General features: G+C 62.8%; 48 protein-coding genes (2 of these 48 cut by a window edge). 28 read left to right on the top strand and 20 right to left on the bottom strand.

Annotated elements, in window-relative coordinates; genetic code table 11:
- The 8 genes from AC07UK_RS27680 to AC07UK_RS27645 all read right to left on the bottom strand — a co-directional run.
- Positions 1 to 561: the start of a class I adenylate-forming enzyme family protein gene (locus AC07UK_RS27680; RefSeq protein ID WP_436224291.1), read on the bottom strand. 996 nt of this gene lie to the left of the window's left edge; 561 of the gene's 1,557 nt are visible here — the first part of the coding sequence; the start codon lies at positions 559 to 561; the stop codon falls past the left edge of the window.
- Between the two features lie 127 nt (positions 562 to 688).
- Positions 689 to 1,822 carry a saccharopine dehydrogenase family protein gene (locus AC07UK_RS27675; protein WP_436224292.1) on the bottom strand — a complete coding sequence of 378 codons (1,134 nt, stop codon included), beginning with the start codon at positions 1,820 to 1,822 and terminating at the stop codon, positions 689 to 691.
- A 95-nt stretch (positions 1,823 to 1,917) separates the two neighbouring features.
- Complete coding sequence (locus tag AC07UK_RS27670) at positions 1,918 to 2,898, bottom strand: WD40/YVTN/BNR-like repeat-containing protein (RefSeq protein ID WP_436224293.1); 981 nt, start codon at positions 2,896 to 2,898, stop codon at positions 1,918 to 1,920.
- Positions 2,899 to 2,922: 24 nt separating this feature from the next.
- Entirely contained in the window at positions 2,923 to 5,301 is a 2,379-nt protein-coding gene (locus AC07UK_RS27665) for an efflux RND transporter permease subunit (protein WP_436224294.1), read from the bottom strand.
- On the bottom strand, positions 5,301 to 7,247 hold the full coding sequence (locus AC07UK_RS27660) for a DUF1302 domain-containing protein (RefSeq protein WP_436224295.1): 1,947 nt from the start codon (positions 7,245 to 7,247) through the stop codon (positions 5,301 to 5,303). The genes AC07UK_RS27665 and AC07UK_RS27660 overlap by 1 nt, the downstream gene beginning before the upstream one ends.
- Before the next feature lie 30 nt (positions 7,248 to 7,277).
- Positions 7,278 to 8,642 (bottom strand): DUF1329 domain-containing protein, encoded by a 1,365-nt coding sequence (locus AC07UK_RS27655; protein ID WP_436224296.1) that lies wholly within the window; start codon positions 8,640 to 8,642, stop codon positions 7,278 to 7,280.
- A 427-nt stretch (positions 8,643 to 9,069) separates the two neighbouring features.
- Positions 9,070 to 9,486, bottom strand: a complete 417-nt coding sequence (locus tag AC07UK_RS27650) for a RidA family protein (protein ID WP_436224297.1) — start codon at positions 9,484 to 9,486, stop codon at positions 9,070 to 9,072.
- Between the two features lie 17 nt (positions 9,487 to 9,503).
- Entirely contained in the window at positions 9,504 to 10,337 is an 834-nt protein-coding gene (locus tag AC07UK_RS27645; protein WP_436224298.1) for a phytanoyl-CoA dioxygenase family protein, read from the bottom strand.
- Positions 10,338 to 10,660: 323 nt separating this feature from the next.
- Here AC07UK_RS27645 and AC07UK_RS27640 point away from each other — a divergent pair, with 323 nt between their 5' ends.
- The 5 genes from AC07UK_RS27640 to AC07UK_RS27620 all read left to right on the top strand — a co-directional run bounded on the left by AC07UK_RS27640 (position 10,661) and on the right by AC07UK_RS27620 (position 17,184).
- Positions 10,661 to 12,154 carry a flavin monoamine oxidase family protein gene (locus AC07UK_RS27640; RefSeq protein WP_436224299.1) on the top strand — a complete coding sequence of 498 codons (1,494 nt, stop codon included), beginning with the start codon at positions 10,661 to 10,663 and terminating at the stop codon, positions 12,152 to 12,154.
- On the top strand, positions 12,155 to 12,829 hold the full coding sequence (locus AC07UK_RS27635) for a c-type cytochrome (protein ID WP_436224300.1): 675 nt from the start codon (positions 12,155 to 12,157) through the stop codon (positions 12,827 to 12,829).
- A gap of 59 nt (positions 12,830 to 12,888) precedes the next feature.
- A complete protein-coding gene (locus AC07UK_RS27630) occupies positions 12,889 to 14,205 on the top strand; it encodes a peptidoglycan DD-metalloendopeptidase family protein (protein WP_436224301.1) in 1,317 nt (438 codons plus the stop codon).
- 172 nt (positions 14,206 to 14,377) lie between these two features.
- Positions 14,378 to 15,970, top strand: a complete 1,593-nt coding sequence (locus tag AC07UK_RS27625) for a hybrid sensor histidine kinase/response regulator (protein WP_436224302.1) — start codon at positions 14,378 to 14,380, stop codon at positions 15,968 to 15,970.
- A gap of 26 nt (positions 15,971 to 15,996) precedes the next feature.
- On the top strand, positions 15,997 to 17,184 hold the full coding sequence (locus AC07UK_RS27620; protein ID WP_436224303.1) for an adenylate/guanylate cyclase domain-containing protein: 1,188 nt from the start codon (positions 15,997 to 15,999) through the stop codon (positions 17,182 to 17,184).
- A gap of 101 nt (positions 17,185 to 17,285) precedes the next feature.
- Here the strand turns inward: AC07UK_RS27620 and AC07UK_RS27615 are convergent, their stop codons facing one another.
- A complete protein-coding gene (locus tag AC07UK_RS27615) occupies positions 17,286 to 17,804 on the bottom strand; it encodes a GFA family protein (protein WP_436224304.1) in 519 nt (172 codons plus the stop codon).
- A gap of 141 nt (positions 17,805 to 17,945) precedes the next feature.
- Here AC07UK_RS27615 and AC07UK_RS27610 point away from each other — a divergent pair, with 141 nt between their 5' ends.
- Complete coding sequence (locus AC07UK_RS27610; protein ID WP_436225340.1) at positions 17,946 to 18,464, top strand: DUF1697 domain-containing protein; 519 nt, start codon at positions 17,946 to 17,948, stop codon at positions 18,462 to 18,464.
- 98 nt (positions 18,465 to 18,562) lie between these two features.
- Here the strand turns inward: AC07UK_RS27610 and AC07UK_RS27605 are convergent, their stop codons facing one another.
- On the bottom strand, positions 18,563 to 18,970 hold the full coding sequence (locus tag AC07UK_RS27605) for a PPC domain-containing DNA-binding protein (RefSeq protein WP_436224305.1): 408 nt from the start codon (positions 18,968 to 18,970) through the stop codon (positions 18,563 to 18,565).
- 281 nt (positions 18,971 to 19,251) lie between these two features.
- Between AC07UK_RS27605 and AC07UK_RS27600 the strand changes: the two genes are divergently transcribed.
- The gene (locus AC07UK_RS27600) at positions 19,252 to 19,830 is read left to right on the top strand and encodes a DNA-binding response regulator (protein WP_494693900.1); all 579 of its coding nucleotides are present in this window, start codon (positions 19,252 to 19,254) and stop codon (positions 19,828 to 19,830) included.
- Between the two features lie 80 nt (positions 19,831 to 19,910).
- Here the strand turns inward: AC07UK_RS27600 and AC07UK_RS27595 are convergent, their stop codons facing one another.
- Entirely contained in the window at positions 19,911 to 21,509 is a 1,599-nt protein-coding gene (locus AC07UK_RS27595) for a hypothetical protein (RefSeq protein WP_436224307.1), read from the bottom strand.
- Positions 21,510 to 21,777: 268 nt separating this feature from the next.
- On the opposite strand from AC07UK_RS27595, the gene AC07UK_RS27590 reads away from it, so the two are divergent.
- The gene (locus AC07UK_RS27590) at positions 21,778 to 22,896 is read left to right on the top strand and encodes a helix-turn-helix transcriptional regulator (RefSeq protein WP_436224308.1); all 1,119 of its coding nucleotides are present in this window, start codon (positions 21,778 to 21,780) and stop codon (positions 22,894 to 22,896) included.
- Between the two features lie 44 nt (positions 22,897 to 22,940).
- Here the strand turns inward: AC07UK_RS27590 and AC07UK_RS27585 are convergent, their stop codons facing one another.
- The 5 genes from AC07UK_RS27585 to AC07UK_RS27565 all read right to left on the bottom strand — a co-directional run bounded on the left by AC07UK_RS27585 (position 22,941) and on the right by AC07UK_RS27565 (position 29,206).
- A complete protein-coding gene (locus AC07UK_RS27585; RefSeq protein WP_436224309.1) occupies positions 22,941 to 23,219 on the bottom strand; it encodes a hypothetical protein in 279 nt (92 codons plus the stop codon).
- 57 nt (positions 23,220 to 23,276) lie between these two features.
- Entirely contained in the window at positions 23,277 to 25,550 is a 2,274-nt protein-coding gene (locus AC07UK_RS27580) for a xanthine dehydrogenase family protein molybdopterin-binding subunit (protein ID WP_494686928.1), read from the bottom strand.
- On the bottom strand, positions 25,550 to 26,038 hold the full coding sequence (locus tag AC07UK_RS27575; protein ID WP_211979591.1) for a (2Fe-2S)-binding protein: 489 nt from the start codon (positions 26,036 to 26,038) through the stop codon (positions 25,550 to 25,552). Before AC07UK_RS27575 ends, AC07UK_RS27580 begins: the two co-directional genes overlap by 1 nt.
- A complete protein-coding gene (locus tag AC07UK_RS27570) occupies positions 26,035 to 27,321 on the bottom strand; it encodes a c-type cytochrome (RefSeq protein ID WP_494686934.1) in 1,287 nt (428 codons plus the stop codon). The genes AC07UK_RS27575 and AC07UK_RS27570 overlap by 4 nt, the downstream gene beginning before the upstream one ends.
- Positions 27,322 to 28,090: 769 nt before the next feature.
- On the bottom strand, positions 28,091 to 29,206 hold the full coding sequence (locus tag AC07UK_RS27565; RefSeq protein WP_494686927.1) for an amidohydrolase family protein: 1,116 nt from the start codon (positions 29,204 to 29,206) through the stop codon (positions 28,091 to 28,093).
- 408 nt (positions 29,207 to 29,614) lie between these two features.
- Between AC07UK_RS27565 and AC07UK_RS27560 the strand changes: the two genes are divergently transcribed.
- The 8 genes from AC07UK_RS27560 to AC07UK_RS27525 all read left to right on the top strand — a co-directional run bounded on the left by AC07UK_RS27560 (position 29,615) and on the right by AC07UK_RS27525 (position 42,418).
- Positions 29,615 to 30,103 (top strand): VOC family protein, encoded by a 489-nt coding sequence (locus tag AC07UK_RS27560; RefSeq protein ID WP_436224313.1) that lies wholly within the window; start codon positions 29,615 to 29,617, stop codon positions 30,101 to 30,103.
- A gap of 2 nt (positions 30,104 to 30,105) precedes the next feature.
- Positions 30,106 to 31,329, top strand: a complete 1,224-nt coding sequence (locus tag AC07UK_RS27555) for an FAD binding domain-containing protein (RefSeq protein WP_436224314.1) — start codon at positions 30,106 to 30,108, stop codon at positions 31,327 to 31,329.
- A gap of 97 nt (positions 31,330 to 31,426) precedes the next feature.
- On the top strand, positions 31,427 to 31,789 hold the full coding sequence (locus AC07UK_RS27550) for a DUF485 domain-containing protein (RefSeq protein ID WP_436224315.1): 363 nt from the start codon (positions 31,427 to 31,429) through the stop codon (positions 31,787 to 31,789).
- Entirely contained in the window at positions 31,786 to 33,417 is a 1,632-nt protein-coding gene (locus AC07UK_RS27545) for a cation acetate symporter (protein ID WP_436224316.1), read from the top strand. The genes AC07UK_RS27550 and AC07UK_RS27545 overlap by 4 nt, the downstream gene beginning before the upstream one ends.
- 165 nt (positions 33,418 to 33,582) lie before the next feature.
- Positions 33,583 to 34,248 (top strand): TetR/AcrR family transcriptional regulator, encoded by a 666-nt coding sequence (locus AC07UK_RS27540; protein ID WP_013951990.1) that lies wholly within the window; start codon positions 33,583 to 33,585, stop codon positions 34,246 to 34,248.
- 1 nt (position 34,249) lies between these two features.
- Positions 34,250 to 35,173 (top strand): LysR family transcriptional regulator, encoded by a 924-nt coding sequence (locus AC07UK_RS27535; protein ID WP_494686926.1) that lies wholly within the window; start codon positions 34,250 to 34,252, stop codon positions 35,171 to 35,173.
- 289 nt (positions 35,174 to 35,462) lie between these two features.
- Positions 35,463 to 36,575, top strand: coding sequence for an alkene reductase (locus tag AC07UK_RS27530; RefSeq protein WP_436224318.1), 1,113 nt, complete (start codon positions 35,463 to 35,465; stop codon positions 36,573 to 36,575).
- A 335-nt stretch (positions 36,576 to 36,910) separates the two neighbouring features.
- On the top strand, positions 36,911 to 42,418 hold the full coding sequence (locus tag AC07UK_RS27525; RefSeq protein WP_494686925.1) for a trifunctional serine/threonine-protein kinase/ATP-binding protein/sensor histidine kinase: 5,508 nt from the start codon (positions 36,911 to 36,913) through the stop codon (positions 42,416 to 42,418).
- A 30-nt stretch (positions 42,419 to 42,448) separates the two neighbouring features.
- Here AC07UK_RS27525 and AC07UK_RS27520 read toward each other — a convergent pair whose 3' ends face one another.
- A complete protein-coding gene (locus AC07UK_RS27520; RefSeq protein ID WP_494686933.1) occupies positions 42,449 to 43,057 on the bottom strand; it encodes a response regulator transcription factor in 609 nt (202 codons plus the stop codon).
- 530 nt (positions 43,058 to 43,587) lie between these two features.
- On the opposite strand from AC07UK_RS27520, the gene AC07UK_RS27515 reads away from it, so the two are divergent.
- The 8 genes from AC07UK_RS27515 to AC07UK_RS27480 all read left to right on the top strand — a co-directional run bounded on the left by AC07UK_RS27515 (position 43,588) and on the right by AC07UK_RS27480 (position 51,654).
- Positions 43,588 to 44,274: a hydrolase gene (locus AC07UK_RS27515; protein ID WP_114135287.1), complete on the top strand. Its 687-nt coding sequence runs from the start codon at positions 43,588 to 43,590 to the stop codon at positions 44,272 to 44,274.
- A gap of 121 nt (positions 44,275 to 44,395) precedes the next feature.
- Positions 44,396 to 45,382, top strand: a complete 987-nt coding sequence (locus AC07UK_RS27510) for an alpha/beta fold hydrolase (RefSeq protein WP_494686924.1) — start codon at positions 44,396 to 44,398, stop codon at positions 45,380 to 45,382.
- A 6-nt stretch (positions 45,383 to 45,388) separates the two neighbouring features.
- Positions 45,389 to 47,335 carry an amidohydrolase gene (locus AC07UK_RS27505; RefSeq protein ID WP_436224321.1) on the top strand — a complete coding sequence of 649 codons (1,947 nt, stop codon included), beginning with the start codon at positions 45,389 to 45,391 and terminating at the stop codon, positions 47,333 to 47,335.
- 28 nt (positions 47,336 to 47,363) lie between these two features.
- Positions 47,364 to 47,798 carry a DoxX family protein gene (locus tag AC07UK_RS27500; RefSeq protein ID WP_436224322.1) on the top strand — a complete coding sequence of 145 codons (435 nt, stop codon included), beginning with the start codon at positions 47,364 to 47,366 and terminating at the stop codon, positions 47,796 to 47,798.
- Entirely contained in the window at positions 47,795 to 49,408 is a 1,614-nt protein-coding gene (locus AC07UK_RS27495; protein WP_494686923.1) for an MFS transporter, read from the top strand. Before AC07UK_RS27500 ends, AC07UK_RS27495 begins: the two co-directional genes overlap by 4 nt.
- A 37-nt stretch (positions 49,409 to 49,445) precedes the next feature.
- The gene (locus AC07UK_RS27490) at positions 49,446 to 49,739 is read left to right on the top strand and encodes a XapX domain-containing protein (RefSeq protein ID WP_013951979.1); all 294 of its coding nucleotides are present in this window, start codon (positions 49,446 to 49,448) and stop codon (positions 49,737 to 49,739) included.
- A 4-nt stretch (positions 49,740 to 49,743) separates the two neighbouring features.
- Positions 49,744 to 50,892: a porin gene (locus AC07UK_RS27485; protein WP_436224324.1), complete on the top strand. Its 1,149-nt coding sequence runs from the start codon at positions 49,744 to 49,746 to the stop codon at positions 50,890 to 50,892.
- A 33-nt stretch (positions 50,893 to 50,925) separates the two neighbouring features.
- Positions 50,926 to 51,654 (top strand): YoaK family protein, encoded by a 729-nt coding sequence (locus tag AC07UK_RS27480; protein ID WP_436224325.1) that lies wholly within the window; start codon positions 50,926 to 50,928, stop codon positions 51,652 to 51,654.
- 323 nt (positions 51,655 to 51,977) lie between these two features.
- Here AC07UK_RS27480 and AC07UK_RS27475 read toward each other — a convergent pair whose 3' ends face one another.
- On the bottom strand, positions 51,978 to 53,102 hold the full coding sequence (locus AC07UK_RS27475) for an IS110 family RNA-guided transposase (RefSeq protein WP_436224326.1): 1,125 nt from the start codon (positions 53,100 to 53,102) through the stop codon (positions 51,978 to 51,980).
- A gap of 744 nt (positions 53,103 to 53,846) precedes the next feature.
- Between AC07UK_RS27475 and AC07UK_RS27470 the strand changes: the two genes are divergently transcribed.
- Positions 53,847 to 54,239 (top strand): response regulator transcription factor, encoded by a 393-nt coding sequence (locus AC07UK_RS27470; RefSeq protein ID WP_436224327.1) that lies wholly within the window; start codon positions 53,847 to 53,849, stop codon positions 54,237 to 54,239.
- A 72-nt stretch (positions 54,240 to 54,311) separates the two neighbouring features.
- Here the strand turns inward: AC07UK_RS27470 and AC07UK_RS27465 are convergent, their stop codons facing one another.
- Positions 54,312 to 55,022: a response regulator transcription factor gene (locus AC07UK_RS27465; RefSeq protein ID WP_436225343.1), complete on the bottom strand. Its 711-nt coding sequence runs from the start codon at positions 55,020 to 55,022 to the stop codon at positions 54,312 to 54,314.
- A 209-nt stretch (positions 55,023 to 55,231) separates the two neighbouring features.
- Positions 55,232 to 56,152, bottom strand: coding sequence for a helix-turn-helix domain-containing protein (locus AC07UK_RS27460; protein ID WP_494686922.1), 921 nt, complete (start codon positions 56,150 to 56,152; stop codon positions 55,232 to 55,234).
- A gap of 12 nt (positions 56,153 to 56,164) precedes the next feature.
- Here AC07UK_RS27460 and AC07UK_RS27455 point away from each other — a divergent pair, with 12 nt between their 5' ends.
- The 3 genes from AC07UK_RS27455 to AC07UK_RS27445 form a co-directional block, all read left to right on the top strand.
- Positions 56,165 to 56,404: a hypothetical protein gene (locus tag AC07UK_RS27455; RefSeq protein WP_436224329.1), complete on the top strand. Its 240-nt coding sequence runs from the start codon at positions 56,165 to 56,167 to the stop codon at positions 56,402 to 56,404.
- Between the two features lie 129 nt (positions 56,405 to 56,533).
- A complete protein-coding gene (locus AC07UK_RS27450) occupies positions 56,534 to 56,773 on the top strand; it encodes a hypothetical protein (RefSeq protein ID WP_436224330.1) in 240 nt (79 codons plus the stop codon).
- 611 nt (positions 56,774 to 57,384) lie between these two features.
- A protein-coding gene (locus AC07UK_RS27445) for a hydrolase (protein WP_436224331.1) crosses the window boundary here: on the top strand, positions 57,385 to 57,671 show its beginning. 412 nt of this gene lie beyond the right edge of the window; the window shows 287 of its 699 coding nt (coding positions 1–287); it begins with the start codon at positions 57,385 to 57,387; its stop codon lies off the right edge, out of view.

The following is a 57,671-nucleotide window of genomic DNA, read 5'->3' as shown; positions in this document are numbered from 1 at the left end:
CGCGAAGTAGGTCTGGTAAGCGCGGTGCGTGTTCATCACGCCCTTGGGTGCTCCGGTCGTCCCGCCAGTTGCCGAAAGGGTCACGACGTCGTCCATGTCGTAATCGATGAGCGGCGCACTCGAGCCCTGCTCCTCGCTCCACCCAGACAGCGACGGCGCCCACGGCAGCGCGGCATCGACACACACCCAGAGCCTGACTTTCGGCAGCCGGGGACGCAGCGTCTCGATTACCGATGCGAACGCTTCCTGGAAGAACAGCACTTCGCAGTCGAATGCATCAAGAATGAACTGGTTCTCCTCGGGCGCGTTGCGCCCGTTGACGGGGATGTACGCCATCCCCGCTCGCCATAGCCCCAGCGCACAACTCCAGGCAGTCACGTCGTTATCTGCCCAGACCGCTCCCTTGGTTTCCCTGCCGAATCCTTCCGCCAGCAACCCGTTGGCGATGCGGCAGGAAAGCTCGCCAATCTCGCGGAACGAGTAGCTGCGCTCGCCCTGGATATAGGCGATGCCATGGGGATTGATGCGCAACCCGCGGTCAAAAAAATCAATGATTGCCATTTCAAGTAGTCCTCAGAATCTGTGACGGCTCGGCCGGGTTGCGGTGCCAGCCGTCCGTGTACGCGCCAAAGCGGCCGGTGCATTTTTCCCGCCCCGACCTGAAGAGCAGGCCGGGGCGGCACGGCAATTACAGATGCGAAACCGTCGCACGAGCCAGCCCGCGCTGCTCGAGGAAGCTGAGCAGGTAGCGGTGCCCGAAGGCCTTCGAGCCGGATGCGAAGCCGACCTTTGCGGTGTCGCCGTCGAGCAGCTTGATGACGCCTGCCGTCTGGATAGCCCCGGTGGCGATGTATGGCGTGGTCCCATGCACGGTCGCCCGCACAGAAGCGATCTGGCCGCGGCCGATGGCGAAATCGACGGTGCGCTGCAGCGTAGTGCGTTCCCGTGGCGGCATGGCCGGCGTGGTCGAATCAACGATCTGCTTCAGCACCGCGTCCTGCTGCTCGCGGGGCAGGTGCTTGTACTCGGCTTCCCACTTCTTGCCCAGCGCATGCACCATCTGCATCGCGTTGTTGTCGTAAAAGCCGACACTGGAGATGCAGCTGCGTACGCGCGGATCGTGTTCGAAGTGGACCGGCAGCGACGTACCGCCCCACGGCAGACAGAACACCGGTTGCATGAAGGCAGGATCGACCACATTGAACGACGCATCCGCCGCATATGGCACCAGCTTCTTCTCCCACAGGTAGCAAGCCTCGTGGCGATAGCCTTCGAAGATCGTCGCGGTCGAGCCCACGCTCACGCCGGCACCGCCGCTACGCGGGCCGCGCGTCAACGTCGCTGTTTCCAGCGCATCGACGCCGGGCGTCTCCAGCGCCAGCTCCGCGGCAATCTCGGCGAACGTGTACATGTAGGCATTGGACGGCGACAACAGCAGCCCGGCCTGCCGGTACAGATCGCCGAATTCATCGCGCGCCCGGCGGATGTGCGGCTGCTCGCCCGTGGTGTCCAGGTAATGGCACCCCGCGTTGAGCGCCGCTTCGACGCCAATCAGACCGACCGTGGAAAATGGTCCCACGGTGTTGCACACCACCTTCGCGCCGCGGAATGCATTCACCAGGGCATCGACGTCATGTTCCGCCTCGATGAGTTCATAGTTTGCCGATTCCAGGCGCACGACACGCTGCGCCATCATTTCCTTCGCCCGGCCAGCGTTGCGCGCCACGGCCGTGAAAGGGATGTCCTGGTCGATCAGCCAGTCCATGATCAGCATGCCGGTGTAGCCGCTTGCGCCATAGACGACGACGGGGTGCTTTGCCATGGTTTGTCTCCTTGAGAGTTATGTCTGACAAGTGATTGGGTGGTTGGAAGGAACGCCGCCCTCTGACGGGGCGACTGGAAAATGCTTGTGGGTGCCTATCGCCTGGCCGGACCGTCGTCCCGCAACGGACCCGCCATTGACATCAGCAGCGGCCGCGAACCGTCCGCGAGCACTGCAGTCAGGGACTCCTGCCCTGCGCGCTGCGTGACCGAGAACGTCTTGCCGCCGTCCTTGCTGTCGAGCACGGTCCCGGCCATGCCGACGACGACGACGCGGCCGTCAGCAAGCTCCGCGATCCCGGTCAACGATTGGGTGGTATGCGAGTCCACGCGTTGCCACGTCATACCGTCGTCGCTGCTGCGGTACAGGTGTCCGCGCATGCCGCAGACCAGAAGGGAGCCGTCGGGGAGTGAACGCCCGTACCACAGCGAGCCGTTGTCGCCGGTGGTCAACGCCTGCCACGACTTGCCCCTGTCGGCAGAGCGGAAGATGGTTCCGCCTTCGCCAGTGATGAAGAGCGAGCCGCGGCCGGATCCGAACATATGCAGCAGGTGGCGGTCGGCGTTCTCGCCCGTTTCCACCTTGATCTCGGACCAGGTCCGGCCGGCATCGCGGGTTTCGATTGCCCAGCCGTACAGCCCTACGGCGATGCCGTGCTCCAGACTGTCGAAGTGGAGCGAAAGGACCGGCTGCTCTGCACCCCGCTCGGCGCGCAAGAGCATCCACGTCTCGCCGCCATCCTGCGTGCCGAGCACAACGCCATCGTGCCCGGCCGCATAGCCGCGCCGCGCATCGATGAACTGAACGGAAGTCAGCAGCGAGCGGACCGGGACCATCCTTGCTTGCCGGAACTTGATGCCGTCATCGGAAAGGAGGATGACGCCGTGGTCGCCGACGGCCACCACACGCTTGCCGGCACGCGCAGACGCCAGCAGCGGTGCGGCGACCGCATTGGAGACCTGTCGGGCGGGCTCCAGGGTCGGCCACGGTGCCGCGGCAGCGGTCTCCGCCGCACGCGACGGGCACACCACGCCCAAGGCGATCGCGACAACAGGTAGGAATCGGTGCAGGTTCATGGGAGATTGACGCCTTCTTGCGTCTCAATGCTTCAGGATTTCCGGCATGCGCACCGCGCCGCGCCGGGGGAAGAACTTCTCCAGCACCGCCGCGAACGCGGGCAGGAGGGTGATGGCCATGACCATGTTGACGAGGAACATAAAGGTCAGCAGAGCGCCCATGTCGGCCTGGAACTTGAGGCTCGAGAACATCCAGGTCGCCACACCGACCGAGAGCGTAATGGCCGTGAATACGGTCGCCAGCCCTGTCTCCTTCAGCGCGACTGCAAGCGCGTCGGTGAACGCGAGCCCGTTTGCCAGTTGTACCTGCAGGCGGTTGTAGATGTAGAAGGCGTAGTCCACGCCGATGCCAACCGCGAGCACCATCACCGGCAGCGTCGCCACGGTCAGGCCGATCTCAAGCTCCTTCATGAACCAGTAGCCAATCCACGTGGCCACGGTCAGCGGCAGGCAGCACGCAACCATCGCCCGCCAGTCCCGATACACGAGGAAGACCAGAACGAGGATTGCGGCGTAGACGTAGAGCATCATTGGCAGCTCGCTGGCCTCCAGCACCTCATTCGTGGCCGCCTGGACACCTGCATTGCCGCTTGCCAGCCTGACCTTGACGCCATCGAGCCGGTTGGACTCGCGGAACTGCCTGACCGCCGCCACCACGGTCTTGATCGTCGTGGCGCGATGATCAGGCAGATAAAGGTTGACGCCTTGTACTCGGCAGTCGCTCGACGAAAGCCCGGCGATGCGGTTGTTCACGCCCTGGAACTGCGAGCCAAGCCCGCGCGGGTCTCGCGTCACGGTGGCCATCTTCGGGCTGCCCTCGTTCATGCCGGCGTTGTAGAGCTTGAGCTGCGCTGCCAGCGAATCGGTGGACACCACCCCGGGCACGCTGCCCATGCGCCAGGCGAAGTCGTCGACGAACAGGAACTCGTCGGCGCGGGAGCAAACCTCGCCATGGCGATCGGGCGTGGCCTCGAACACCACGGTGAGCCAGTCCAGGCCGACGTCGAAGCGGTTGACGATCGCGGCAACGTCCAGGTTGTAGCGGGAATCCGCGCGCAATTCCGGCGCCCCGGCCTGGAGACTGCCCACGTGCCTGCCCTGGCTCTGCCAGAACGCAAGGCCGAAAACCACTGCGCCGGCGATGGTCACGATCAGTGCGTTCCGCGGCTGGGCGATCCGGGCCACCGCGCCCAGCCACCCGCTATGACGCTCGCGCCGCGCCAGCGCCCGTTTCGCGAACTCCGGCGTGAACCGGAAGTACGACGCCGCCACCGGCAGCATCATCAGGTTGGTGACGATCTTGTAGCCCACGCCGATGGCCGCAGTGATCGCCAGTTCGCGGATCATCGGGATCGGAATGAGAATAAGCGTGACGAAGCTCACCAGCGCGGTGATCAGCGCCAGCGATCCGGGAATCAGCAGGCCGGTGAAGCTGCGCCGGGCGGCAATGGCGGAGTCGGTGCCTTGGGCGACCTCGCGGACGATAAAGTTGATCTGCTGGATACCGTGTGAGACACCGATCGCGAACACCAGGAACGGCACCAGGATGGCGAGCGGGTCAAGCCCATAGCCCAGCAGGCGCAGCGTGCCGAACTGCCAGACCAGGGACACAAGCGAGCAGCCGAGCGGCAGCAGGGTCAGGCGCACCGACCGGCAGTACCAGTAGACCGCCAGCCCGGTGAGCAGGAAGGCGATGCCGAAGAAGCGCGTCACATCCGCTCCGCGGTCGGCAATGTCGCCGATCTGCTTGGCGAAGCCGATGATCTCGATCTCGACCTGGTCGTTCTCGAACGGGCGCCGGATCTGCTCCTCGAGCAAGCGGTTGAACTGGATATAGTCGAGCTTCTTGCCCGTGCGGGGATCGACGTCGGCCAGTTCGGCGGTGATCAGGGCGCTGGACTGGTCGCGTGCGACCAGCGTCCCGACATGGCCGCCGGCCATGGTGCGCTGGCGCATCTTGTCGATGACATCGGCGGAGAGCTTTTCCGGCACGATATCCCCGCCGGCCACCGCCTCTGCCCGGAAGCCGTCCTCGGTGATCTCGGTGAAGAAGACATTCGGTGTCCACAGCGACGTCACGCTGGTCCGATCCACGCCCGGAAGATAGGTGACGGCCTCCGTCACCTTGAGGACCTGGGTAAGTGTCGCCGCATTCCAGACATCGCCCTTGCGGGCATGCACGGCAATGGTCAGCCGGTTGGCGCCGAAGAGCTTGTCACGGAACTGCTCGAAGGTCTTGATGTACTCGTGGCCTTGCGGCAGCTGCTTCTCGAAGCCGGCTTCGAGGTGCAGCTTCGCGCCGAGCACGCCCATCAAGGCGGTGAATCCTGCCAGTGCGAGCAGGAAAGGAAGGCGGTGCCCGAACAGGGCCGCTTCCAGACGGGTTATCAGGCGTGAAAGCATCAGAAGGACGTGGTCATGCTGAGGGAGACAAAATCGCGGTCGCGCAGCAGGTTGCTGCCGCTACCGCCCCAGTTGTGCGTGTAGTCGAGGCGCATCTTTGTCTCCGGCTTCGTCTTGAAGTCGAGGGTCGCGCCGATCACCGCGGCGCCCGCGCCCCGGATGAAGCCAGGCAGCGCCGTGGCCGAATAGCCTCCGATGCCTTGCATGACGGCGATGTCCGGTGACAGCGACGCCCGCGTGCCGAAGATGTTGGGATAGGTCACCGAGGCTGCCAGCACCATCCCCGCCGACAACTTGGTGGGCAGCGTGTAGTCGGCGGTGACCGCATACGGAATGCCGGCGTTGAGCTTGAGCTTCGGGTAGTACGCCAGTGCACCTTCCGCCGTGATCGTGCCCTCGGTCGCGCCCAGCGCGCGCAGCAGCCAGCCGAACGAGCCCGAAGGCGACATGATGTGGATGCCGGTCAGGTGGAGCTGATAGTGCTGCGTGTCGATCGCCCCGCGGCAACTGCTTCCGACCGGCTTGACCGCAAAATCGGCCAGCGCGTTGCAGTAGTAGGGGTTGCCCGGGTCGATGACCGTGGTCGGATCGATGGCGACGCTGTCCCGCGGACGGTACGACAGTTCGGTGCCGATCGCCCATTCGCCAACCTGGAAGTTGTACGAGAGGCCGAACAGGTCGCGGTTCTTGCCGTAGTCGAGCGACGCCTGCCAGCCGAACGGGTTGCTCGTCGTGTTGACCACCTGGTAGCTCACGAACGGCACCTTCTCGCTGTAGTGGTAGTAATAGAGGCCGAGTTCGTTGCCGCTGTCGGGGAACTTGTAGCGCATCGCCATCCCCCCTTGCCCGTTGTTGCTCGGGTTGTTGTCCGGGCCGCGCGGGATGAAGGTGCCGGTTCCGACCAGGGGCCCAACCGGATTGGTATTGGGGTTCGCCAGCTCCCCGGTGCTCAGGCGGCGGTTGTAGGGCATCCCGGTCGCGGGATTGATGCCGACGATCCGGGTCCCCGTGTCGCCGATCGTGCCGTTTGGAAGCGGGGCCAGCCCGGACGCAGCCAGCGCGCCATTGACGGCTGAAGTCGGGATATAGAAGCCTCGTCCGCCCTTGCCGAGGAAGTCGCTGGTCGAAAAGAAGGTCCCGGGCGCGTCGAACTTGAAGCTGTTCCACTTCCACTGGTAGAAGGCCTCCAGGCCGAGGTCCTTGCCGAGTGAAGTGCTCGCAGAGACCATGGGCGCGGGGATGAACAGATTTTTAAGCGGCGTTCCCGGCTGGTGCGCGGACGGCAGGTAGATCGCGTTGATCGCGTTGATACCGCCCGGGATGTAGAGATTTTCACCCCAGTTCAGCACCTGGTTGCCGACCCGGACACGCGCCTGCTGGTCGCCGACGTCGAATTCCTTGGTGATGTAGGCGTCGAGCAGGCGCGGGTCGCTGGTGGCGAAGTTCCGCGCCTCCGAGTCGAGATCGGTTCGTCTGGTGTGGGCAGTCGCAAAGTCATAGTTGACGACGCCGCGCACCAGCCCGCTCCAGCCGTCGGTGCCCTTGACATAGAGGTCGCTGGTCCACTGCGCATTGGCCGAGACCGGCTGCCAGCGCTTGTAGTTCAGGTTGCCGTCGTCCTGATTCAGGCGCAGCGTGTCCAGGTTCGACGAGAAGACAGACGGGTTGCTTTTCTGCAGCGGCGTAGGCGCGTCGCCGACGCAGCCGCCGTTGTCGTTGCCGACAAAGCTGCAGTTCGTCTTCGACGTTCGCATCGCCGCGCCAAACGAGACCGTCGAGTCGAAGGCCACCGCCCAGCCGTTGTCCAGCGTCCACTGTGCAGCGTAAGCCGAGCCGGCATCCGCGGTCGCCAGCAGGCCTACGATCACCGAGCGGGCCAGTTTCCGTTCCATTCGCATCCCCGCGGCGGCTTGCGCCGCCGCTGCCGCAACATTACGCAGTTTCATGCCTGTCTCCCCGTGGTTCTCTTTCTTGGCTTATCGTGTGGTGAACCGGCGCAGGCCGTCCGGCTCGAAGGTCTTCTCCTTCAGGCGCCCTTCCCTTGCGGCGAGCCAGTCAGGTTCCTTGTGGCCGGCGACGACGCGGTCGAGCACGGCGCGGCGGGTCTGGTGGTCATAGCTGGTATTGGCCGCCCAGACGCAGGCCGGCACTTCCCAGGCCATGTAGGGACCCATCTCGGTGGTGCGCCAGACCTTGCCCTGCGCGTCGTACATGTCCTCCACCAGGATCGTCCACGTGTCCTCGTCGATGTAGAACACGCGCTTGGGGAAGGTATGCCGCATGCCTTGCTTGAGCGTGGCCTCCACCACCCACATCCGGTGCAGCTCATAGCGCGTCAGGTCGCGGCTGAGGAACTTCGGCTTGACGACTTCGTCGACCTTGTTCGCCGAAGAGTTGACCCGGTACGTGTTGTAGGGCACGTACATCTCCTTCTTGCCGGCCAGCTTCCAGTCGTAGCGGTCGAGGGGGCCGTTGAACTGCATGTACTGGTCGACGGTCAGCAGGTTCTCGGTGTTGAGCTGCGGGGCGTCGTACTGGTAAGTCGGCGCGCGACGCACGCGGCGCTGGCTCGCGAAGTACAGCCAGACGTCGTTGGCCTCGGAGAACTTGTACTGCGTCAGGGTGGCATCCCCCGCGATCGACGGCGGGCTGGTAAAGGTGTTGAGGTACAGGCTCTCGATGCCGCGGGCGTCGCCGATGCCCTTGTTCGACGGCGACCACATCGGCGACATCTGCCATTCCTGCTGGCCGAGCGGCTCGCCGATGCTGTCGGTGCCCTTCGGCGGGATGTAGCCCGCATAGCTCATCTGGAAGCCCTCTCCCTTCCAGTGCAGCTTGTGGTTCCACATGGCTTCGGCGCCGTTCTGCGGAATCGGGAACGGCACGGCGGCGCCGATCGCCTCGGCGAGGTCCTGGCCGTTGGCGCCAAGCTTCGCCGTCGTCGCGTTCTTCTTCGTCCGCTCGTAGAAGAAGTCGGGGAAGCCGCAGGAACGGTGCGTCGGATAGACGTCCATCCGATAGTCCGGGATCGTCTTCACCATTTCGATCTGTCCGGGGGCAAGCTTGTCCTTGTACTTGTCGACGTTGGACGCGTCGATCGAAAGTACGCGCTTGTCATTCGCGTACGGGTCGGGGCGCGCCGTACCAGGCTTCCAGCCACCCGGTGCCTTCATGTCGCCGCCGGTCCACTCCGGAATCGACCCATCCTTGTTACCGGCCCGTTCGGCACCCACCGGAGTGAGGTCCTTGCCGAGCCGGCCCACATCCTGCTCGGAGGTCGCGGCATAGGCCGCTCCGCCGAACGCAAGGGTCACGCTGAGGAACAACGTCTTGTATCTCATCTGAGTCTCCTGTCTGGCATGGCAACGAAGTGCTTCGCTTCGCGTCATTCGTTTGTAGAACACGTTACCTAAATTAGGTAACAATGACAAAGAACAAAAGAAAAAAAGAGCTAGGGTATTCCCTGCGCGTTCGGATGCGATGCTCGCAAACGCGCCCGGTACCTTGCGCAGCGGCGAACCTGGCACGAGGCACGGCTGCTGGTGTGGCATCGGAAGCCGCAAGCCAACGCTTTCATTCGGACCGCCGTAGTGATCCGGCGATGCCCCATGCCGCCCGAGGCTGTGCTGGAGATACACAGGTCCTCAGGGCTGCACGGCCGGGGCACAGGTGTTGACCGTCCCGGCAGTACAGGCCCGCCTGCCCAGCTCTGGAAATCGTGATCCACGGACTTCGACTGCGCTCGAGGCGAGCGCTGGACAACCAGGCTCAGGCGCCGCCGCTGCCAGTTACCGCCACCGCCTGAATCTCGATGCACAACTCGGCAAGCGCCAGCTCTGTCACCCCCACCGCAGTCCACGACGGATAGCGGCTCGGCAGGTATTCGTCCTTGACCTTCGTGAAGGCCTCGATTTCCTGCCGTAGGTTGGTGTGATAGGTCGTCAGCTCGACAACATCCTCCAGGCTTGCGCCTGCCGCTTCGAGGACCGCTTTCAGGGATGCAAAGGCCAGCCGTGCCTGTGCCTCCATGCCCTCGCCGGGCTTCATCGCGGCGTCTAGCCCTACCTGGCCCGACACCCAGATGGTGTCGCCCACGCGGGTTGCGGGGGCGAAATGGTAGGCGTCGTAGAGCGGCTGGGTGCCGGGCGGAATGATCGGCTGCCGTTTCATCGTCATGGTTGTCATGATGTCGGTATCGTTTATCAAATGAGTTGGCGGAAGCATGGCGCACGGAAGGGATCCCCTGCCTTCAGCGATGCCAGCTCCTCGACGTACAGCACACCCGCCGGCGTGAAACCCGAATCGCTGTGGTCCGGCAAGGGACTGAAGACCGCGTCGTCGCCGAAGAAGCGCAAGACCAGCGTATGGCGGTCCGGGAAATCGGCGTCGACAGCGCCCCCGCCGTGCAGCGAACCCGGGTGCAGCAGCAGAACATCGCCGGGCTGCGTTGCCCAGGAGAGGATGTCGTACGCATTGGGATCGGTGCGGCGTTCGGCCTCGATATCCGGCAGCCGCGGCCAGACCCCACCGCCGTGCAATGGCTCGGTCGGGTCGTCTGCGTTCCGGAAGGTGCTGCCGTCGTGGCGCGTACCGAGGTGCGAGCCCCTGACGATCTCCAGCGCATTGTGCTTGGGGACGGCTTCGAAGCTGATCCAGGCGTTGGCGAAGTGCTTACCCGCCCACGGCAGGTAGGAGGTGTCCTGGTGCCAGGGCGAACGCCCGGCCCGGCCGCCCTGCTTGAGAAACAACTCCTCCGCGAAGTACCAGACATGTTTGGAGCCCCAGAGGTCGGCGAACAGCTGGCCGAATGGGAGCGAGGCGACCAGCTCATCCAGCCTTCCTTTTGCGAAAGGATTGGCGTTATCGACGTGTGACCGTTGCACGGAGCCGTCAAACAGGCTATGGGCGTTGGGCCCCGGGTTCTCGATGCCCCAGTCAAAGACCTGCCTGCACATGGCTAACTGTTCCGCGTTGAGACAGCCTTCGATGAGGACGGCACCGTCCTCTTCAAAGGCTCTGCGCTTGGATTCATCCATGGATGCTCTCCTGATTCTTCATTAGGCCCGGCGCCCGGCCGCGTGCGCTTCCGGTCGCTTCGTTTGTAGAACTACATACCAACGTTAGGTCATGATGACAAAGATAAGTCGAAAGTAAAAGGGAGGGTATTCCCTATTCTTCTGCCTTGTCTTGCCCATGCCCGGATCGAGTCGGCCACCGCGTTCATCATTTTGACTTGTTTGTGTTGTTGACCTATATTCTGCGCAAGCATATCAATCATTTAACTTTTGTCCTAACAATGTCCAAGCACGCGAACACACGTGAAGATGCGACAGGCGCCGATGCCGTACCGGCGAACATCATGAACCGCGACGCAGTCGCACTGCCCCGACGCCGGCTCCTCGGCGTGGCTGCGGTAGCAAGCGCTGCAACGCTTCTGGCAGGCACATCACGCACAGCGAGTGCAGCGCCGCGGGCGAAGGGCGCCGACGCCGCATCTGCGGGGCGCGACGTGCTCGATGTCGCGATCATCGGTGCCGGGCTGGCGGGCCTGACCGCCGCACGTGACCTGAAACGCGGCGGATGTGACACCTTCGTCGTCCTTGAGGCACGCAGCCGTGTCGGCGGCCGCACCTACAACCATGACCTGGGCAACGGCGTGGTCTCGGAAGCCGGCGGGCAGTGGATCGGGCCCGGCCAGACCGCCATTGCCGACCTGGCGCGCGAGCTCGGCGTCGACACCTTCGGTACCTATTACCAGGGCAAGACCGTGTTCCTGGCTGGCGATGTCCGCGTGACGCAGGATCTCCAGGGCGGCGTCGGTGCTCAGGGAAAGGTCGCCGCCAGACTCAGCGAGCTGGCGCGCCGCGTACCCAGCGGCGCACCCTGGACAGCGGCAAACGCGGCGGAACTAGACAAGCTGTCGCTTGGCGACTGGCTGGCGCGGCAAGACCTGAGCAACGAGGAAAGATTCTCCTTCAGCATGGCCGCAACCCTGTCGCTCGGCGCGCAACCGGCGCAGCTGGGGCTGTTGCACTACCTGTCGGTGATCAACAGCGCGAACTGTGACTACGACACGCTTGAGAAGATCAAGGGCGGCGCCCAGGAGACGCGCTTCGTCGGCGGCTCGCAGATCCTCAGCATCCAAATGGCACGGGAACTTGGCGACAAGGTCCGGCTGTCCTGCCCGGTACGCAAGATCGTTGGCTGGAATCGCGAGATTGTCGAGCTGCACACCGACCAGGGCGTGGTGCGGGCGCGCCACGTGATCGCCGCGCTCAACCCAGCGCTATGCCAGCAGGTCGTGTTCGATCCACCGCTGCCCGCGGGACGGGCGCAATTGCATCGGCTCTGGCCCGCGCACGCGCCCATGCGCAAGACGGCGCATGTCTATGCACGGCCCTTCTGGCGCGACAAGGGATTCAACGGGCAGGTTGTGCCGCTGGACGGTCCGCTGATCTGGTCGATCGACAACACGCCGCCAGACGGCTCGGTCGGCGTGATCAGCGCATTCGTCAAACCTGGCTTCCTGCCCGCCGACCCCAAGGCTGCCGAACGCATCCTCTCGGCTATCTATGCCCAGGCGTTCGGGGACAAGGCGTTGAAGCCGACGCAGTACCACGACCTCGACTGGGGCAAGGTCGATACGTGGTCGATGAGTTGCATCAACCCGATGCCGGCGGGCTTCTGGACGAAGCTGGGCCAGTACCTGCATCCGCCGACAGGGCGGCTGATCTGGTCTGGCACCGAGACGGCCGACATCTGGGCCGGCGCCATGGATGGTGCCGTGCGTTCCGGTCACCGCGCCGCCCTGCAGGCGCTTGGCGCCCTGGCATACCCGGTTCGGGAGGCATGAATGAAATACAAGCGCCCTGTTCTCGTGGTGGCTGCGGCCGTGGTGGCTGCGGCCGCCTTCATCGTTCCCGATCTCGTGGACTATCACCGGTTCGGAACGGCACTCGAAAACCAGGCCCTGGCCAGCCAGACCGATGGTGGACCCTGGCCGCAATTCCCGGAGACCTGCTTCACCTGCCATGGCCCGCGCGGTAAGTCCCGCAATGCGGAGTACCCTGCCCTGGCCGGCCAGCCGGCGGCTTTTATCGAGGCGCAGTTGCGCGCCTTCGCCAGCGGGCAGCGCGACAGCCCGACCATGGGGCCGCTCGCCAGGAACCTGACTGATGAGCAGATCGGGTTGCTGGCAGCCTATTACGCAAAGCAGGCGCCCACGGGTAGCCCGGATGTCACGGCCAGCGCCGCGCTCGAGGCGCGCGGCAAGGCTGTGGTCCAGGCGCGCAGTTGCCAGGCCTGCCATGCCGAAGGGTTGACCGGAAAGGACCTGGCACCACGCCTCGCCGGCCAGGGAGAGAGCTACCTTGGGCAACAGCTCGCCGCGTTCAAGAGCGGCAAGCGCCATGACGCGTCCGGCGCAATGGACAGCATTGCCGCCGCCTTGTCGAACGAAGACATCCCGGCAGTGGCCCGCTACCTGGCCAGGATGTCGCCTGAGCGCCGGGAGATCGGCGCCCGATAGGGCCCGACGGCGCAGCAAGGGTAGTCGGCAAGATGCGCGGGTCAGACAGGAGACGGGGAATGCACGGATACACACCGTCCTGGCTGACAGCCGGCGTGGCGGCTGTCCTCATGCTTTGCATGGCGGCAGCCATGGGCGTGGCGCCGCGCAGCGCCTACCATGACCCTGGTGCGCCACGCCGGCTGGAAGCCCTGCAACTGCCCGACGTGCGCGACCAGCTCGAAAAGCTGGCGGATGCCGGTGCAACTTACGTCCACGAGGAGCCCATGCGACGCGGCGACACGATCGCCACGTTGCTCAGACGGCTCGGCGTGGAAGATCCCGACGCACAGCAGTTCATTTCCAGGGATCCTGCGGCGCGCACCCTTTTCAACCTCCAGCCGGACCAGGTCGTCCGGGCCGAGGTCGACCAGGACAAGCTGCTAGTCTCGCTGCGCGCCCCTGTTGCCGGCAATACCACTGCCTCGCGCGAACTGCTGATCCGGCGATCCGGCGGCTTCCAGAAGCCCGCCTTTAACGCGAACTTGCAGGCGGTCAGGAACGAACTGCGTTACGAGATGCGTTCCGGCACTATCACGGCGAGCGGGTTCTTCAGGACGATGGACGCAGCGAATGTGCCCGACGACATCGTCCGGCAGATGATTTCGATCTTCTCGGGCGTGGTCGATTTCCAGCACGACATCGTCCAGGGCGATCGCTTTCGCATTGTCTATGAGGCGGGCTTCCGTGACGGTGCGCTGGTGCGCAACGGTCGCGTCGTGGCCGTCGAACTCGTCAACCGCGCCCAGCTCTACCAGGCCCTGTGGTATGACGGCGCAGATGGCAGCAACTCCGGTGTCTACTACACCTTCGACGGACGGGGCATGGCGCGCCCGTTTCTCCGCTCGCCGGTCGAGTTCTCGCGCTTGTCGTCGGGCTTCGGCTGGCGCAACCATCCGGTGCACCACCAATGGATCCAGCACAAGGGTGTCGACTTTGCCGCCCCGACAGGAACCCGGGTCTTCGCCACAGCGGACGGGACTGTTGACTTTGTCGGCCAGCAGACGGGCTACGGCAATATCGTCATCCTCAAGCATCCTGACGGCTACTCGACGTACTATGCGCACCTGTCGGGCTTCGCTGGTATCCAGCCCGGCCAGCGCATCACGCAGGGGCAACTGATCGCGTATGTCGGACAGACCGGCTGGGCAACCGGACCGCATCTGCACTACGAGCTTCGCTTCAACGACGTGCCGCAGAACCCGCTGAGCGTCATGCTGATGAAACCCGTCACGCTGTCCGGACGCGCACGCCAGGGCTTCCTGAGCCAGGCCAGCGACATGTTGAGCCGTATCCATGTTCTGCGCGGCATTGAAGTGGCATCCAGCCTCGGCTGAGCCGCCCCAAGTGGCGCACTGTCGACTCGCGAGTTGATCGGGGACTTCCCCGCGCATGCCGGTTTGCACCGGCAGTGGCTGCGAGTATGCTTTCCTTCATGACGCGGATTCCGGCCGGCCTGCCATCGCCTCTTGCGCGCAGGCGCCAGACCGCCGACTGCGGGGGCAAATCATGCGCAGGCAGCCTCATGACGGATCGGGAAAGGATCGTCCTTCCGCCCTCGACTTCAAGCAGGGCGAGCCGCACTTCAGGCTGCTCGCCGACGGCATCCCTCACATGGTCATGACCGGCGACTCGAATGGCCGGATCGATTACTGCAACCGACGGTGGACGAGCTATACCGGCCTCAGTCTCGAGCAAACCCGGTCTGGCGCCTGGAAATCGGCCATCCACCCCGAGGACTTCGCGCGCAATATCGCCCACTGGGCGGACGCGGTGGCGAGAGGCTGCGAGTACGAAATTGAATATCGCCTGAAACGGGCATCCGATGGCGCCTACCGATGGCACCTCGAACGCGGGTCACCTTTGAAGGACGCTGACGGCAACATCGTAAAGTGGCTTGCATCCAGCACCGACATCGAAGCGCTGAAGCAGGCCCAGGCCTCTGCCGAGATCGCCAACCATGCGAAGTCGGAGTTCCTGTCAAGCATGAGCCATGAGTTGCGCAATCCGCTGAACGCCATCCTCGGCTTTGCGCAACTGATGGCCTCCGAGTCTCCGCCTCCGACTGCGTCGCAGCAGGCCAGCATCGACCATATCCTGAAAGCGGGCTGGCATTTGCTGGAACTCATCAACGAAGTCCTTGACCTGGCCAGGATAGAAGCTGGTCAGGCATCGCTGTCCCCTGAGCCGGTATCGGTCATCGACACCTTGCACGAGTGCCAGGCAATGCTTGAGCAGCAAGCACTGAAACGCACGGTCCGCATGCGGTTTCCCGCAGTCGAACCACCCTGCTTCGTACGTGCCGACAGGACCCGCCTGAAGCAAATCCTCCTCAACTTGCTCTCCAATGCCATCAAGTACAACCGGGACCAGGGCTCAGTCGATGTGCAGGTGACGACGACGGGACATCGCGTAGGCTTCAGCGTGCGCGACACCGGAGCAGGGCTGACACCGGAACGGCTGGCCCAGCTATTCCAGCCGTTCAACCGCCTGGGGCATGAGGCAGGCCCCGTGGAAGGCACCGGCATCGGACTCGTGGTGGCCAAGCGGCTGGCCGAGTTGATGGGAGGCACCATCAGCGCCGAAAGCACGCCTGGCGTGGGCAGCGTGTTCCGGGTCGAACTGCCTGCTGCCGCGCCTCCCGCAATGGCTGGCGAGAGCGCGGAGGCCGCCGCACCTGTCCGGTCGCCAATCGAAGCCCCGTCCACGATGCACACCTTGCTGTATGTGGAAGACAACCCCGCCAACCTTAAGCTCCTGGAGCAACTCCTCGCCCGCCGGGCAGACGTGCATTTGCTGTCCGCGGCCACCGGGATTCTCGGAGTCGAGCTCGCGCGCACTTCCCTGCCCGATGCGATCGTGATGGATATCCATCTACCGGACATCAATGGCATCGAAGCACTGGGACGCCTGCGCGAAGACCCGATGACAATGCATATTCCGGTCATCGCGCTCAGTGCCAATGCCATGCCACGCGACATCGAGCGGGGCATGAAGGCAGGATTCTTCCGGTACCTGACCAAGCCCATCAGGATCCATGAATTCATGGATGCACTGAACGCCGCACTGGAACAGCCGCGAGGATTGATTGCGCAGGGCTAGCACCGAGTCCCGCGAACTGGCTTGCCATGATCCACCCATCGGACATCCTGGCTGCAAGAATCCTGGTCGTTGACGATCTGGAGGCCAATGTCCTGCTGCTCGAAAGGATGCTGCACGCGGCCGGATATACCAGCGTCGAATCAACCACCGATCCGCGCATGGTTTCCGAGCTTCACGGCAAGAACCACTATGACCTGATCGTGCTGGATCTCCAGATGCCTGGCATGGACGGGTTCGAGGTCATGGCGAACCTCAAGGTCGTCCAGCCGGACAGCTACCTTCCGGTGATCGTTGTCACCGCCCAACCCGATCACAAACTGCGCGCACTGCAGGCTGGCGCGAAGGACTTTGTCAGCAAGCCATTCGATCTCGGCGAGGTACTGATGCGGGTGCGGAACATGCTGGAGGTGCGCCTGCTGCACAGTGAGTCCTTGCAGTACGGCAAGGAGCTCGAGCGCAAGGTGCACGAACTGGAAGCGAGCCGGGAGACAATCGTTCGCCAGAGCGATGAACTCAGGCGCATTTACGAGAAGCTTGTTAGCGAGCAAAGGGTCACCGAGCGGCTGCTCCTCAATGTGCTGCCGTCTCCCATCGCCGAGCGATTGAAGCTGCGTTCCGATCTCATCGACGCCACCCCGCCGGAAGTCATCGCCGACAGGTTCGAGACGGTCTCGGTGCTGTTTGCCGACCTCGTGCAGTTCACCCGATTTTCTCCCGGCCTGAGCCCCGAGAGACTGGTGGCGGTACTCAACGAAATATTTGCTGACTTTGACAATATCGCCGACAACCGTGGGCTCGAGAAAATCAAGACGATCGGTGACGCATACATGGCCGCTGCCGGCCTGCCCGTCCCCGCGGCAGACCACGCAGTCCGGGCCGCGCATATGGCGCTGGACATGATGGAGTCCCTGAGTCGGTTCAATGCGCGAAGCGGCTACGGCCTGCAGTTGCGGGTTGGCATTCACAGCGGCGCGGTCATCGCCGGCGTGATCGGCAGGCGAAAATTCATCTATGACCTGTGGGGCGAAACGGTCAACATTGCGAGCCGGATGGAGTCCCACGGTATAGCTGGCTGTGTGCAGGTCACGGAAGCCACCCGGCAAATGCTGGGGAAGCCATTTGTGTTGGAAGCGCGAGGAGCAATCGATGTCAAGGGCATCGGTGAGCTACATACATGGCTTGTGGCAGGAAGAGACACTGACGCTGCCGGATAAGCCCATGCCGGCTGTACCGTCGACTGGCTGCGTCCTTCCACCATCTGATCGTCGCTCGCGCGGCCCCCGATAAGGGGGATCGGACGCTTGGTGAAGCAAGCTCACGCCCGCTGACGCTCGGCTTGATAAGCCTCAATCTTTGGGAGTATCGCCAGGCGCCGCTCCAGACTCTCCGCTGACCAGTACTGCTCACGATCGTAGTACTCGGTAACAGATGGCACGGTATCTGGGATGATGACCCAAGGTTGCTTCGATGATGTGTAGATATGAATATCCGGGGGAAGCAAGTCTGGATTGTCTAGAGTGCCAACACGCATAAAGCGCAGTATCGGCCCCGAACCTGCGTAGCTGCTCCACACGGCCACATGGCACTTGGGACATCTGGCAATCTTTTGCCCCTGGCCACTTGCCGATGGGGTGTCGACAACCTCCGGCTCTCCAGACAAGAGCGAGACTCGGTCTGCTTCAATCATTGCATTGAGGGCAAATGATGCCCCGGTCTCTCTCTGGCACCAGCGGCAGTGGCAGCAGTGTACAAACAGAGGCGCTGTTTCAATGCGATATCGGACGGCTTGGCAAGCACAACCACCTTCTGCGGGGAAAATCTTGCTTTTTGTCACTTTCCTTATTCCTCCACTAGAGGTTTATTCGGACATCGGGATTCGCATAATAATTGGTATTATTGACAGCCATTACCGTATCCCTGCATGTACCCTTGACAGCAAGCCGTGTGGCGGCTCGCCAGCGATGACGAGATAGCCATGTCCCGATACGTTGCCTTTCTTCGCGGCGTCAGCCCGATGAACGCCCGGATGCCCGAACTCAAGCGCTGCTTCGAGGCCGCGGGCTTCTCCGAAGTGAAAACCTTGCTCTCCAGCGGCAATGTCGTGTTCGACGCGCGATCGTCGTCACTGGCCAGCCTGGAGCGACGCGCCGAGAAGGCGATGCAGTCTGAACTGGGCCGCAGCTTCGACACCTTCGTCCGGCCGGCCCGCTATCTCCAGGACCTCATCGACTCGAACCCTTTCGCCGAGCTTAGCCTTGCGCCTTCGGCCAAGCGGGTTGTCACCTTTCTCCGCAGCCCAGTGCCGCCAGACGTGAAGCTGCCCATCGAGCGCGACGGCGCAAGCATCGTCAAGGCCAGTGCCACGGAGGTCTTCAGCGCCTACGTGCCGGACCCGAAGAAAGGCCCGGTGTTCATGCGCCTGCTCGAACGCTCGTTCGGAAAGGACATCACCACTCGCACGCTCGACACGGTCATCAAGTGTGCCAGGGCATAGGCTTCATGCGTAAGGCGGTCGCCCGAGCACTGGCACCGACTGGCTGAAACGGGTCGAACGACCTCATTCATCTACGCTGCCCGGGTGTTGTTTCGAGGCTACTCCATGGGCTGTTCAGTCCGTACCACCAGTTCCATGAACCCTGAGCTCTGGTCGTACTCCCGGGCAAAACGATGTTCGGGAAGCAGCGCCAGCAATATCTCCGCGGTTGTACGGACCGTGCAACCGCGTGCCACATGACCACCGAACACTCGCCCGCGCGAGTCCGCAACCGACATATGCAGGTGCGCTCCATCCGGTGACAGGGATCCGGCGAGCGTCAGGATTTCCAGATTGCCACGCAGTTCGGTAGGGCTTTCGGCCCCGGCAAATCGCAATTGGGCAACGCTGAGGCTCCCGATGCCCTGGATGACGAAGGCCGCATGCAGCTTGAGCTGACTCAGCACGTCTTCAAGGGCGACACGCAGATCGTCGCCGGGAGCGAGGCGTAAGGGATGGGCTTGCATCGCACGGTTCCAGGTTGGGGCTCCGTGACAGGTTAAGGCGAATTGAGACCGATCGCAATTGAGCACCAGCTTTCGCTCATTGGCGTCGTGCTCAGCGCGGCACGAGGGTTTCGACAGCCGCCAACTTCCGGCCGGGGTCGGTCGCGTAACACGTTACGTTACACGTAACGCTTCCCCCGCGGCTGCCAGTCGCCCGCAAAGGCCGGCAGGTCTGCGCCAGCCTCCCGGAAACCCGCAGCGGGCCTGGCTACCGCGCTTGCGCGCGATGGCACGAGGCGGCCTTGCCAGAGCTGGCATTGCCCTTGCTGGTTCCGATGCAAGGCGCTGGCCACGAAGCCAACGCCGGCAAACCGGAGGAGGCAAGGATGAGCTGGACGAACCGTGGAGCGGCCGCCTGGGAGCAAGTCCTGGGGCGCAGCCGCGAGGCACATGCCGTGGTGATCGACGACATGCCGGTGTTCCGGCACGGAGTCATGCGCCTGCTCGGCGAAATGCCGGGCATTGGCCGGGTGGAACTCGTGGAGACGGACGCCCTGGCGGCACGCAAGGCGCGCCTGGCGGCTCCGGCATTGCTTGTGTTCGGCATGCCGCCGGATCTTGCCGACGGCTGGCACCTGCTGCGCCTGGCCAGCCTGGTGCTAAAGCCAAGGCGCCTGCTGCTGGTCTCGGACAATATGTGGCTGCGTCTGCCGCCAGGCCTCGACGGCCGGTTTGCCCGCGCCCTGTCCAGGTCCGCTTCGCTCGCAACGGTCGAACGGGACGTGCGCGCGCTGCTGGATCTTCCGCCCTCTGCGGAAGCCCCGCCCGGGCAGGACGCCGGGTCCGTAGCCTTCCAACGCCGGTTCCACGTGCTCGCGTAAGCCGTCATTGTCAAGGCTCCGGAGAAATAAAAAGGCCCCACGGGTTACGTGGGGCCAGGCCGAACTGCTGGCAAGTCGCCTTACGGCCGGTCAACCGAAATATCGTAGAACTTATTGGCCGGATTCACGCTGATCGCCACGCTCAGGCCGGTGTTTGCCACATTCATGCCGATAACCTCGGCAGCATTTGGTGCGGCAGGGCGATAACGCAGGCCATCCGACGGCACGTTGTTATGCCAAAGATCGACGCGACCGTCGTTACGTTCACGAGTATAGGTATTTGCTGCCGTGTCGACGGACGTCACCGTGTTCGAATACTCCGAGATATCGGTCCCCCCGTTGATATTGATCACAGCATCCCAATAGGCGTTGACAGCTCCCACGGCTGGCAGACCACGCGGCGTCGGCCGCTTTGCGATCATGAAGCCGCCCTGGTGCACGATCACAACCGCGACGCCGCCTTCGACGCCCTTGAAGGCGAACGCTCGAGCCGTTCCTGTCGAATCCGTGACATTGAATCCGCCATCCGCGTTGACCGATACCACGGGTAGGTCTTCCGCAGGCCAGGGCGAGCAGCCGCTCAACCCGCAGTCGGCACCGCTGGCGAACTTTCCAGTGCTGGCCACGGTGAACTTGATCAGCCCCGGCGCGAGCGTGCCACCGCCCTCGGGCCGTTCGAAGCCCATGGCGATCCAGTCTCCGGTGACTTCGCTCAGCGGAATGGTCTGGTCAGGAATCACCAGGCTGGATGGGCCGTTGCGGCGCTCAAGGCCGATACCGGACTTGGAGACCAGCAGCCTGGCGTCGGTGTTGCCGAAGCGGCAGGCCTGCGTGTCGTTCGCCTGGAATTGTTCGACCGCCCCGGTCGTATCGTTCGTCTGCGTCAGCTTGACCGCATCGATTGTGAACCGCTGCACGCTGTTGGCGGTGAGGCCAATCTTCTGGTACTTGCCGCTGCGGAACGTCGCGCAGGTTGCTGACGCGGGCTGGAGAATGGTTTGCACGCCGGCTGCCGAGCCGCTATTGGACGCGACTGCAGCAGACAGCTGGGAAAGGGAGGTTTGCGACGACTCGAGCGCGGCGCCGAGCGTATCGAGCTTCTGGTCAAGCGCATTGCCCGGCGTGTCGCCATGCGCGGCGACCAGCGTGCCCTTGAGCGGGTCCACGCCAGCGAGATCGACCGTCCCGGAAAGGATCAGTTTGACGGACTCCACCGCAGTGGATACACCGTCCGTGGTCAGCTTCGCCTGTGCCTGAGCGTCAAAGCTGTTGAAGAAATCCTGGGTGCTGCCACCGGCGATCGACGCAGTGATCAGTTCGGTGAGAGGCGTGATATTTGCGGCGGCAGTGGTGCCGGTTCCAGCTTCCACGACGGAGTGAAGGATCGTGCCGTCGGGCGTCGTTACGCTGAGCACGCACGGACGCGTGGCGTCGGGAATGCTGATGGTAAACGTCCCGTCGGCGGCTGTGGTGGCGGTACCACTGCCGTTGGCGCACTTGGCCTGGACCGTGGCATTGGGCAACGCGGCACCCACGGCGGCCGTTCCCGCGATGGTGGTGGCCGGTGTGCCAGGCGTCGACGGCGTCGATGGCGCCGACGACTGGGTGTCCGAGGACCCACCTCCGCACGCGGTCAGTGCTGCCGCTGCAATAGCGGATATTAGAAGTCTGATTTTCATGGCTTTGATTTCCCCCTGTCGTATGAATGAATGCAAGCTCGTTGCCTCACCCGTTCCCTGTGGGCGATCGAAACCACCCGGGGGGTGATTCTGCGAAGAACGCAGATCGACGCGCATCATTCATTCAGATGAAAATCTGCAGATACCCCCAATGAGAGGGGCATAAATCCCCTGACAGCTTGGGCAAGCTAGGCGGGTCCGTAAGAGACCGTCAGCGTCGCGACAATCAGGCAATCGCTGAATTAGAGAGCTTTGGGGAGAAGGGGAATTGCCAAGGGATCATCTCATCGGGGACCTCTATGAGGCCGCAGTCCGGGAGGACGGCTTTCTGCAGGTGTTTCAGACAGTCGCCGAATCATTGGGCGCCAATGTATTCCATATGTTCAGCTGGGATGCACTGCGCAACGCCCCGCGTCTGTCCATCTACACGCCCGACAGGGACTGGGATGCCATCGTCGAGAGTTACGATCAGTACTACGGCGCATTGGATCCACGGCGCAGCTTTGTCGAAGCCGCGGCCCTAGGCGAATTTGTCTGCTGCCAGGACCGCCTTACCGAGCAGGACGTTGCGCGCAGCGAGTTTTTCCAGGACTACCAGCTTCCGTCAGGGTTGCGCTATCTGCAGGGCGTACGCCTGGCTCGCGCAGGCAGTGATGACATTCTGCTGGGCTTGCTGCGAGCGAAAGACAGGCCGCCATACACACTGGAAGAGCGCGCCGCGGCGGCGGGCCTGGTCGGGCACCTGCAGCGCTCCATCAACCTCTGGCAGGACGCCAGGATCCTGCATCGCGACGCCGCGCTTGGCAATGAACTGATGGAGCAGCTGGGCCTTGCGGTGTTCACGTTGGACAGGCGATTTCGGCTGGTCTTTGCCAACCAGGCTGCCGAAGCGATGCTGCGCGCAAGCGCCTGTTTGAAACTGGAGCATGGGCGCCTGGCCGCGGCCACAGCCGCCGAGAATGACGGCCTGCAGGCGGCCATGGCGCGCGTGGGAAAGATGCGCAAGGGCGAAAGCCTGGCGTTGCGGGCCGCATCGGGGGCAGCCCCCGAAATATTCCTCAACATCGCATGCGTTCCCGGCCGGGACACGCGCACGGCATTTGGCGATGCAACCCTCCTGGTTACAGCCAGGCGGCGGGGCACGGCGCCGCTGGTAACCGCAAGACAGTTGCAGGGGGCCTTCCGGCTGTCAGCGGCCGAGGCGGCTGTGGCTGAAGCGTTGATTTGCGGCAAGACCCCTGACGAGTACGCCGCCAGCGCCAGGGTCTCGCTCGCCACCGTGCGTACGCAGTTGCGGGCGATTTTCGACAAGACAAACACGCGATCCCAGGCGGAAGCCGTGGGGGCGATGCTGTGGGTGCTGTCGCAGGCGGGGGGTGATCGCTAGGGCGGCCTGATGCCGGGGCGCCCGCATCGCCGCGCGTGCCTATTTCATCCATGTAAAAGAACCGACACGCCGCTCGCCAGAATAAGGGGGCCCGAGACTCCCTTGCGCAATCCGTTGGAAAAAGCCGTCCGCCCTATCTTTCCAAGCGATGCGCCAAGCAGAACCCCGATTGCTGCCATAGCAAAGTACATCAGGTTTCCGATACGCAGGCCGGCTGCGCCCACCGAGAGGAATAACCTGCTGGCGGACAGGAAGAACAACGACAGGAAGAAGAGGTTCTGCGCACCCGCACCGCCGTGGCGCGCTGACAGGTAGAAGTTCATGCGTCAGGCAGGAACGTTCGAGCCAAACCGGTGCGAGAGTAGCCGTGCCGCATTGATTCATTGGTCTGAATCCAAAATTAACCTGCGCAGACTCTCTCCGGCCAGTGGCATTTCGCGAAGCCGCTTGCCCGTGGCATCAAAAATCGCATTGGCGATGGCACCGCTGGTCGGCCCCATTGCCGCCTCGGCGACGCCCAGGAACGGACTAGCTGGCCGGTCGATCAGATGCGTGTTAATGCTCGCGGGCACGGCCGAGAAGCGCATGATCGGGTAGCTGCTCCAGTCAAAGCTTCTGATTTTTTCCTGATCGTATTTCAGCTCTTCGTAGAGCGTCCAGCTGGCGGCCTGAATAATACCGCCCTCGATCTGGTTGCGGATGCCATCCGGATTGACGATCTGGCCGCAATCGACCGCCACCTCCGCACGCTCGAGTCGCACATGGCCGGTGGCCTTCTCAACGTAGACTTCGACAGCAATCGCGACATAGCCCATCAGATTCTTGTACTTCGCAAAGCCGAATCCAACCCCGTATCCAGGCTTGCGCGGTGGGCGAGGCCATCCGAACTTTGCTGCCGCGAGACGAATGACGTCCTGCGCCCGTGAGTCGTCGAGATGCTTCAGGCGAAATGCCACCGGATCGATGTGCGCCGCTGCGGCAAGCTCATCCATGAAGCCTTCAATGGCGAACACGTTGGTATGCGCCCCGAGTGATCGCATCGCCGACGTGTTGAGGGGCATGGTCGGCGAGAAATTGTTGACTACCTGAATGTTCGGGAGCTTGTAAAGGGGTATCGCATTTCTGTCCCCTCCCCCTTCCGGCTGACGCATCGGCACGGAAGGCGCCGAGACAAAAGGCCTGGCAAGCAGCCGCGCCGGGACCAGACGTCCGGCATTCACGATACGCTCGTTGTGGGAACTGCTCCAAAGCGCATACGTCCAGTTTACGATCGCACCACTGGCGTCAATCGATGCGCTTAACTCACTGACCATCGCCGGTGTGAAGTGGTCCCACATATGCTCCTGGTCTCTCATCCACTGGAGACGCACCGCCCTGCCGGGCAATTCGCGGGCGAGCAGCGCGGCATGCGCCGCCGCATCATCGGCGCCATTGTGCCCATAGCAGCCCGATCCCTCCACATGGATGCAGCGCACTTTGTCCTTCGGCATGGAAAGCATCTCGGCTAGCGCGTCGCGCAACGGATAGACGCCTTGCGAGTGCGTCCATACGGTCATACGACCGTTCTCGAAGCGCGCAATGGAGCAGGACGGCCCGATCGAGCCATGCATCAGGTAACGCTTGGCAAACCTGGGGCTAAGGGTTTTTGCCGCCGGGGGAGATGGCGACTTTGTGTTGGCGACCTCTATACTTTCGGTTGCAATTGACTTGAGCTCTTGATGCACGGTGGAAGGGTCGGGAAGCTTCCGACCGGGACTCCAACGGCTGCCCGCAGACAGCTTCCGCTGCGCCTCCACGGCCTGCCATTCGCCTTTTGCCACCACCGCCAGCAGATCGCCGTCCCTGACGATCTTGAGCACACCAGGCAGGCGCATTACCTCGTCTTCGTTTATCCCGAGCAATCTGGATCCATAGGAAGGCGGCAGAACGGCACGGGCATGGATCATGTTGTCCATTTGCATATCCTGGACGTAACTGGCAGCCCCGGTGACCTTGCCGGGGATATCCAGTCGTTGCACGGACGTGCCTATCACCCGAAACGTCGAAGGGTCCTTTAGCGGCGATGTCCTGGTGGCCTTCCGGTGCAGGTTCACGGTCTGCACGAGTTCACCGAAAGTGAGTGAGCGTCCGTCCGGGGCGTTGACCCTGGCATCCGCCACGGTCAACCTGGCCCGGTCCACGCGAAGCCGCCTGGATGCAGCCTCGACAAGCAATCCCCGCACCTGGGCCGCGGCATTCAGCAGCGCGCTGCCGCTGTCGGCCATCGTATGGCTGCCAGCTGTCAGTCCCTCGTCAGGGGAGGCGCCAGTGTCTGCCGTCAGGAAGGTGATCAAGGATGGCGCCATATTCAGCTCTTCCGCGGCAACCTGAAGCAGTGCCGTGCGCACCCCGGTACCAAGCTCGACCTTTCCTGTGTACACGGTCACCTTGTTGTCCGGCGCGATCTTGATCCACGCATCGAGGAACGGATTGGTCTTCAGGCTCCCGGCCAGTGTCTCCAGTTCTCTGGATACGTACACCGCCGCGCCTTCGTCGGCAATGACTTTCTGAGCCCTGGAATTAGCGCCCGGCAGGAGACTGAAGCCGACAACCAGCGACCCCGAGATCAGGAAGCTCCGCCGACTTTGGTCGAAATCGCTGTCGTCGGTACTCATCACGCGCCTCCCACCTTGCCGTGGCGCCCCTTCCCCTGCGTGTTCACAGCGGCTCGGATCGCCGCCAGAATCCGCATATGCGTGCCGCAACGACAAAGGTTCGGTTCCATATGCGCCCGTAACTCCGCTTCCGTCGGCCTGGGGTTCTGCTCGAGCAGTGCCTGTGCGCGCATGATCATGCCCGCGATACAGTAGCCGCACTGCGCTGCCTGATGATCAATAAAGGCCTTTTGCAACGGGCCGGGCTTCTCCTTGGTGCCGAGGCTTTCAATGGTTCGCACCGGCCGGCTGCCAATGGCGGAAACGGGCATCAGGCACGAAAAGACCGGACGGTCGCCCACGATCACAGTGCATGCGCCGCATTGGCCAAGGCCACAGCCGAACTTCGCACCATGGAGTTGCAGTTCATTACGCAGGGCGTAGAGCAGCGGCGTGGACGGATCGATGTCGAGATCGTGTCGGACCCCGTTTACGGTGATATTAATCATCTCGAATTGTTCTCCATTCTGATCTCGGACACCATTTTCGCGACTTCCGTCCATGCCGGCTCCCGGGAATAGGCGGCACGCAGATAGCCCGCAAGATCAGCAAGCTGGTCATCACGCAAGGACTCAGAGAACAGGGGCATGAAATGGATTGACCCTGCGCCTTGCCAAGGGACGCCGTTCATCATCATCTGAATGACATTGCGTGGGCTTCGCGCATTCACGGCCGTGCTGGAGGTAAGCCCTGGACGTCCGCCAATCGCCTGCATCGGTGCGCCGTTGCCATGACAGGCGGCGCAGGCAGCATTGAAGAGCGCTTCGCCGCGACGCACGCTATCGCCTTCCGGCGGCCTTCCCACATTGGAGACTGGCTGCATGGCGGCCACAGTGCCGGGCTTTTGAATAGAAAGGATGTAGGTCGCGATTGCTTCGACATCGCTCACGGGCACAGCGGCAAGCTCCTGCGTCACCGGGAGCATTGGACCCGCTGCGGCACCATGCTCGCTGGCGCGCCCGGTGCGAAGGTAAGTCACGAGCTGCGCCTTGGTCCAGGGGACTACCGCACTGCCCAGCGCATCCAGCGCCGGTGCCTCCCAGCCGTCGACCAGCCCTCCCCCGAAGGCCTTTCCGGACTTCTCGCCACCAATCAGATTGAGGGGCGAATGGCACGCCGCGCAATGTCCCGGGCCGTCGACCAGCATACGCCCCCGGTTCCACTCTGCGCTCGCGGATGGCTCGGGCTTTTGTTCCCCTGGTTTCAGGAACAGGACGTTCCAGAAGGCCACCAAAGGCCGGAAGTTAAGCGGAAAGATCAGATCATTGTCCGGCGCTTTTGCTTCAACCGGATCCAGGCTCATCAGGTAGGCATAGGCTGCGGCAATGTCACCGTCCGACATCCTGGTGAAGTGAAGGTATGGGAATGCCGGATAGAGTTGATGACCATCGCGGGCTATGCCACGCCGCATCGCTCGCGTAAATGCCTCCAGGGACCACGAGCCAATGCCCGTGGCGGCGTCAGGGGTGATGTTGGTCGAATAGATCGTGCCAAAGGGCGTCTCCAGTGGCAAGCCACCAGCAAACGGTTTCCCGCCCTTGGTGGTATGGCAAACGAAGCAATCACCAAGTGCGACGACCCGAGCGCCATAAATCCTCGTCTGACTGTCCGATGAACTGACCGGCGGTGCAGGCACGCTGGCAAGGGTCGGCTCCCACATGATTACTGCTGCAGCACTGCAGGCCACCACCGTGGCGCTCAGTGCAGCTATTAGCAGATTCCTCTTTCTCATCGCTGCACCATTGGAGATCAGCACTTCAATCGATGTCAATTTGCCGGCAGCACCCACGATGTGCCCGCCATGGGCCAGCAGCGATGCGCGCTGTCGCTCAACGGGAGGACGGGCGCCTCAGGCACCCCTCGCTTAACACAACCCTGGGCGCGTCTCCCGAGCGAGCTTTCAGACATTCTAGTAGCGCACCGCGGCTGCAAAGCATTGCTTGGCACGCAAAGCTCGGTTGCGCGGGCACCCTCTTCCGACCTGTCATGCCCATGCCTATGCTTGCCCCACACTCCCCTTGTCAGGGGCAGCCGACTTTCTGGATGAGATTTGACATGACCGACGATTTGATATGCCCATGGCCCCCAGGCGCGCTGGCGAGCTTGACTCGCATACGCGCCGGCTTTCGCTTCAGTGCCGGCGCGGTGAGGTCCGTGCTATGACTTCGCACAAGCGTCAACGGGCCATTGTGATCGGCGGCTCGCTGGGGGACTGTTCACTGCATCTGTGCTACAGGCGATCGGGTGGGAAGTGGCCGTATTCGAGCGCTCTCCCGGGCAGTTGGAAAGCCGGGGCGGCGGGTTGGTCCTGCAACCGGACGTACTGGAAGCGTTTCGATTTGGCGGCGTCCGGAGGCCGCCGGAAATGGGAGTTCCGTCGAAGTATCGAAGCTTAGCCTGAGCCTGCCACCATGCACCGGCTCGTCATTGGTGCAATCCGGCGACCGCGTGAGCGCGCCGCCAGCATGGGCTACATTCAGCCAGTGGCCATGCCTGAGAACTCAAAGGTTCAGCAGACGTGCGGCGTTGCCCCCAACGACCAAGCGCTTCTGATCATCAGGCAGAGCGAGACGATCCAGGAAGCGCACGGGTTGCTCATAGCCCATGTCGAAGCAATAGTCGCTGCCAAGCACGAGGCGGTCCGCCCCAATGTTCCGAATGAGAAAGTCAAGGGTTGGGCCGGAGTGCGAGATCGTATCGTAGCTAAACCGGCGCAGGTAGCTGCTGGGCTTCTGTGCCAGGCGCTTCGTTTCCGAACGCATCGACCAGCCCGCATCGATCCGCCCGACAAGGATTGGCAGAGCGCCACCCGCGTGAGGCAGGGAGAAGTGCAACGCAGGATACTTGTCCAACACCCCGCCCAGAATCAGATGGGACGCAGCGATCGCGGTATCGAACGGATTGCCGAGCAAGTTGCTCAAATAGAAGTCGGCCAGTCGCGCGCCGCCCACTGTTTGCTGGGGATGAAGAAAGATCGGCAGATTCAGCTGTTCGATGCGCTTGAATATCGGCGAAAACAGCGGGTCATCGAGGTCACGATTGTTGATGTTCGTTCCCATGTAGATGCCGCGCACGCCCGGCAATCCCGCCGCAAATTCAAGTTCATCGATCGCGTCATTCGCATTCAGCATCGGCAGCGTCGCCAGTACGACAAACCTGGTGGGATGCTTCCGGTGGACATCGGAGGCCGCGGTGTTCCATGCTCTGGCGAGCTTTGCGTTGAGTGTGCGATCGGCCCAGTAGACCATTGGCACACTCAGGGAGATAGCCTGGACGTCGACCCCTGAATTGTCCATGTCCCGGACGCGCTGCTCCACGTCGATAAATTTCATGGGCAGAGGCCCCAGTCCGCCGGCAGGCGTCTGGAACGTGAAGGAGTCGTCGTTGCGGAAAAAGTGGCCGCCGAACTGCTTCCCTTCGCCACCCAGAAGCCCCAGGAAGCTTTCGGAATAATAGTGCGCGTGTATGTCGATCGAAGGCGGTTTGCCGGTGCCCACAGCGGCCGTGGACGGCTGCGCAGCCAACGCTGGCAATCCTGCCATCATGCCCGCGGCGATTGCACTCACCGAACCAAGCAGTCGACGCCGTTTGGGCGATACGCAGCAAGGACAATCCATGTCTCTGTCTCCTTTTATTGTTGAAGTTCCAAGCACCACTTGCCTTCATCCGGCCTGTTCCGGCCTGTGGCCAGCGCGGCTTGGAGGACGCTGACCATGCGTACGCGAAGTACAACGCCAGTCAATTTATCGATCGATTATTTGTGTGGCATTGTAGGACGGTGGGCTTCAATCAGAAAGCGGAGAAAGATCCGGGATTACCCTGTTGTCGTGGCCCGATGAGCGCCGGCGGCGGGGACCAGCGCCCAGGAGGCGGCCCGATAAGAGTCCAGCTGTGCTCTCTTGGTCGCACACCAGCCGATAGCACCTAGGGTAAATCCTCACACGCATCACGCTTGGCCCTCCGGATCAGCGCGCCTACAATTTGTCTACCGATCACTTATCGATCGATAAATAGCAGAGGCAGCCATGGCAATTACGAAACTTGCGCACTACTCGATCCGCACCACGGACCTCGACCGGTCGTGCGCCTTCTATCAACGCATTCTTGGTTTCCGTCAGGGATATCGCCCGCCGTTCGATTTCCCCGGCGCCTGGCTGTACCTGGGAGATGACGAAAGCGAGTTCGGCGTGGTGCACATCATCGGCGTCGATCCGGACAACCTCGGCGGCCTGAGTGCCTATCTCGGTGACCGCCATCTCCCGGTTTCCGGCACCGGCACCGTCGACCACATCGCCTTCCTTGCCACCGGTGTTCAGGAGATGTGGGCGAAGCTGAAAGCTGAAGGCATGGCCTGGCGCGACCGCACGGTGCCGAGCCTCGGCCTGCACCAGGTGTTCATCGAAGACCCGTCTGGCGTCACCATCGAGCTGAATTACCCCGCCGCAGAAGTCGCGGGCCTTGACATCCCAGGTGGCAGCGCGACTGCGCACAGCATGGCAGTGACAGGAGAATGATCATGACAATGTTTTCCAGGCAGCCCAAGGCGATCGTAGTGGGTGGCTCGCTGGGCGGGCTCTTTGCGGCCAATCTTCTGTCTCGCGACGGCTGGGACGTCGAAGTCTTCGAGCGCGTTCCTGAGGCGCTCGCAGGCCGCGGTGCCGGCATTGTCACGCACCCCGAATTGTTCGAAGCGCTGGCCGCGGCAGGTGTCCAGGTCGACGATTCGATCGGTGTGCGCGTGCAGTCGCGCCTGACGCTGTCACAGGATGGATCAGTGCTCTCGCAGAGAGAAATGCCTCAGACGCTGACGGCGTGGGGCAAGATGTATCAGGTGCTGCGCGCAGCCTTCCATTTGGGTTGCTATCGACCGGGGGGAAGCGTGGTTTCCGTCGAGAGCGAGCCGGGTCGTGCCGTCGTGACCCTCGATGATGGCTCCACGCATTCTGCCGATCTTGTCATTGCCGCCGACGGTTTCCGCTCCGCGCTGCGCGAGCGTCTGCTGCCTGATGTCCAGCTCCAGTACGCGGGCTACATTGCGTGGCGTGGCCTGGTGGATGAAATGGCGCTCAGCGAGTCCACGCGGGATGCGCTGTTCGAAAAGTTCGCGTTTTGCCTCCCACCGCACGAGCAGATTCTCGGCTACCCGGTGGCCGGCCAAGACAACAGCACCCAGCCCGGCGAGCGACGCTATAACTTCGTGTGGTATCGCGCCACCAGCGAGGACATCGATCTGCCCAATCTGCTGACCGACGCCAGCGGCAAGCGCTGGTCGGGTGGTATTCCCCCTACGCTGATCCGCCCCGACGTGCTCGCGGACATGGAAGAAGCTGCGCTGACCCTGCTCGCACCCCAGTTTGGCGAAGTCGTGACAAAGGCCGCGCAACCGCTGTTCCAGCCAATCTTTGATCTTGAAGTCCCGCGCATGGCGTTCGATCGCGTCGCGCTGTTGGGCGATGCCGCCTTCGTGGCGCGACCCCACTGCGGTATGGGTGTGACCAAGGCTGCAGGCGATGCCATGGCACTGGTGAAGGCGCTGCGGGCTCACGACACTGTGCCGGCGGCGCTCGAAGGCTACAGCGCTGAGCGCGTTCAGGTGGGGGCGGCAATCGTCCAGCACGCCCGCCACCTCGGCGCCTACATGCAGGCCCAACTCAAGGACGAGACCGATCGCCAGATGGCCGAGCGCTATCGCACGCCGGAAGCAGTCATGCGCGAGACGGCGGTGTCGACGCGATTCTGATCGCATTACCGCATACCGCTATCCCCGGCGGCGGTGCTCTGCCAGCCAGTTGCGCTGCCGCCAACAATAGAGAAGATCCGTCCAATTGGAGACAAGCATGGAAAACCTTGCCGCAACGTATCCGCCAAGCGGTGATGAGGCAACATCGACGCCCCTTCCCCCACCCAATCCGGTGCTCAGCAACCCGGCATTCCAGGCGCTGGTCCGCGCGCGCCGCAGCTTCGCGTATACGCTTACGACTCTCATGCTGGCGGTGTACTTCGGGTACATCCTCACGCTCGCCTTCAACCCGGCGCTGCTCGGGCGTCCATTGACGCCGGGACAGCCAATGTCCATCGGCATTCCGATCGGATTCGGCATGTTCGCGATCACCTTCTTCCTCGTCGCACTGTATGTCCATCGTGCCAACACCGTGCATGACGCGATGATTCACGCGATTCGCGAAGGGGCGGCAAAATGAAGCGACTCTCACTGTTCATTGCATTGTTTTCGGCCACCTTGCCAGCCATCGCCGCCACACCGACGGTCGGCCAGGGGCTGAACGTCATCGCCATCGCGATGTTTCTGGTCTTCGTCGCCTCAACGCTGCTGATTACGCGCTGGGCCGCCAGGAACACCCACAGCGTTGCAGACCACTACGCCGCGGGGGGCAAGATCACCGCCATGCAAAACGGCTGGGCCATCGCCGGCGACTACATGTCCGCCGCGTCCCTGCTCGGCATCTCCGCACTGGTCTTCACCAGCGGCTATGACGGCCTGATCTATTCGATCGGCTTTCTGGCAAGCTGGCCCATTATCCTGTTCCTGATTGCAGAGCCACTGCGCAACCTGGGCCGGTTTACCCTGGCCGACGTGGTCTCCTACCGCTTGCAGCAACGCCCGATCCGCGCGTTCTCGGCGTCGAGCTCGATCGTCATCGTGCTGCTTTACCTGGTTTCGCAAATGGTGGGCGCGGGCAAGCTGGTGGAGCTGCTGTTCGGCTTCAACTACACGGCGGCAGTCGTGCTGGTCGGTGTGCTGATGGTCATCTATGTCTTTTTCGGCGGCATGCTGGCGACGACGTGGATCCAGATCATCAAGGCTGTCCTCCTGCTGGCAGGCGCGGGGTTCATGGCGTTCATGGTGCTGGGCCGCTTTGGCTTCAGCCTCAATACCTTGTTCGCCGAGGCCATCGCGGCCCACGGCAAGCACGCCGCGATCATGAGTCCGGGAGGTCTTGTCTCCGATCCGGTCTCGGCCGTCTCCCTCGGGCTCGCGCTGATTTTCGGCACGGCCGGGCTACCGCATATCCTGATGCGCTTCTTTACGGTCGCTGACGTCAAGGCGGCGCGCAAGAGCATCCTGTATGCGACCGGCATCGTCGGGAGTGGCTACGCGCTGATCATCATTATCGGCTTCGGCACGATCGCGCTCGTTGCCAACGACCCGCTGTATCACAACGCATCGGGCACGGTAATCGGCGGCGTCAACATGGTCGCCGTGCATCTGGCGCATGCCGTAGGCGGCAACGTCTTCCTTGGCTTCATCTGCGCGGTGGCATTCTCTACCATCCTGGCGGTGGTTGCGGGCCTGACGCTGGCTGGCTCATCGGCCATCTCCCATGACCTTTATGCCAAGGTGCTGCGCCAGGGCACGGCGACGGACAAGGACGAAATGCGGGTGTCGCGCATGACGACACTGGTGCTCGGGGTGTTGTCGATCCTGCTGGGCATCCTTTTCGAGAAGCAGACCATCGCTTTCATCGTCAGCCTGACTTTCTCCATCGCCGCCAGTTCTAACTTTCCCGTGCTGCTGCTCTCCATTTACTGGCGCGGGCTGACCACGCGGGGTGCCGTCGTCGGCGGCTCGCTCGGCTTGTTGACTGCGGTGCTGCTGACGGTGCTGAGCCCGACGGTCTGGGTCCAGGTGCTGGGACACGCGAAGGCGATCTATCCCTACGAATATCCGGCGCTATTCTCGATGCTGGTCGCGTTTGCGGGAATTTACGTCTTCTCTGTGACTGACAAATCCGCTCGCGGCGCGCGGGAGCGCGGTGCCTTCCGCAATCAGCTGGTGGATTGCGAGCTGGGCTTGATCAAGCGTCAATAAGCGGGGGCTGCGGCGGGGAGTCCGGCGCCAGTTCGGCAGGACTCCCCTCACCGCGGCGGAGGACTATCGGTGCACGCCCGGGCTGATTCGGCATATTCCAATTTATCACTTGATTGGTACAATGGAAGCGGCAACCCCCATCCGGGGCTCTGCACAGGTGAACAAATGGAACGAGGCGCCACCACAGCCAAGCACGGCATACCGGCCAAGCCCGGCAAACGGCTGCTCCCGGAAGAGCGGGAACAGCAGATTGTCCAGAAGGCCATCGAGCATTTCACCCGAAATGGTTTCTCCGGCAGCACCAGGGAGCTGGCGAAGCAGATCGGCGTTACGCAGCCGCTGCTTTACCGCTATTTCGAGAGCAAAGATGCCCTGATTGAGCGCGTCTACAATGAGGTCTTCCAATGGCGGCCAGATTGGGAGCGGCAAATCGCCGACCGGTCGACTCCGCTGGCGCAGCGGCTCTACGCCTTCTACCTCGACTATGCGTCAGTGATCTTGCGCGAGGAGTGGATCAGGATCTTCATTTTCGCCGGCCTGACGCGCGAAGGCATCAACAACAAGTACCTCAGCAAGCTTCGCAGCAAGGTCTTCCTGCCCGTGCTGGCCGAAGTCCGGGCAGAGTACGGTATCCCGGAACCGCGCAGCGCCGCCGAGCTTGATGCCGAGGTCGAGATGATCTGGAGTCTGCACGCCGCCATCTTCTACCTGGGCGTGCGCAAATGGGTCTACGGGCTCAAGGTCCCGGCTGACCTCGGCGGCGTTGTGCGCCAGAAGGTCGATATGTTTCTGCAGGGCGCGCCCGCCGTCATGCGGAGCCTTCGGCTTTGACATGGACAAGCTGCTGGCATTGAGAGTTTTTGTCGAGACTGTCGACGCCAAGGGCTTCTCTTCTGCGGCCAGACGGTTGAGCCTTGCCACCTCGTCCGTGACGCGCATGATGGACAGTCTCGAGGAAGAGCTCGGTGCGGTCCTATTGAACCGGTCGACCCGGCAGGTCACGGTATCCGCAGCCGGTGCCGCCTACTACCAGCGCGCGCGAAAGATCCTGGATGCCGTTGCGGAAGCGGACGCCCAGATCGCCGACCGCGGCGACACGCCGGTCGGCCAACTGCGCGTCTCGCTGCCGGTTGCGTTCGGGCGGCGTTGCATCGCGCCTTTTCTGGGCGGTCTGCTGGCACGTTATCCCAAGCTCGAGCTGGAAGTGACGCTGACGGACGAGATCGTGGACTTGCTTAGCGAGCGTATTGACTTGTCCATCCGGCTTGGCAGTGCGGCATCGCTGGATGATGTGGTTGCGCGCCAGATCGGCACGTTCCGCCGCAAGGTAGTAGCCAGCCCGGCCTATCTCCTGCGCCACAGCCTGCCCGCAGCACCACTGAACCTGGCGGGGCACGAGTGCTTGCGGTTCAGCTATGGCGTGGGGCAGCAAGTCTGGACCTTTGTCCGTGACGGCGAAGAGATGCAAGTCCCCGTTCGTGGCAACTTCAGAAGCAACAATTCCGAGGTACTGCGCGAGCTAGTGATATCCGAAGCAGGTATCGCGCTGTTGCCGGACTGGCTTGTCGCAGAAGACATCCAACGCGGAAATCTGACGTCGCTCTTCGATGACTGGTCCGTCAACCCGAACCGCGCCACTTCCGCCATCTCGGCACTCTTCCTGCCGAACCAGCGCGGGTCAAGGCGTATTGGCGCGTTTCTCGACTTTCTTGGCGAGATTCCCGGGCCGACTTATCGGGGCGATACCGCACGGTAGCCCCCCGCCACTGCCAGTGCGAAACACTGGCCATGGTGGCACGGAATCCTGTGATGGTCCCGTACCCGGCGCCTGAACCATCGTGCGCCGTCCAGCACTCATCCGGTAGCGGGGGTACCAACCAACGCAACCTCACCTTGCCGCCCACGCAATGCTTCTTTGCGCGGCAGACCGATTCTCCCCGAATGCACCGGCCCCTACTCTGTGAACCATCTCTTCCGAGATCCGGGCACGCCAGGCATCGCCCTGCCGCCCCGCATTGATCGTACCGACTTGATGGAGATTCACCGTGACCAAGCATCTGATGACCCCCGTTCGCATTGGCAACCATACGCTCTCGCACCGCGTCGCGATGGCGCCGTTGACGCGCTCCCGGGCGGGACAACCGGGCAACGTTCCGACCGCGATGAATGTCGAGTATTACCGCCAACGCGCCAGCGCAGCACTGATCGTCACGGAAGCAACGCAAATCTCACAGCAAGGCCAGGGCTACGCCTGGACGCCGGGGATCCACTCCGAAGAACAGGTGCAGGGCTGGCGTGCCATCAGTGATGCCGTGCATGAGGGCGGCGGCACCATCTTTCTGCAACTCTGGCACGTCGGTCGCGTATCTCACCCGGTCTTCCAGCCTGATGGTGCGCTGCCCGTGGCACCCAGTGCGCTGCCGGTGCCTGGCAAGACGTTCATTCTGGACGAAAGCGGCAACGGTGTCTGGGGCGACGTACCGGTTCCCCAGCCGTTGACCACCTCGGGCATTCGCGACATCGTGGAGGACTACCGGCGTTCCGCCCGCAACGCCATCAGGGCAGGCATGGACGGAGTCGAGATCCACGCCGGCAACGGTTACCTCCTCGACCAGTTCATCAACTCCAACAGCAACGCGCGTACTGACGCTTATGGCGGCAGCATCGAGAACCGGTCTCGTCTGCTGCTCGAAGTCGTCGACGCCGTCATTGCGGAAATCGGGGCTTCGCGGGTTGCCGTGCGGCTGACGCCAATGGGCCGCTTCATGGGCATGGGCGATGACACCCCAGAGGCCACCTTCGGCCACATTGTGCGCGCGCTGAGCGAGCGGCGCATGGCCTACTTGCATCTGGTCGAGCCGGCCATGGTCGGAACCGACAAGGACGATGACACCGATCCGCGCTGGGACGCGATCATTCGGCAACTGCGCGCGGAATACCGCGGCGTGCTGATGCTCGCTGGCGGCTACGACCGCGACAGCGCGGAACAGGCGCTTGCCGACGGACGTGCGGACATCATCGCCTTTGGCCGTCCGTTCATTGCCAACCCTGACTTGCCAGCGCGCTTCCGGAACGGCTTGCCGCTGAATACGCCCGACACCGCTTCCTTCTTTGGCGGCGGGGCCGGTGGCTACATCGACTATCCGAGCGCTACCTGAGCCACGCCTGCGTGGGATGCCTGCCCACGCAGTGAACGAACTGGGTAGAAGCGGGCATAGGGATAGATCAAGTACATTGGCAAAGGCTCCGCCTGCCATTGCGGCAGGAGGTGCAGCAGCGCGCAATCTTTGTGAATCGGGCTTCGTGGCGTGCCTGGTGGAAGACATGTGGCGCAAGGCAGACACGCGAACCGTTAAGGCGTCCACGTGGCAAAATTACTTCGCTCGGCCGCCGTGACCAGCTCACCGGTACGACAGTTGCGGAGACATTGGTTCGATGCATCCGGTCCGGAAACACCAAAGGCAGTTATCGACTCGAGAGCGGAACACGGCAGATGAACTCATTGTTTTCCTTCGGCACTGAGACGGGCGTCGGCTTCCAGGTCGCATGGGAGGACGGCGATCGCGTTGTCGGTCGAGGCTCGCTCCTCGGTCCGGAAGGCGAGCCGAAGGCTGTGCTGGCTGTGTGGCCCGCAGCCGAGCACCCGCCCGCCTCTACCCTCGCTCGCCTCGCACACGAATACGGCTTGAAGGGTGAGCTGGACGGCAGTTGGGCAGTGCGGCCGCTAGCGCTTGTGGGGGAACATGGTCGGACTGTTTTGCTGCTTGAGGACCCCGGCGGCGAGCCGCTTGCCGGGCTGCTGGGTGCCCCCATGGAAGTGGGCCGCTTCTTGCGCCAGGCCATCAGCATCGCCGCGGCCCTGGACCAGCTCCACCAGCGGGGTCTTATTCACAAGGACCTCAAGCCGGCCCATATCCTAGTGAATGATGCCCTTGGCGAGGCGCGGCTGACAGGCTTCGGCATTGCCATGCGCCTGTCGCGCGAGCGCCAGGGACTGGCGCCACCGGAAGAGATCGCCGGCACGCTGGCCTACATGGCCCCCGAGCAGACCGGACGCATGAACCGGCCAATCGACGCGCGCAGCGACCTCTATTCGCTTGGCGTCACGCTCTACCAAATGCTCACCGGCGTGCTGCCGTTTGCCACCGACGACCCGATGGATCTGCTGCACAGTCATCTCGCCCGGCAGCCAGTACCGCCGGCGGAGCGGGTACCGTCGATCCCGGCCTTGCTCTCCGCCATCGTGATGAAGCTGCTCGCCAAGACGGCGGAGGAGCGCTACCAGACGGCAGCCGGACTGGAGGCCGATCTACGGCGCAGCCTGACCGCATGGGAAAGCCTGGGACGCGTTGACACCTTCCCGCTTGGCGAGCATGACCTGCCTGAGCGGCCGTTGATTCCGGAACGGCTCTACGGACGGGAGCGCGAGATTGAGACCTTGCTCGCTGCCTTCGACAGGGTAGTAACCCAGGGCACGCCGGAGATTGTGCTGGTCTCCGGCTACGCCGGTATCGGGAAGACCTCGGCCGTGCTTGCGTTGCGCAGCGCACTGGCTCTCAGGAACGGCCTCTTTGCCTCGGGCAAGTTCGATCAGTACAAGCGCGACATCCCGTATGCGACATTGGCACAGGCTTTCCAGAATCTGATCCGCCCACTACTGGGCAAGAGCGAGGCCGACTTGGCGCCCTGGCGCGTCGCACTGGCGCAGGCGCTGGGCCCGAATGGCGGCCTCATGGTGCCGCTCATACCCGAGCTCGGGCTGATTCTGGGGCCGCAGGCGCCGGTTCCGGAGCTGCCGCCGCGCGACGAGCAGCACCGATTCCAGATGGTTTTCCAGCGCCTGCTTGCCGTCTTTGCCCAACCCGCGCATCCGCTGGCACTCTTTCTCGACGACCTGCAGTGGCTGGACGCGGCAACACTCGATCTGCTCGAGTATCTGGCGACCCAGCCGGAGGTACGCCACGTGCTGCTGATCGGAGCCTATCGGAATGACGACGTCAAGCCCGGACATCCGTTGCTACTGCGATTGCCGGCAATCCGCCAGGCCGGGGGGCGGGTAAATGACATCGCACTTTCCCCCCTAGGGTTCGACGATGTAAGCAGACTCATCGTCGATGCCTTGCATTGCGCACCTGGGGACGCCGCACCTCTGGCCCGCCTGGTGCAGGAGAAGACTGGCGGTAATCCATTTTTCGCCATCCAGTTCCTTACCGCCCTGACCGAAGAGGGGCTGCTCGTTTTCGATCATCGTGGCGCGCGCTGGTCTTGGGACCTTGAGCAGATTCGGTCCAAGGGCTTCACCGACAATGTGGTCGATCTCATGCTCGCCAAGCTGAGGCGCCTTCCAGCGGCGACCCGTAGCGGCCTGAAGCAGTTGGCGTGTCTCGGCAATGACGCGGCGATCGCTACCCTGGCCATGGTCCAGGATGCCAGCGAGGCGGTGCTGGACGCGGCTCTGTGGCCGGCGGTACGTGCCGGACTTGTGTTGCGTTTGGGAAATACCTACCGATTCCTGCACGATCGTATCCAGGAGGCGGCCTACGCGCTGATTCCTGAAGACGCGCGGCCGGCAGCGCACCTCGCTATTGGCAGACGGCTCGCTGCGGGCACGCCGCCTGAGGCAATAGCGGAGCGTGTCTTCGAGATCGTCGGCCAGCTCAACCGTGGCGCCGACCTTATCACCGCGGCCGAGGAGCGGGAGCAAGTGGCCGAGCTGAATCTGCTCGCCGGCCAGCGCGCCAAGGCGTCCACGGCCTACGCCTCGGCGCTGACCTATCTCACCGCCGGTGCAGCCCTCATGCAGGGGGACGCCTGGAAGCGCCGGCCCAAGTTTGCTTTCGCGCTCGAGTTCCACCTCGCCGAATGCGAATTTCTGACCGGCGCGCCGGCCGCGGCGGACGCGCGCCTGGCCGAGCTTGCGTGCCGTGCCGCCAGCCTCTTCGATCTGGCCTCCGTCACCCAGCTGCGGCTGGAGCTGTTTCTGGCCCTCGGCCAGCGCGAGCGCGCCGTCGAGGTGGGCCTCGACTACCTGTATCGCGCCGGCGTCCAGTGTTCGGCACACCCGACAGATGAGGAGGTTCTGCAGGAATACGACCGGATGTGGCGGCAACTTGGCGACCGCCCGATCGAGGCGCTGCTCGACCTGCCGATGATGACCAATGCGGTCGCGTGCGAGACCATGGATGTCCTGACCGCGCTGATGCTGCCGGCCTGGTACACCGACGTGAACCTGGGCTCCCTCATCATCGGGCGGATGGCAAACCTCAGCCTCGAGCATGGCAACAGCGACGCATCGTGCCTCGCCTATACCTGGCTCGGCATGCTCCTGGGGCCTCGGTCCGGCGACTACAAGGCGGCATTCCGCTTCGGCCAGCTCGGCCTGAACCTGGTCGAGCAGCGCGGGCTGGACCGCTTCAGGGCCCGCGTCTACCAGGCTTTCGGCGGCCACGTGATGCAATGGACGCAACCCATCCGTGCCGCGCGCAGCCTGGTGCGGCGCGCTTTCGACGTGGCCAGCAAGCTTGGTGACCTTACCTACGCGTCCTTCGCACGCAACAACCTCATTACGCAGTTGCTCGCCTGCGGCGATCCGCTTGCCGAGGTGCAGAATGAAGCTGAGGCCACGATCGGCTTCGCGCGCCGGGCGAGCTTCGGTCTCGCCGTCGACCGGGTTACCCCCCAGCTCCAGCTAGCGCGAACTCTGCGCGGACTGACCCCGGTGTTCGGCGTCTTCGATGATGATGATTTCAACGAGGAGCAGTTTGAGCGGTATCTGGATGAGGCTCCGGGCCCCGCCCTCGCCACCTGCTGGTACTGGATCCGAAAACTGCAGGCACGCTTCCTCGCCGACGACCACGCAGCCGCCATAACGGCGGCGGACAGGGCAGAAGGTCTCCTCTGGACGTCGCCATCGTTCTTCGAGCAGGCGGAATACCACTTCTACGCAGCGTTGGCGCGGGCCGCATGCTGCGGCACGGCCGCCGCGCCAGAACGGACCCGGCACCTGGAGGCATTGGCCGCACATCATCGCCAGCTCCTTGTCTGGTCCGAGCATTGTCCGGAGAATTTCGAGAACAGAGCCGCATTGGTTGGCGCGGAAATCGCCCGCCTCGATGGGCGCGAAGTTGATGCAATGCGCCTCTACGAGCAGGCCATCCGCTCCGCGCAGGACAATGATTTCATCCATAACCAGGCACTCGCCAACGAGCTGGCCGCGCGATTCTATGCTGCGCGTGGCTTTGAAAAGATTGCCCGCGTGTATTTGCAGGATGCCCGCCATGGCTATCTCCACTGGGGCGCCGGCGGCAAGGTGCGGCAACTCGATGCGTTGTATCCGCACCTCTGGGGGGAAGAGCGAGCACCCGCACCGACGACGACGATCGGGGCGCCGGTCGAACACCTCGACCTCGCCACCGTGATTGCCGTGTCGCAAGCTGTGTCCGGCGAGATCGTCCTGGACAAATTGCTCGACACACTCATGCGCACCGCGATTGAACAGGCCGGCGCGGAACGGGGGCTGCTGATCCTGCCCCGAGGGGCCGAGCAGCGCATCGCAGCAGAGGCTACGACCGGTGGCGATATTGTCACGGTGCAGCTGCGCGACGAGAGCGTGACTGCGACTGCGCTGCCGGCATCGGTGCTCCACTATGTCCTGCGCACCCGCGAGAGCATCATTCTCGACAATGCCGCGACACAGCACCCGTTTTCCGCCGATCCATACATTCTGCAGCATCATGCCCGATCGATTCTCTGCCTGCCATTGCTCACACAGGCCAAGCTCATCGGGGTGCTCTACCTCGAGAACAACCTCTCGCCACGCGTCTTCGCGCCGAGCCGAACCGCCGTACTGAAGATGCTCGCCTCGCAGGCCGCGATCGCCCTGGAGATTACTTGTCTGTATCGGGATCTCGCACAACGCGAAGCGAAGATCCAACGCCTGGTCGAGGCCAACATCATCGGGATCTGCATCTGGCACCTGGACGGCCGAATCCTCGAGGCCAATGACGCGTTCCTCCGCATGCTGGGCTACGACCGCGAGGATCTCGCCTCGGCACCCTTGCGCTGGACGGACCTGACGCCCCCGGACTGGCGCGAGCGTGACGCACGGTTGCTCCAGGACCTTCGGATCAGCGGGACCTTGCCGCCGTTCGAAAAAGAGTTCTTCCGCAAGGATGGAAGCCGCGTGCTCGTCCTGCTAGGGTGCGCGACATTCGAAGAGGGTGGGGACAAAGGTGTCTCCTACATACTTGATCTAACCGAGCGCAAGCGCGCCGAGGAGGCGCTGCACCAGGCACAGGCAGAACTGGCACACGTTACCCGCGTGACGACGTTGAACGCGCTGACCGCCTCGATCGCTCACGAGGTCAACCAGCCGCTGGCCGCCATCGTCACCAACGCCAATGCGGCCCTGCGCTGGCTCGCTCGCCAGCCGCCCGATCTCGCCGAGGTGCGAGAGACGTTGGGGCGCATCGTTCAGGATGGCCATCGGGCTGGCGCAGTGATTGGAGGAATGCGTGCGCTGCTTAAGAAGACGGCCGCCGTCACGGCGCGCCTTGACATGAACACCCTTATCGAAGACACGATTGCCCTCATCCAGGGAGAGGTAGGCCGCCATCAAGTCCTGCTCCGGACGGAGCTGGCGCCTGACCTGCCGCCGGTTGTGGGTGACCGGGTGCAGTTGCAGCAGGTGCTCCTGAACCTGATGATGAATAGCATCGAGGCAATGAAAGAGGTGGCAGAGCGGCCGCGGGAACTGCTGATTCGGTCGCGCTTCGACGCATCGGGGGCTGTGCTGGTTGCCGTTCAGGATGCCGGCATCGGGCTGGAGCCGCAAGATCTGGAGCGGGTTTTCCAGACCTTCTTCACTACCAAGGCGGAGGGTCTGGGCATGGGCCTGGCGATCTGCCGGTTGATCGTCGAGGCACACGGAGGATGGCTGTGGGCGAGCCCCAATGTGCCTTGCGGGGCCGTGTTTCAGTTCACCCTGCCGCCTCAGGACTAGATGCCGCCGACCGCGGGAGGCTACAGGGACTCAATGCGGCGCCTCGCAAATGCCGAGTTGTTGTGCCATCAATACAAGCTCGGCAAAGGTGCGCGCCTTCATCTTGCGCATCGCCTGGCCGCGATGAATTTTCACGGTGACCTCGCTGATACTTAGCTCGCTGGCGATCTGCTTGTTCAGCAGACCCGACACCACCATGCGCATGACCTCGGCCTCGCGCGGCGTCAGGCTCTGGTAGCTGGCTCGCAGTTCATCCAGCTTATGCATGCCATGGCGGCGATGCTGGTCCTTTTGCAAGGCGGCCGCCACGGCATCGAGCAGGTCCTGCTCACGGAATGGCTTCGCCAAGAAATCCTCAGCACCAGCCTTCATGGCGGCAACGGTCATGGGGATGTCGCCGTGACCAGTCATGAAAATGATTGGGACCTGGATGCCCAGTTCGGACAGCCGAGTCTGCAGGTCCAGGCCACTCTGCCCGCGGAGCCTGACATCGAGCAGAAGGCAAGTGGGCGCGTCCGGGAACGCGAATTCCAGCAGTTCGGCAGCGGATGCGAACAGTGCGACGCGCATCCCGACTGATCGGAAGAGGTTCTCCAACGCGCCGCGAAGCATCGCGTCGTCATCAACGATCAGCACCATCGCTTCATCACTCGCACTGGTGTCCGCGGTTACGAAGCTGTTGATTGTCAAAGTCTATCTCCAGTGCACCCATCGGTGCGCGAGGTCTGGGCAGGCCCACTCTCGCCACCATGACCTGACCCCGCAAAACTCTCCATTACATCACACAACCGGGATCATGGACTACTTATACCATGGGGTTAGTTCAGTGTGACTGTTGGCGGCTGCCCCGGCCGGCCCAGTTTGCCGGCTAACGCACATCGAACCCGCACGCAGCCCAGTGCCCTCCTACGCCGCAAAGGGTTGGCGAAGCCACTCCCTATTTGCTGTAGCACAGCATGGCGGCTTCGCGATGAAACCAAGGCAGCGGATGGCTAATACGAATCGACAATAGCGACGGCCGACAGCGCCGACTATTCTTCACTCAGGTTGCGTTCCGGACACAAACACCGGTCGCGGCCCTTATGCCAAGCCGCCCCGACGCGGCTCTGCCCCGGCGGTGATGCCACGGCAGCCTTACTCTCGCCCCCCCCCCAAACAGGAGCAACGCAATGTCGAACCCCAAGCTTGAAGTCCTCACCCCGCAAAACAGCCAGCTGATTTTCATCGACCACCAACCGCAGATGGCGTTCGGCGTCCAGTCGATGGACCGCCAGGCGATGAAGAACAACGTCGTCGGCCTGGCCAAGGCGGCAAAGATCTTCAATATCCCGACGACGATCACCACCGTCGAGAGCGAGTCGTTCTCGGGCTTCACCTATCCGGAACTGCTCGACGTGTTCCCGGACCAGAAGACGCTGGAGCGCACCTCGATGAACTCGTGGGACGACCAGAAGGTGCGCGATGCACTCAAGGCCAACGGCCGCAACAAGGTGGTCGTGGCCGGCCTGTGGACCGAGGTCTGCAACACCACCTTCGCGCTGTGCGCCATGCTCGAAGGCAACTACGAGATCTACATGGTCGCCGACGCTTCGGGCGGCACCAGCAAGGAAGCCCACGACTACGCCATGCAACGCATGGTGCAGGCTGGCGCCGTGCCGGTAACCTGGCAGCAGGTGCTGCTGGAATGGCAACGCGACTGGGCCCACCGCGACACGTATGACGCCGTGATGAAGCTGGTGAAGGAACACTCTGGCGCCTATGGCATGGGTGTCGACTACGCCTACACGATGGTCCACAAGGCCGCCCAGCGCACGGCTACGGGGCACGAATCCATCGCCCCGGTGGCCGCACGCTAAACAGCTAGCTGATCAAGAAGAAGATGGTCATCGGCCTACGCACGAATTCCGTGCATAGGCCGATGCAACCAGCGATCTCATTCATCCAGGATTTCGAGCCAACTTTCAGCCAGCCCTAATCATGCAAACAGAACACACCCAGGAAGGTCACAACATCGATGCATCGCGCCGGCAACTGCTGGTAGGCAGCACTGTTGGCGCCGCGGCCGCATCGGTGGCGTCGCTTGCCGCACTGACGCCCACGGCCGCGGAAGCCGCGCCGGCCAGCGGCCGCGCCACGAAGCAGCGCCACTACGTCACGACCAAAGACGGCACGCGCATCTTCTACAAGGACTGGGGCACGGGCCGCCCGGTGGTGTTCTCGCACGGCTGGCCGCTCAATGCCGACGCCTGGGACGCCCAGATGCTGTTCCTGGTGCAGAAGGGCTTTCGCGTGATCGCCCATGACCGTCGCGGCCACGGCCGTTCGGACCAGCCCGCGCAGGGCAACAACATGGACACCTATGCCGACGACCTGGCGGCAGTGCTCGATGCGCTCGACATCAAGGGCGCAATGCTGGTCGGCCACTCCACCGGCGGCGGCGAAGTGGCGCACTACATCGGCCGTCATGGCACGAAGCGCGTGGCCAAGGCGGTGCTGATCGGCGCGGTGCCGCCTATCATGCTCAAGACCGCGGCCAATCCGAACGGCCTGCCGATGGAAGTGTTCGACGGCATCCGCAAGGGCGTGGCGGAAAACCGCTCGCAATTCTACAAGGACCTGACCACGCCGTTCTTCGGCTTCAACCGGCCCGGCGCCAAGGTTTCGCAAGGCACTATCGATGCGTTCTGGGCACAGGGCATGACCGGTGGCCTCCTGGGCCAGTACGCCTGCATCAAGGAGTTCTCGGAAGTGGACTACACCGGGGACCTGAAGAAAATCACCGTGCCGACGCTGATCCTGCACGGCGACGACGACCAGATCGTGCCCATCGACAATTCGGCCCGCCTGTCGGCCAAGATCGTCAAGCACGCCACGCTCAAGGTATATCCGGGCGCATCGCATGGCATGTGCGTGATCAATGCCGACCAGGTCAATGCCGACCTGCTGGCCTTCCTGAACGCATAAGCCTAGATGTCCATTACCCGCCGGCACTTCATCGCCTCGGCTGCCGCCCTCAGTGCGGCAGCCTCTTCGGAACTATTCGCCATGTCACCGAACCCGACTCCCGACCTCATTCTCGTCAACGGCAAGTTCGCCACGCTCGACCGTGCCAATCCGCAGGCCGACGCCGTGGCCATCCAGGACGACCGCTTCGTCGGGGTGGGTACGCGCCAGGACATCATGAAACTGGCCGGCGCGCAGACCAGGGTGATCGACCTGAATGGCCGGCGGGCCATTCCCGGGCTGATTGACAGCCACATGCACATCATCCGCGGCGGCCTGAACTACAACATGGAGCTGCGCTGGGACGGTGTGCGTTCGCTGGCCGATGCGATGCGCATGCTGAAGGACCAGGTCGCGCGCACCCCCGCACCGCAATGGGTGCGCGTGGTGGGCGGCTTCACCGAGCACCAGTTCGCCGAGAAGCGGCTGCCCACCATCGACGAACTGAACGCCGTGGCGCCCGATACCCCGGTATTCATCCTGCACCTCTATGACCGCGCCATTCTGAACGGCGCCGCGCTGCGCGCAGTGGGCTACAACAAGGACACGCCGAATCCGCCGGGTGGCGAGATCGTGCGCGACGCGCGCGGCAATCCCACCGGGCTGCTGCTGGCCAAGCCCAATGCGACCATCCTCTACGCCACGCTGGCCAAGGGCCCGAAGCTACCGCCCGAGTACCAGAAGAACTCGACGCGCCACTTCATGCGCGAGGTGAACCGCCTGGGCGTGACCGGCGTGATCGATGCGGGCGGCGGCTACCAGAACTATCCCGAGGACTACAGCATCATCGAGGAGCTGCACAAGGAAGGCCACCTCACGGTGCGCCTGGCCTACAACCTGTTCACGCAGAAGCCCAAGGAAGAGCTGAGCGATTTCAAGACCTGGACGTCGACCGTGAAGCCAGGCCAGGGCGATGACCTCTATCGCCACAATGGCGCCGGCGAAATGCTGGTCTACACCGCGGCGGACTTCGAGGACTTCCGTGTCGAGCGCCCCGACCTGGCGCCGTCGATGGAAGCCGATCTGGAGCCGGTGATCCGCCTGCTGGCCGAAAAGCGCTGGCCGTGGCGCCTGCATGCGACCTATGACCAGACCATCACGCGCGCGCTCGACGTCTACGAGAAGGTCGCCAAGGACGTCCCGTTCAACGGCCTGAACTGGTTCTTCGACCACGCCGAGACGATTTCCGACCGCAACATCGACCGCATCGCCGCGCTCGGTGGCGGCATCGCCGTGCAGCACCGCATGGCCTACCAGGGCGAGTATTTTGTCGAACGCTACGGTGCCAAGGCCGCCGAAGCCACGCCGCCGATCAAGAAGATGCTCGAGAAGGGCGTCAAGGTCGGCGCCGGCACCGATGCCACGCGCGTGGCCTCTTACAACCCGTGGGTCTCGCTGTACTGGCTGACCACGGGCAAGACCGTCGGCGGCATGTCGATGTATCCACAGGCCAACCTGCTCGATCGCGAAACCGCGCTGCGCCTGTGGACCGAGGCCAACACGTGGTTCTCATCCGAAGTGGGCAAGAAGGGCCAGATCAAGGTGGGCCAGCTGGCCGACCTGGCCGTGTTGTCGGCCGACTACTACTCGGTGCCTGGCGACGACATCCAGGACATCACGTCGGTGCTGACCGTGCTCGGCGGCAAGGTGGTCTATGGCGACAGCGAATTCGGCAAGCATTCGCCCGACATCCCGCCCGCGATGCCCGACTGGTCACCGGCCCGCCATGGCAGCCAGTACCAGCCGCGCCCGCAGGCCCAGGCGCGCGCACTGGCGCTGAACACCGCGTGCGGCTGCGCCAGTTCGTGCGGCGTGCATGGCCATGCGCATGCCAATGCGTGGACCTCGAGCGTGCCGACGTCGGACGAAAGCACGTTCTGGGGCGCGCTGGGCTGCTCGTGCTGGGCATTCTGATCCACGTTGACCACATCGGAGAGCAGCCATGACCATCTCGACGCCCCCGCTAGCCGCAGCCGGCAACAACACCCACCGGCTGCCTCGCTGGCTGCGCTGGATCGCCCTGCTTTTGCTGTGCGCAGCCTACCTGCAGGGCGGATTGGTCAAGCTGTTCGACTTCTCCAGCGCAGTGACAGAGATGCAGCACTTCGGCCTGTCGCCCGCCGTGCCGCTGGCTGCGGCGACGATTGCGCTGGAGCTTGGTGCGTCGGCAATGATCCTGACCGGCTTCTGGCGCTGGCTGGGCGCACTGGCGCTGGCGGCGTTCACGCTGATGGCCACGTTCATGGCCAACCGGTTTTGGAGCGCACCGCCCGAGGCGCAGTTCATGATGGCTAACGCGTTCTTCGAACATCTGGGCCTGGTGGGTGGGTTCCTGCTCGTGGCGTGGGATGACCTTCGCACGCGGAGACAACCATGACGCAATCTGCCGTCTCGGCGGCCAAGCCTGCATCGGGGGGCACGTTTGCCCCGCTGGCCCAACCCACGTTTGCGGTACTGTGGGTGGCCACGATCCTCGGTAACATCGGCAGCTTCATGCGCGATGTGGCCAGCGCATGGCTGGCAACCGATCTTTCCACTTCACCGGCAGCGGTCGCCACGATCCAGGCGGCTGCCACGCTGCCAGTATTCCTGCTAGCGATTCCGGCCGGTGTGCTCTCCGACATCCTCGACCGGCGCCGCTTCCTGATCGTGATCCAGATCGGACTGGCCATGGTCAGCGGCACGCTGATGCTGCTGGCGTGGCGCCAGGCGCTGACGATCGAAATCCTGATTGCGCTGGCGTTCGTCGGCGGTGTGGGTGCGGCGATGATGGGGCCGACGTGGCAGTCGATCGTGCCCGAGCTCGTGCCTCCGAGCACGCTGCGACAGGCCGTGGCACTGAACTCGCTGGGCGTGAACGTGGCCCGTGCGATTGGACCGGCTACCGGGGGTCTGCTGCTCGCGGCATTCGGCGCGGCTGCCACGTATAGCGCAGACCTGGTCAGCTATGTGTTCGTCATCGCTGCGCTGATCTGGTGGAAGCGTCCCGAAAAGCCAAGCGATCCGCTGCGCGAACACTTCTTCAGCGCTTTCCGAGCAGGCTTACGCTTCACACGCGCGCACAGCAAGCTGCACGTAGTATTGGCGCGCGCCGCCGTGCATTTTGCCTTCGGCAGCGGCGTATGGGCGTTGTTGCCGCTGGTGGCCCGTCAGCTGTTGCATGGCGGCGCCGGCCTCTATGGTGTGTTGCTGGGCGCAGTGGGCGCTGGCGCGATCCTCGGCGCGCTGACGATGTCCAGGCTGCAGCAGCGGCTCGATGCAGATGGCATGGTGCTGTTGTCCGCGATCGTCACGGCGGTCGTCATGGCGGCGCTGTCGAGCGCACCACCCATATGGCTGGCATTGCCGCTGCTATTGCTGCTTGGCGCGTCATGGATCATGGCGCTGACCACGCTCGGCGGCGCGGCGCAGGCGATCCTGCCGAACTGGGTGCGCGGCCGCGCGCTGGCGGTCTACCAGATGGTGTTCAACGGCGCGCTGGCCGGTGGCAGCCTGGTCTGGGGCTTCGTGGCGCAGGCACTGGGCACACCGCATGCGCTGCTGATCGCCGCGGCGGGGCTGGTCGTTACCGCGCTGATCCTGCACCGCATGCGGCTGCCGCGCGGCGAAGAAGACCTCGGTCCCGCACGTCACTGGCCCGAACCGGAGATGGCCGGCGAGATCGCGCACGACCGTGGTCCGGTGATGATCCTGATCGAATACTGCATCCCGCCCGCCAACCGCGATGCGTTCCTGCATGCGGTGCACAAGCTGTCGGAAGAGCGTCTGCGTGACGGTGCGTTCAGCTGGGGCGTGATGGAAGATCCGGCCAACCCCGAACTGCTGACCGAGTGGTTCCTGGTTGAGTCGTGGGCCGAGCACCTGCGCCAGCACCAGCGCGTACCGCACGCCGATGCCGATGTGCAGCGCGACGTGGCCAGCTTCCACGTGGGCGCCGAGCCGCCCCACGTAAGACACCTGCTCGGCATGGGCTTGCCGCCGGCGTGACGCCGCACCGATTTCCCCCTCTCCAACCTTGTCACATATGAAGCTCTATCTCATCTCCCTTGGCGCCGGCATCCTGGTCGGCATTATCTATGCACTGATGCAGGTCCGCTCGCCTGCGCCGCCCGCAATTGCTTTGATCGGGCTGCTGGGCATGCTGATTGGCGAGCAGGTTGTGCCGCCGGTCAAGCGCATGCTGGCCGGCGAGCCAGTCACCATTGCATGGTTCCGCGGCGAATGCGTCCCGAAGATTACGGGTACACCGCCCAATGCGGACACGGCCGTTGAACCGTCGGCATCCCTCCCCGCGCGTAGCAAGGAAGGGAACCAATAACAGCATGAGCCGCTCCCGAAAGCAGCCCGAAGCACCTGCCAGCCGCACTAACGCAATCGCGCCCCGGCGCATTCACGTCGCCCTGGCTGCGTCTTTGTCCGCGGCCGCGGCACCTGCCGTGGCGGACAACAACGTCGCGATCTATGGCCGGCTGAACGCGGCAATCGAGTATGTGACCGTGACCACCGCAACCGACGGCACCAGATTGGGCAATACGGCGCGGCTCACGAATAACCGCTCTGTGTTTGGCATGCGGGGCGAGGAACAGTTGACCGATGGGATCAAGGCGATCTGGCAAATCGAAAGCGCCCTGTCGATTGACAACGGCGCTGGGCAAATCGCCGCGCGCGATACCCGGCTCGGCCTTCAGAGCCCGTACGGCACTCTCTTCATGGGCAACTGGGACACGCCATACACAAGTGCAACCAAGAGCTACGACCCGTATTACCCCACCACTGCGGGTTACATGGCGCTGATAGGCAATGGCGCTGCCTCTAGCAGCGACAATGTCCAGAACACCAGCTCATTTGATCGACGGCAGAAGAACTCGTTGCACTACCAGTCGCCGACGTGGCACGGCTTGAGCGGCGCCATCGCCTGGGGATTGCCGGAAGAAAAGACCACGGTGCCGCGCAATCCGGCGTTGTATTCCTTTGCCACGGCCTATGGCCACGGCAACCTGAACCTGACGCTTGCCTATGAAATCCACCAGCACTATCAGACCAGCGGACGCAACGACGACGCAATCAAGGCGGGAATTTCCTACCAGTTCCCCTCGACGCGCATCAGTGCCCTGTATGAACGTCTGCACTATCGTACCGCCACCGGAGACCTTACGCGCAATGGCTACTATGTCTCGCTGATACAGGAGTTTGGCCCCGGCAGCATACGCGCCGGCTTCGCCTTTGTCGGCGATGGTACCGGCACAGCTATGGAAACGATTGGATCGGTCCGAAGTGGTTCGGATACCGGCGCATTTCAGGTAACCGTCGGCTATGACTACCCCCTTTCCAAGCGAACCGCGCTATACGCCTACTACAGCCGCATCAATAACCGCAGCAACGCGACCTATGACTTCGCCATCAACAACCTCGGTATCAAGGCTGGCGCAGACCCGCAGACGTTCGCCATTGCGATGCGGCACAGCTTCTGACCGTCCGCTGACCAACCAACGTGAGAGACCGCATTGACACCCACACAGCTTCCTGACGCCGGTCGCCGCGCTGATCTTTCAGGACCGGCGTTCGGCTGCATTCTGGCCTTCGTCGCCGGCTATGTAGACGTGGTCGGGTTCATTTCACTATTCGGCCTGTTTACTGCGCACGTGACAGGAAACTTCGTGATGATCGGCGTCGACATCGCCGGTGATTCTGTGGGCCTGCTCGCAAAACTGCTTGCGCTTCCGACTTTTGCCTTGGCGGTTGCGGCCGCCAGGCTGACCGAGTCACGCATCGTACGGGACAAACAGTCGGCACCCTCGCTGTTGCTGTTTGCCGAGGCCGTGGCGCTGGTTCTCTTCATAGTTGCAGGGCTCCACGCCTCTCCCATTTCCGATCCAAGTACGCCTGCAGCCGTCGGCGCCGGCATGCTTGCCGTAGTGGCCATGGGTATTCAGAACTCACTGTCCAGGACGTCTTTGTCAGACCTCGGCCCCACTACGATCATGACCGGAAATACGACGCAAATTATCATTGACCTGGTGGACCTGCCATCCGCATCTGAGGCGGAAGGCAAAGCCATACGCGCTCGGCTCAAAAAGATGGTACCGGCGCTCGCGGGTTTCGCATCGGGCGCCGCTCTCGGCGCCCTTGGCTATTCGGTGCTTTCGCTCTGGTGTGTAATGCTGCCAGCCGTATTGCTGACGGCGCTCAGTTTCCTGACTTGGCGCAATGGCGCGAACAGCCTGCAGAAGTGAATTGGCAGACGAATGAATTCGAGAACGCCATCGCCCCACCCAGCTGATATGACTCCTGGTGTCAATCGAGATTGGTTTGGTTCAGTTTCACAGTTCCCATATTTGGGGGCCCAATTTCCTGAGGGCGACGTAGCAGTAAGTCTCGACGGTGGATCAGGCTGATATCCGCGGGTTGGCTACCGCATTACAGAGGTCCGCCCAATGAGCCTGCCGCTATCTAATGCCGCAAGTCGGATGAAGTCCGTTGCCTAGCTGGAGCGCGGGTTGCTCGTCGTGCCGGGCTACGCCGCCTTCAGGAAACTGAGATGTTCCTAGGTGCTGGGTTACGTTGCCTCGTTCGGTACGGCAAGCGACATCGCAAGCCGGCTGATGTCCCAGATGAACCCGCTCAGTTCGCGGGCCACCGCGACCACCGCAATGTTCGGGTTCTTGCCGCGTGCGGCAAGTTTCCGATAGCGCCGGCACAGTCGAGTCTGGGCGTCCCAGGACCGGTCAACGATGGCCTTAGGGATGCCTTCGTGCCGGCGCTGAATCTCGGGGCTCACGCGTGCGGGGTGCCGGTAACTCCAAGCGGCTTCGATCAGTAGCTTTCTTGCATAGCTATTGCCGTTCTTGGTGATGCTGCCCTGTCGTCGTTTTTCTCCCGATGAGTGTTCAGCGGGTGTCACCCCGAGCCAGGCCATCAGTTGGCGCGGATGGGCAAAGCACGAGAGATCGCCCAACTCGGCGAGGATGCCTATCGCCGTGGTGAACTGCACGCCGCGCATGGCCTGCAAGCCCAGTACGGCCGGATAGAAGTGCCAGTTGACCACGGCTTCGCGCAAGGCCGCTTCGAGACGGCTGCATTGGGCGAGCCGATCCTCGATGGTCCGTCGATATTCGTCAAAGGCAAGTTGTTGCCACACGGTGTCGAACGCAAAGGCACTGATCCAGCGCCGGTGCGCCGGTCCCCAGTCGGCTCTGCCGGTGTAGCGAACACCGTGCGAGAGCAGAAAGGCTTTCAGCCTTTGTCGGGCCCGCTTCAGATCGTCCTTGGCGCTGACCCAGGCGCGTGACAGATCCCGGAATGATTCGTCTTCGACGCTGGGCACGTACACGGCCGAGAGGTCACCGGCACGCAGCGATCGCACGAGCTTGACCGCATCGCGACGATCGGTCTTGACGCGCTCGCCGGGCTTCTTTGGGATCAGCGACGGCGCGCACACCATGCACTCGAATCCCTTCCCTGCAAGCTGCCGGTAAAGGCCATATCCGCATGGGCCCGCCTCGTAGACGATGCGGATTCGGCGCGCTTTGGACTGCAGGCGCTTGCACAGGCGATCGATATCGGCCTTTGAAGTACCAATCTTGCCAAGCAGCTCGACCTCACCCATGCCGATTGCATAAGCGACCGTGATCGAGTCCTTATGGACGTCAAGACCTACATACAAAGTGCTATCGTGTTCCATGCTGGCCTCCGCGCTGGAAATCGCCGGGTGTGGCACTGTCCACACCATGCGGCTCTGGCAGTGATGCTAACCCGCGTTTGATTCCTCGCGGCGGGCCAGCCCTCTTGCCCCCAGGGGAGTCATACTGACTAATACGAACAGACAATGGCCACAGCCTGCATCGCCAATTAATCTCTCCTGGTTTTGCAGGCCGCAACTGACGTTGACCTGAATCGGCGTTTGGACGCCTGTCCGGTCACCTTGCTGTACGGGCCCGGAGTTCGCCACCAAACAAGTGGTTGGCCATAGCGAGGTCCCGTGTAGCCGGAGCAGTGCACTGTGCGAAGGACAGTCCTGCGCGGCGAAGGGTGACTCATCGGCTACCTCCTCTGGTTTCGCATCCGTGTACTGATCTCCGGCACGAAGCCCCCCAATCTCCTTCACCAACAAGAAGAATCACGATGAACAGAGACACTCTCACCACGGCTGCGGGCGCACCGGTCACCGACAATCAGAACTCCCAGAGCGGCGCCATTTCGACGCGGCTATGCATGTAATACCTTGGTATGACACGGACAGAATAGCTGGCTGCCTCACTATCGCGGGGGAACTGATTTTACTGGTCAGCGTGACTTCATCGCAACGTAGCGTGGGACGTGCACCCGAGGAATCGGCAATACCATCGTATGATAGGGTGTGCACCGATTCGGCGTTACGCTTCCAGCAGAGCATTGCCGGCGCTCAGCGCGTGTTCAAGGAGTCAGTGTGATAGCTCGCCCCACGATCGCAATAGTTGACGACGATGTCGCCGTCCGAAATGCCATGGGGGGGCTGCTGCGTTCGCTCGATCTTGGCGTGCAATTGTTCGGAGGCGGTCAAGAGCTACTGCGGTGCACTTCGCTGCCTTGCATGTCCTGCGTGATCACGGACGCGCAAATGCCCGGCATGGACGGCTTCGCTTTGATAGAGGCCTTGCGCGCACGCAATCTCGATATGCCTGTCATTTTCATGACAGCATTTGCGCATGAGGGATTCGATCAGCGTGCCAAGGCAATGGGTGCGACGTGCGTTCTTTACAAGCCATTTCAGGACACGGACATGATCCGATGCATTGAAAAAGCAATACGTCCTCGCAAGACGGACTCTCCTCCATCGTGAGTGTGTCGTGCAGTGGATCGATGAGACGTCCTTACATCACCTTCGTCCTCTGCACGCTGCCCGATGCCGTCCCTACGCTAGGGTTGCGGTTCCAAGCTGTCTAGGCTGCAGCCGGATGGCAGGCTGCTCATCAGCTTCGGACTCAGAGGGAAGCAGCACGAGACCGAGAGTTTGCGCAAGAAGCACCAGATCGGCAAAACTCCGAGCCCTCATTTTTCGCATTGCCTGGCATCGATGAACTTTGACAGTCACCACGCTGATGCACATGGCGGCGGCAATCTCCTTGTTTGTCAAACCTGATGCGGCATGCGCCATGACCTCACTCTCCCGCGGCGTCAGGGAACGGAAGCAGTCGCGCACTGCAGCCAATCGGCACAAGCGCTCACGTCGCGAGGCCTCCTTCTGTAGTGCCTCCGTGACGGCATCGAGCAGTTCCTGTTCACGGAACGGCTTGGAAAGGAAGTGTTCTGCCCCCGCCTTCATGGCAGCAACCGTCATCGGAATGTCCCCGTAGCCGGTCATGAAGATGATGGGAATATGAATACCGAGCTCTGCCATGCGGGCTTGCACATCCAAGCCACTTTGCCCCTTCAGGCGCACATCGAGAACCAGGCAACAAGGCGCATCTGGGAAGCCGATGGCAAAAAGCTCGGCCGCGGAGTCGAGCAGCATGGCTTGGATGCCGACTGAGCGAAATAGGCTTCCCAGCGCGTTTCGCACCTGCAAGTCATCATCGACAACAAGGACCACCGCGTCGTCCTGCGGCGCAGATTTGGCGCGCATCGGTAATACAGCAGTCACGGTAGGGCCCTCCACGTAGCATCGACATCAGGGGCGCGATCACCCCATGGGTCCATGAGGGGAGATACGACACGCCCGATAGCAATGTAGTGTTACACCAGCCCTTTGGCTTGAACGCGTGTGCGCTCCATTGTCTTTTTGTGCTCAGCGCCGGCCAATAATGGCTGGCAAGTGCTGGCACCCAGGCGTGCCTAGTCCTGCCGACCGCTCCGCCAGTCACCCGGCGTCAGGCCAAGCTTCTTAGAAAAGCTGCGTGTGAGATGGCTCTGATCCGCAAAGCCGCACGACGCAGCAATCCCAGCTATCGCCAAGTCCGTGGTGCGCAGCAGTGCCGCCGCGCGCTCGAGGCGACGCTCCAGCAGCCATTCATGTGGTGTTTTGCCAGTACTCTGCCGAAATGCCCGGGAAAAGTGACTTCGGGACAATTGGCACGCATCAGCAACCTCGGCAATGGACACGTTTCCGTCGTCCAGCCGCGCCGCGAGGAACTCCTGCGCCCGCGCAAGGATGCGAGGCGAAAGTCGGCCAATGGAGGGAATGTGTCCCCGATTGACACCTCCATAGTGTTCGACCAGGTATGTACCGATCACGTGTCCGAGTTGATCGATAAACAACCTGCTGGCGCCTTCAGGCCGCGCGAGCGCGGGTAAGAGTGCCTGGGCGAGATGGGCCAGCACGGCGTCCGTCTGCGCCGCGGCATGCCGCAGTTCAAGACCTGCGGGGCAGCCAAGTTCCAGGGCTGTACGCTCCATGAAGGGGCGCGGCAGTTCGATGAGTACGAAATCAAACGTCCCGTACATGTCCGCCTTGTAGTCATCCTGGAAGTTCCGCAGATAGATGGAACCTGCCTCGAATGCATGCATGTTCGCCTGATTCGGACGAAAAATGCGTCGACGATGGCCTTCCATCAGAGAGACGCCAACCAGAAACCCTCGTGCTGAAGCCGGGGTCACTACCTGACTGATCCGCTCAATCACGGAACTCTTGCGGTAGAAATTGAGATCGCCGGCGGCAAGCGCCTGATCGTATCGCAATGCCTCCGACAAGCACCCCAATGAGTCGCGCTGAATGGCCGGCTTGGCAGATTCGTGAGTAGATGTGGAGAGTCGCATGGCCAGGTAGTCATGATCGTCGCGCCAAGCCAGACACGACCGGGCGACCTTGCGTTACTGAAAATACCATTGACGCTGGCAGCTCGAAAAGCGCCCGCCTTCCTGCAGTCAAACGACTGCCTGGAGAACATACTATCATCGCCAACCACGAAGGAAATTGGGGCTGCTGATTTCGCCCCCGATCTTCAAGCAGATCGCGACATGCTTGCCGGCCTGGATGCCGAATGCGTTACAGACGCGCCAAGCGTGTAGGCCAGTCATACCAGAAGACGATGGAAACTGTGGACTCATCCGAATAAAGTGCGCAAGCCCCAAGTCAACATTTGGCTGCGCTGGGCCGGCACTTGAGAGAGACACGGGATGTGCAAACACGGAGATTCCATGAATGGCAACATCTGCTTAAAGATGGCCCAGCTCCAGGCAGCGGCCCATGCCAATGAACAAGACGCGACGTTGTGGCGCTGGTTCTCAGATCAGATGGAAGACCAGATGATGAGCTGCGAACGCAGAAGGGGAGACTGGATCATTTGCGTGGCCGGTCGCGAGCTGGCGCGTGATCCGTCCTTCGACCTGGCGGTTCGCGCCGCTCACTTCCTTTGCCGCGCACTGAAAGCCTTGTAGACGAGCCGGTGACGAAGTACGCGCTGCGGCTCACAGGGTCGACAATTGGCGCTCTTGCCGCTGCCGGCACCCATTAACGCCATCGCCTGGTACAACAAGGCAGTACTTTACGGCTGCCGCCGCTACTTCGAAGCTCTCGACGTGGCGTATCGCCGGTGGCCGGTTGCACTTCTTCGGCGGCCACTCTGGCCATCCGGCTTCACCCAGTGCCTTGCATACGCACATGTGACTGGGCGGTCTACGCCGGTCGTGCATTCATAGAGACCTGCTCCCTATTTGTCGCGCTATATCGCTCGCGCGGCGATTTTCAACAAACGGCTGGTCACCCAGCGACCTGAACAAGGTACGCACTTGCAAGACGATGACGCTCGAGGCCGCGGAACTCATGTTGCGCTTCTTCCAAGGGCGATGGGCCCACTAGGGCAGCGTTCTCTCGCGCCTCAACGAACGTAATTCAATTTTTTTGAATAACTATTGCGGAGATAGGCCGCTCTCTGGGATGTGGCGGTCGGTATAGTTCTGCACATGGACAGCGCAACAACGCGATGGAGCGAATCTTGCGCCGCCAAACAAAACTCAAATCGTCGAATCAAATTTTTTGGAGAGAAATCATGTCGAACGCCAAACTGCAGGTCCTGACCCCGCACAACAGCCAACTGATCATCATCGACCACCAGCCCCAGATGGCCTTTGGCGTGCAGTCGATGGACCGCCAGACCATGAAGAACAACGTCGTGGGCCTGGCCAAGGCGGCCAGGATCTTCGACGTGCCGACCACCATCACCACCGTGGAGAGCGAGTCGTTCTCCGGCTATACCTACCCGGAGATCCTGGACGTGTTCCCCGGCAAGGCAACGCTGGAGCGCACCTCGATGAATTCCTGGGATGACCAGAAGGT

The organism is Cupriavidus sp. GW821-FHT07C08, from assembly GCF_059419025.1.
This window is presented reverse-complemented; position numbering and strand designations above follow the sequence as displayed.

Bases quoted from the DNA above. Each gene is read 5' to 3' on its own strand.
- AC07UK_RS27475 (WP_436224326.1), bottom strand. From the start codon at position 53,102: ATGGAACACGATAGCACTTTGTATGTAGGTCTTGACGTCCATAAGGAC.
- AC07UK_RS27625 (WP_436224302.1), top strand. From the start codon at position 14,378: ATGCGCAGGCAGCCTCATGACGGATCGGGAAAGGATCGTCCTTCCGCC.
- AC07UK_RS27650 (WP_436224297.1), bottom strand. From the start codon at position 9,486: ATGACAACCATGACGATGAAACGGCAGCCGATCATTCCGCCCGGCACC.
- AC07UK_RS27515 (WP_114135287.1), top strand. From the start codon at position 43,588: ATGTCGAACCCCAAGCTTGAAGTCCTCACCCCGCAAAACAGCCAGCTG.
- AC07UK_RS27620 (WP_436224303.1), top strand. From the start codon at position 15,997: ATGATCCACCCATCGGACATCCTGGCTGCAAGAATCCTGGTCGTTGAC.
- AC07UK_RS27535 (WP_494686926.1), top strand. From the start codon at position 34,250: ATGGACAAGCTGCTGGCATTGAGAGTTTTTGTCGAGACTGTCGACGCC.
- AC07UK_RS27485 (WP_436224324.1), top strand. From the start codon at position 49,744: ATGAGCCGCTCCCGAAAGCAGCCCGAAGCACCTGCCAGCCGCACTAAC.
- AC07UK_RS27540 (WP_013951990.1), top strand. From the start codon at position 33,583: ATGGAACGAGGCGCCACCACAGCCAAGCACGGCATACCGGCCAAGCCC.
- AC07UK_RS27550 (WP_436224315.1), top strand. From the start codon at position 31,427: ATGGAAAACCTTGCCGCAACGTATCCGCCAAGCGGTGATGAGGCAACA.
- AC07UK_RS27610 (WP_436225340.1), top strand. From the start codon at position 17,946: ATGTCCCGATACGTTGCCTTTCTTCGCGGCGTCAGCCCGATGAACGCC.
- AC07UK_RS27525 (WP_494686925.1), top strand. From the start codon at position 36,911: ATGAACTCATTGTTTTCCTTCGGCACTGAGACGGGCGTCGGCTTCCAG.
- AC07UK_RS27505 (WP_436224321.1), top strand. From the start codon at position 45,389: ATGTCCATTACCCGCCGGCACTTCATCGCCTCGGCTGCCGCCCTCAGT.
- AC07UK_RS27500 (WP_436224322.1), top strand. From the start codon at position 47,364: ATGACCATCTCGACGCCCCCGCTAGCCGCAGCCGGCAACAACACCCAC.
- AC07UK_RS27510 (WP_494686924.1), top strand. From the start codon at position 44,396: ATGCAAACAGAACACACCCAGGAAGGTCACAACATCGATGCATCGCGC.
- AC07UK_RS27520 (WP_494686933.1), bottom strand. From the start codon at position 43,057: ATGGTGCTGATCGTTGATGACGACGCGATGCTTCGCGGCGCGTTGGAG.
- AC07UK_RS27635 (WP_436224300.1), top strand. From the start codon at position 12,155: ATGAAATACAAGCGCCCTGTTCTCGTGGTGGCTGCGGCCGTGGTGGCT.
- AC07UK_RS27595 (WP_436224307.1), bottom strand. From the start codon at position 21,509: ATGAAAATCAGACTTCTAATATCCGCTATTGCAGCGGCAGCACTGACC.
- AC07UK_RS27630 (WP_436224301.1), top strand. From the start codon at position 12,889: ATGCACGGATACACACCGTCCTGGCTGACAGCCGGCGTGGCGGCTGTC.
- AC07UK_RS27545 (WP_436224316.1), top strand. From the start codon at position 31,786: ATGAAGCGACTCTCACTGTTCATTGCATTGTTTTCGGCCACCTTGCCA.
- AC07UK_RS27675 (WP_436224292.1), bottom strand. From the start codon at position 1,822: ATGGCAAAGCACCCCGTCGTCGTCTATGGCGCAAGCGGCTACACCGGC.
- AC07UK_RS27665 (WP_436224294.1), bottom strand. From the start codon at position 5,301: ATGCTTTCACGCCTGATAACCCGTCTGGAAGCGGCCCTGTTCGGGCAC.
- AC07UK_RS27465 (WP_436225343.1), bottom strand. From the start codon at position 55,022: ATGCGCGCCAAATCTGCGCCGCAGGACGACGCGGTGGTCCTTGTTGTC.
- AC07UK_RS27585 (WP_436224309.1), bottom strand. From the start codon at position 23,219: ATGAACTTCTACCTGTCAGCGCGCCACGGCGGTGCGGGTGCGCAGAAC.
- AC07UK_RS27555 (WP_436224314.1), top strand. From the start codon at position 30,106: ATGACAATGTTTTCCAGGCAGCCCAAGGCGATCGTAGTGGGTGGCTCG.
- AC07UK_RS27660 (WP_436224295.1), bottom strand. From the start codon at position 7,247: ATGAAACTGCGTAATGTTGCGGCAGCGGCGGCGCAAGCCGCCGCGGGG.
- AC07UK_RS27645 (WP_436224298.1), bottom strand. From the start codon at position 10,337: ATGGATGAATCCAAGCGCAGAGCCTTTGAAGAGGACGGTGCCGTCCTC.
- AC07UK_RS27670 (WP_436224293.1), bottom strand. From the start codon at position 2,898: ATGAACCTGCACCGATTCCTACCTGTTGTCGCGATCGCCTTGGGCGTG.
- AC07UK_RS27605 (WP_436224305.1), bottom strand. From the start codon at position 18,970: ATGCAAGCCCATCCCTTACGCCTCGCTCCCGGCGACGATCTGCGTGTC.
- AC07UK_RS27640 (WP_436224299.1), top strand. From the start codon at position 10,661: ATGAACCGCGACGCAGTCGCACTGCCCCGACGCCGGCTCCTCGGCGTG.
- AC07UK_RS27655 (WP_436224296.1), bottom strand. From the start codon at position 8,642: ATGAGATACAAGACGTTGTTCCTCAGCGTGACCCTTGCGTTCGGCGGA.
- AC07UK_RS27565 (WP_494686927.1), bottom strand. From the start codon at position 29,206: ATGGATTGTCCTTGCTGCGTATCGCCCAAACGGCGTCGACTGCTTGGT.
- AC07UK_RS27495 (WP_494686923.1), top strand. From the start codon at position 47,795: ATGACGCAATCTGCCGTCTCGGCGGCCAAGCCTGCATCGGGGGGCACG.
- AC07UK_RS27570 (WP_494686934.1), bottom strand. From the start codon at position 27,321: ATGAGAAAGAGGAATCTGCTAATAGCTGCACTGAGCGCCACGGTGGTG.
- AC07UK_RS27575 (WP_211979591.1), bottom strand. From the start codon at position 26,038: ATGATTAATATCACCGTAAACGGGGTCCGACACGATCTCGACATCGAT.
- AC07UK_RS27560 (WP_436224313.1), top strand. From the start codon at position 29,615: ATGGCAATTACGAAACTTGCGCACTACTCGATCCGCACCACGGACCTC.
- AC07UK_RS27450 (WP_436224330.1), top strand. From the start codon at position 56,534: ATGAATGGCAACATCTGCTTAAAGATGGCCCAGCTCCAGGCAGCGGCC.
- AC07UK_RS27455 (WP_436224329.1), top strand. From the start codon at position 56,165: ATGATCGTCGCGCCAAGCCAGACACGACCGGGCGACCTTGCGTTACTG.
- AC07UK_RS27460 (WP_494686922.1), bottom strand. From the start codon at position 56,152: ATGCGACTCTCCACATCTACTCACGAATCTGCCAAGCCGGCCATTCAG.
- AC07UK_RS27580 (WP_494686928.1), bottom strand. From the start codon at position 25,550: ATGAGTACCGACGACAGCGATTTCGACCAAAGTCGGCGGAGCTTCCTG.
- AC07UK_RS27490 (WP_013951979.1), top strand. From the start codon at position 49,446: ATGAAGCTCTATCTCATCTCCCTTGGCGCCGGCATCCTGGTCGGCATT.